The sequence below is a fragment of the Dyadobacter sp. CY312 genome, assembly GCF_021390535.1.
Taxonomy (GTDB): Bacteria; Bacteroidota; Bacteroidia; order Cytophagales; family Spirosomataceae; genus Dyadobacter.
In genome coordinates this window covers 115,343-173,013 of record NZ_JAJUXG010000015.1, presented here as the reverse complement: position 1 = coordinate 173,013, position 57,671 = coordinate 115,343, and the positions used below count along the sequence as shown (strand labels likewise).

Genomic DNA, 57,671 nt, shown 5'->3' with positions numbered 1-57,671 from the left:
GACGTGGTCACATCCTGTTTGCCAGGTAAGCACACCTGCCACCTGAGACTGAGTACCCTGTTGTGCAACAGTAAACCTTGCAAATGCAGGTTTGATCAGTGATGGAGATGGCGCAATTCCTTCATATATCCCACTTGTTGAGGTCAGTGTAAGCCTGTCGCCATTTTTGTCGGTGGCAGTAATTCTTTGATTGATGAGTGTTCCCGCTTCGACGCATATATCAGGAATAGGATCAATTTTAGGTCTGTCGTTTCTTGCATCTTCGACGATGATCTGCATGTCTCGGACAATCCTTCCTATGCGGAACCCATCGCGCCATTCTTCGACAATGAATGCGACGTTGTAATAACCTTTTGTCATGGGTGCATCCCAGATCAGGTCTCCTGTAATGGGATTGAGACTAAAAGTTGCCGGGCTTGCTCCTGCTTCGGTTCTGCCGGGGGCGCCGACCAGATTGGGATCTTCATATTCAAGATTGATACCTGCACCGTTTAATCCACTTCTCTGAGGTATAAACATCTTGTAAGAAAGACTGTCACCATCGGCATCGAAAGCACCCGGGTTGTGGATGTAGCGCTGTCCGACTGCTGCGAGGTCGATGGGTGCATTGAGCAATACCGGTGTTTGGTTTAAACCTAAATTGGAGTTGATATCCAGTGTGGTGCTTACGTAGAAATTAAGTCCGTTTGTTGGTTTTGGACCGATGTTTAAAACGTTATCATTTCTATTGTCTTCTTCAAAAGAAATTCGATACTGTCCAGTTCCCGGGAAGGTGTATTGAATTGTATAGACGTTTCGGGTACTACCATTTCCAATTTCAACCAGCTCAACACGGGGTGCTGAAAGGACTACCGGACGTCCTGTGGAGTTAACGTTACCAATGGTAAACTCTACAGTGTTCTGCTGTCCGGCAGCGCCAGAACCGGTGATTATATCAAAATAAGCTGTGAGCTTAATTTCGTAAGTAGGTGAGGCAAGAGACAAGCGGCGGGCTGTTATTTCACCGGCACGAATGTGTGTGGCGTTGGCCTGGAAGCCTAAGCATAGTAGTAACACACAAAATAGTACTTGCAGGTATTGTAAAAAAGAGCGCATATATATCAGTACTTAACTAATTTGGACAGGGCTTCGATAAGATGGCAAAGTTAGACGGAATATAGGTGAGAACATACGTGAGAACTGAAAAGGCTCTCGCAGTATATGACCCATTTCGTCTTAAATGGAACGAAAATATAGCCAAAAATGTGTGTTTCTCCCATTAATATGACTCACATTCGCTTATTATTAGTGTAACAAGCAGGTTTCTCACAAATGATAAAGAAATATGCCAGATAATATAGTAAATGTTTGGCATTGATAATGAATGCTTTATAACATACAAAAATAGGGTTTAATTATTCGCCTGAAATGAATAATTAAACCCCGTAAATTTTTCAGCTCCCTTCACCTATCTAAGCAATTGCACCCAACCTTTGAGAACAGTTGGTTTCGGGTTTTTGCTGGTCGATTCGAAGTAAACAGATACTTCATAGTAATACTGCCCGGCTGCGAGGTCTTTGCCATCTTTTGTTTTTCCGTCCCAGTTGATGTTGACATCTTTGGTATCGTATACCTGTGCACCCCATCTGTTAAATATCCTGCATTCGAGCGACTGCACAAAAGCCGGACAGTCGTATGGTTTGAAAGTGTCATTTTTGTTGTCACCGTTTGGCGTGAAGACATTGGGCAGCACATACATTGGGCAATTGTCTTTGCAGACAATGTTGCTTGGTGCGCTTTCAGCCCCAAACCCATTTACAGATGTGACATAATAACAGCCGGCAAAGGAGGTAAGTCCATTATGTTCAAATGTTGTTGCCAGCGGGATCGGAGGTGGTGTTACCGTACCAACAAGCGCAGGTGTATCACCTTCATATCTTGCATAATAAATTCTGTAAGCCGACAAATTCTGGTCGCAATCCTGGGGGAAAGTCCAGGAGAGGTTGTTTGTGAAGCTGGTCTGGTTACAGAATGTTTCGGGGTTGTCAATCAGCTCCGAACAATCCAGGGGATCAATTTCGAGCACCGGTGGACATGGTTTGGTGGTATCCGAAGCGGCAACGCAAATAATCTGTGAGAAGTTAAGCAGCGTATCCGGTTTGATCTGTCTGTTGTTGTAAGACCCGAAAGTTTCGACCTTATAGCAATAGGAAACATCTTTTGAAATGGTCACATTGACTGTTCCGTCACCGGGGAATTTATCATTACCGTCATCGATGTAAGTGAATGGCTGGTTTCCCTGTGTTTTTACATCATCAATTCTGTTGAATGTGCCTGGTTTGGCTTTGTCTTCCCGGTATACCCTGTGAATTGTTCCGTTGTTGTTCCAGGGTACAATGGCCGACCAGTTCAGGCGAATACTTGTAGGAATTGCTGCGCCCTGTTCAAGTCTTACACTGCTTGCTGGTTCGGTGATGTCCTGCACAACGAATGCTCCGCCTTGTGTAAGGGAATATTCGAGCTGATATCTGTAAGCGTTGTCTGTGGTGTTAAGGCCCTTGTCGACGAATTGTGTATCGGCGACATTGGAATCCAGGTTAGTGGTTACCTTAAATACTTCTGTAAACACCGTTCCGTTTTGTCCTACTGCTCTAAGGAGTCTGTATTGGGCAGGAAGCCCGGCTTTAGACATAGGTCTGGTCCATCTGACAGTGATTTCCCCTGTTGTCTGATTTGTCTGGTCTACGGTAACATGTGTGATTACGGGCATGATGGTTGGCAGATTGAGACAGAATTCATCGGAAGCAATACTTTCTCCACCACCTACCAGACTACCCGGTTCGTTGAGGTTTGCTCCCGGACGCGGGAATTTTACCACAATCCTGTAACTGTATGAAACCCCTGCTTTGAGTCCTTCCTGATTATCCAGATATGTTGTTTCATTTACGCCAACGCGGCCGATTTCTGTATACCCCGAACCTGCGGGAATACCAGAGATACAAACATCTTCGGGAATATCTTTACATCCTTCACTTCTGTAAATGGTGATTTTGGCACCAGGGACCTGACATTTGTATGCATCCCATGTGACCCTGTAAGCGACGCCAACGGGATCGGTCGCTGCGACGGCTCTAACATTGACAGGTTTTGGTCCGTAAACACGGATATTAAGGGTTGTCATGTCGACGAGTTTTCGAAACAAAGCCGGGCTGGGGGTATTGGGTCCGGGTCCGTCTTCTACTTTGAAGAGCACATCATAAGGTTCCAGCCTGACGTGGTCGCATCCTGTCTGCCAGGTAAGCACACCTGCCACCTGAGACTGAGTGCCCTGTTGTGCAACATTAAACCTTGCAAATGCCGGTTTGATCAGAGGTGGCAGAGGTGGTACGGATTCGTAAATCCCGCTTGTGGAAGTGAGTGTAAGCCTGTCGCCATTTTTATCGGTGGCGGTAATCCTTTGATTGATAAGTGTTCCTGCTTCGACGCATATATCAGGGATGGGATCAATTTTAGGCCTGTCGTTTCGAGCATCTTCGACGATGATCTGCATGTCGCGGACAATCCTTCCTATGCGGAACCCATCGCGCCATTCTTCGACAATGAATGCGACGTTGTAATAACCTTTTGTCATGGGTGCATCCCAGATCAGGTCTCCTGTAATGGGATTGAGACTAAAAGTTGCCGGGCTTGCTCCTGCTTCGGTTCTGCCGGGGGTGCCGACCAGATTAGGATCTTCATATTCAAGATTGATACCTGCACCGTTCAATCCGTCTTTCTGAGGAATAAACATTTTATACGCCAAACTATCACCGTCGGCATCAAAAGCACCGGGGTTGTGGATATAGCGCTGTCCGACTGCTGCGAGGTCGATGGGCGCATTGAGCAGTACCGGTGTTTGGTTTAAACCTAAATTGGAGTTGATGTCCAGTGTAGTACTTACGTAGAAATTAAGGTTATCAGTTGGCTTAGGTCCGATATTCAACACGTTGTTGTTTCTTTTATCCTCTTCGAAAGAAATCCTGAACTGTCCGGTACTTGGAAAGGTGTATTGAATGATATAGATGTTTCTGGTAGTGCCGTTTCCGATATTAACAATGGGTAAAATTCGGGGTGCTGAAAGGACTACCGGACGTCCTGTGGAGTTAACGTTACCAATGGTAAAGTCAACGAAGTCTTGTAAGTCAGAGGCGTCCGGGCCATTTACTATATCAAAATAAGCTGTTAACTTAATCTCATAGATAGGCGAAGCCATTGACAGACGGCGCGCCGTGATTTCACCGGCTCGAATGTGTGTGGCATTTGCCTGGAAACCAAATAAGGAAAGCAGCAAAAAAAGAAACAAAAATCTGAAACGAGGAGGAGAGATCGTCATATTATTTGGATTAACGAACATAGACTAAAACCTAAACGAAATCTTGCAAAAAACAGGTGTGTGTAAAGTAGGTGTTCTGTAACAATTTTCATATTATTTTACACAAGGTGACAAACTTAAGTAAATGCCTTGTGCTTCAAAATCAGGATTCTTAATAATGATTATAAATTATAATCAGTTTTACAAAAATGGCTTTGTTTTATTGTGTCGCATAGGTTTGTGCTATACCTTTGAATCGTTCTAAATATACCTCTTTTTTTTGCACTAAAACCATTCGTGTTTTCTATGTCGTGGTTTACACAAACGTTAACGAGTTCCATTGGTAAGAAACTTCTGATGGCTCTTACCGGACTTTTTCTAATAAGCTTTCTGGTTATTCATGCCGCTATTAATGCCATGATTTTTTACAATGACGGAGGTGAAACCTTCACGCATTGGGGGCATTTTATGGGTACAAACCCAATTATCCGTACGCTTGAAATCGGACTTGTTGCCGGATTCATCATTCACATTGTAGACGGTCTGATGCTTTGGAAATCCAATGCTGCTGCTCGTCCTGTGAAGTATGCAGTGAACAAAGCAGAGGCAAACAGTACCTGGTATTCCAGAAGTATGGGTTTATTGGGAACTTTGCTTTTGATCTTTTTGGTGATCCATACTGCGCATTTCTGGATTCCTAACCGTTCCAATCAGTTTGCTACCGGCGAGGAATTGAATTTGTACCAAATGATGCTGGATATTTTTCAAAACCCGATTGTGGTCTTGATTTATGTTCTGGGCTGTATTTCCTTATTCTGGCATTTATTGCACGGTTTCAAAAGTGCATTCCAATCGCTTGGACTAAATCACGTGAAATACAACGGTCTTATTTCATTTGTTGGAACGGCATTCTCTATCGTCATTCCGCTTCTTTTCGCTCTGATGCCGATCTCGATCTATTTGGGCTGGGTGTACTAAGCCGCTCTAAAAGCTGACAGCCAATCGCTGACAGCTCTGATTTTGAATATTGTTTTCTGATTAAATTAACATTACAAAATATATGGCAACTTCATCTAATCTGGATGCCAAAATACCACAGGGGCCGATTGAAACAAAATGGAGTAAATACAAGTCTTCAGTAGCTCTTGTTAACCCTGCCAATAAGCGTAACCTTGAAATCATTGTTGTAGGAACAGGTCTTGCGGGTGCTTCGGCTGCCGCTACACTTGCCGAAATGGGTTACAAGGTAAAAGCGTTTTGTTTTCAGGATTCTCCACGTCGCGCGCACTCGATTGCAGCGCAGGGTGGTATCAATGCTGCAAAAAATTACCAAAATGATGGTGACTCGGTTTACCGTCTTTTTTACGATACGATTAAAGGAGGAGATTATCGCGCAAGAGAAGGAAATGTACACCGTCTCGCAGAGGTTTCCGGAAATATTATAGATCAGTGCGTTGCAGCCGGTGTTCCTTTTGCACGTGAATATGGTGGTTTGCTTTCCAACCGTTCTTTCGGTGGAACGCAGGTTCAGCGTACTTTCTACGCAGCCGGACAAACTGGTCAGCAATTGTTACTTGGCGCTTATTCAGGTTTGCAGCGTCAGGTTGGTATGGGTACAGTTAAAATGTACAACCGCCACGAAATGCTGGATGTGGTAAATATCGATGGCAAATGCCGCGGTATTATCGCAAGAAACCTGATTACGGGTGAAGTTGAACGTCACGGAGGTCATGCTGTTTTGCTGTGTACAGGTGGATACGGAAACGTATTTTACCTCTCTACCAACGCAATGGGTAGCAATGTAACTGCTGCATGGAAAGCACACAAACGTGGTGCATACTTCGGTAACCCATGTTTCACGCAAATTCACCCAACCTGTATTCCTGTTTCAGGAGAGCATCAGTCAAAACTTACTTTGATGTCGGAATCCCTTCGTAATGACGGACGGATTTGGGTACCAAAGAAAAAGAATGATACTCGCCCGGGAAATGAAATTCCTGAGGACGAAAGAGATTACTACCTGGAACGCCGTTATCCTGCATTTGGTAACCTTGTTCCACGTGATATTGCTTCGCGTGCGGCGAAGGAAAGATGTGACGCCGGATATGGTGTAGGTACTTCCAAGCTTGCCGTTTTCCTTGACTTTGCTGCTGCGGTAGAGCGTTATGGAAAGGGAGAAGCGAATAAAAATAACATTGTTAATCCTTCAAAAGAAGATATTACAATCTGGGGAAAGGCGGTTGTAAAAGAAAAATACGGTAACCTTTTCGATATGTATAAGCAAATCACAGGAGAAGATCCCTACGAAGTGCCTATGCGTATTTATCCTGCTGTGCATTACACCATGGGCGGTCTTTGGGTTGACTATAACCTTATGACAACTGTTCCTGGCTTATATTGTTTGGGAGAAGCCAATTTCTCTGACCACGGCGCAAACCGTTTGGGTGCTTCTGCGCTTATGCAGGGACTTGCTGACGGATATTTTGTAATTCCCTATACCATTGGGTCCTACTTGTCCAAAGAAATTGGAACCGGTAAAATATCAACCGATCATCCGGAATTTATCAAGGTTGAAAAAGAGGTTAAAGACCGCATTGATACATTGATCAAAATTCAGGGAAAAACATCTCCTGAATTATTCCACCGTCGCCTGGGACAAATCATGTGGGATAAATGTGGAATGGCACGTAACGCACAGGGTTTGAAAGAAGCGATCGTTGAGATACGTGAACTTCGCAAGCAATTCTGGAGTGATGTGAAAGTGATGGGAAATACTACTGAATTTAATCCTGAACTTGACAAAGCCGGTCGCGTTGCTGACTTTATTGAACTGGGTGAATTGATGTGTATCGACGCACTTACCCGCGAAGAATCATGCGGAGGCCATTTCCGTGAAGAGCATCAGACAGAAGAAGGAGAAGCGCTTCGTGACGATGAGAACTTTATGTTTGTGTCGGCTTGGGAACACAAAGCTCAGGAAGAATGGGAGCTTCACAAAGAGGAGTTGATTTACGACAACATTAAGATTGCCCAAAGAAGTTATAAATAATAGCCGTCGGCATTCGGCCATCGGCGGGGCCGCCCCGGCTGATTTGCAGCCGGCCATTCGCTTAATTAATATTATTGGTTAATTGATAACCGTTAAATGTTGGAAAAATGAGTGCAGGTAACATGCATATTAAGCTTAAAGTCTGGAGACAAAGCAATAGCAATACACAGGGAGGTTTTGAAAATTACAGTCTGGATACCGTTTCTCCGGATATGTCATTTCTTGAAATGTTCGACGTTCTGAACGAACAACTTATAGAAACAGGAACGGAGCCGGTTGCATTTGACCACGATTGCCGTGAAGGGATTTGCGGAATGTGTTCAATGTACATCAATGGCCAGCCTCACGGTCCTTTGAGAGGTGTTACAACCTGTCAGCTGCACATGCGTTCGTTCAAAGATGGCGATACCATCGTAGTGGAACCATGGAGAGCAGAGGCTTTTCCGGTTATCAAGGATTTGGTTGTAGACCGTGATGCATTCGACAGAGTAATTGCTGCCGGTGGATTTGTGTCTGTGAATACAGGTAATGCACAGGATGCGAATAGTCTTCCAATACCAAAAGTAGCTGCGGACGATGCTTTTGCTGCTGCGGCATGTATCGGTTGCGGAGCTTGTGTTGCTGCATGTAAAAATGCATCTGCAATGCTTTTCGTTTCTGCCAAAATATCTCAGCTGGCGTTGCTTCCGCAAGGACAGGCTGAACGAAACATTCGTGCAGAGAAAATGGTTGCTCAGATGGATGCAGAAGGTTTCGGTGCTTGTACCAACACAGGTGCTTGTGCAGCTGAATGTCCAAAAGAGATCAGTCTGGAAAACATTGCCCGTATGAACCGGGAATATATCGGTGCAAAATTGTCTTCATCTGCTGTTTAACAGCAATATATTTAGCTGATAGCAACTAGCGTTTAGCTTTAAAATCAACAAGATACAAATAAAAATATAGCACTAAATGTGCATTTAGATTTGATTTATTGTGAAGAAGGTGCTGATGATCGGCACCTTTTTTTATGCTTTGGACTAACGTTTTTAAATTTATATCTCGCCAAAAGTGTATCGTTTTTACATAGTTTTGGCGAGATATAAATTTTTATAAGTAGCCAAAACTATGTAATTCAACCTCAACTTAGAGTGAATCCAGCAATCACCATTCAAACTTACAATTTGCTTCAAGACATGTGTTGTACAAGTTAGTAAGCACAAAAAAACGAGGCACCTAACAGGCAACCTCGTTCTTAAACTTAATATTTCAGACTATAAAGCCGGATATTATTTCTTAGCAGTAGTATCTGCTTTTGCTCCACCCGAAGCTGCATGTTCTTTGTTCAATCCGTCGATGATTTTCTTCGTTACATCCAAAGATGGGTTTGCGAAAAGAATTCCACCACCCAAAGAATAACCGAGAACATATTCGTAGCCATTTTCTTTGTTGTATTTCTCAATGTACGCGCGGATGTTTTTGTAAAGCTGTTCGTTTTTCTTAGCTTCTTCTTGTCCCAAAGATTGTGCAGCCTGATCACGGTAAGCAACCAGATCCTGTTGTTTTTTCATCAACTGAGCCTCTGTTGAACGAGCTTGTTCAGGAGTCATCGTTTGTGCTTTTTGTTGGAAAAAAGCAACTTCATTTTGCAATGATCTTCCTTTTGTATTCAACTCATTTTCAAGCTGGAAGTTCTTGTTTTCAAGTTCTTTCTTGGTTTCTTTAAAGAAATCGTAGTTAGTCAATAAAGAATCAACCTGAACGTAAACTGTACGACGTCCCGGAACTACCTGTCCATCTGCTGTAACCGCTCCCGCTTCTGGTTTATTCGAAAAATGTAAAAAGAATAACACCGCCACAGCAAGGGTAAGTACGATGTTCCAAATCAACGAAGTATTGTTATTCACGTCTTAAAAGTTTTATTGTTTTTTAGAAAGAGCCGCAAAGATAATGATTTGTGTTTCAAGCCATGCAATAACTCTGTTTTTTACGCATTCAAAATGTAAAATATACTCATACAGCGGTTTGCGTCAGGTTTTGGACTTGAATTGTACCATTACCCGGCCCAGTTTTCCCGGTCCAGACTGCGATATTGAATCGCTTCTGCGAGGTGTTCTACCTTTATATCATCGCTCCCGGCCAGATCAGCAATGGTACGTGACACTTTCAATATCCTGTCATATGCTCTTGCTGAGAGCCCGAGCCTGTCCATTGCTGTGCGTAGTAAAGCTTTTCCCGGATCTCCAATCACACATATCTCTTTCACCATTTCGGGAGGCATCATCGCATTCGAGTAGATTTCCTTTTTATCCTTAAACCGTTCCGTTTGTTTATCCCTCGCACGTATCACACGTTCGCGTATTTGCTGACTGCTTTCTGACTTTCGGGTAGATGCGATCTGATCAAAAGACACAGGAGTAACTTCCACATGAAGGTCAATCCGGTCGAGCAACGGACCGCTGATCTTATTCAGATACTTTTGAACAACGCCGGGTCCACAAACGCATTCTTTTTCGGGATGGTTGTAATAGCCGCACGGACAAGGGTTCATACTTGCTATGAGCATAAAGTTGGAAGGAAATTCTACCGCCATTTTGGCTCGGGAAATACTCACTCTGCGTTCTTCCAAAGGCTGCCGCATTACTTCCAGTACAGTTCTCTTAAATTCGGGGAGCTCATCCAGAAACAATACACCATTATGAGCCAGAGAAATTTCTCCTGGTTGAGGAAAACTTCCGCCGCCTACAAGTGCGGCATCGCTGATAGAATGATGAGGAGATCGGAAGGGTCTGCGCGAAACGAGTGTTGCCCGCTTCCCAAGCTTGCCGGCGACCGAATGTATCTTTGTAGTCTCCAGTGCCTCTGGCAGTGTCAATGGTGGTAATATACTAGGAATACGCTTTGCCAGCATGGTTTTTCCGGCTCCGGGAGGTCCAATCATAATGGCATTGTGTCCACCCGCAGCGGCAATTTCGAGCGCTCTTTTGATATTTTCCTGCCCTTGCACATGTTCAAAGTCTGCGTCGTATTCATTCTGGCTTGTGAAGAACAAATCACGCGTGTCAATGATAAGAGGTTCAATATCTTTAGTCCCTTCAAAAAAACCGATTGCATCTTCAAGGGTTTCAACTGGTATAATGTCAATATTGTTGACAATAGCAGCTTCGTGGGCATTTTCTGCGGGTAACACGAAACCTTTAAAACCTTGCTTTCTGGCCTCAATTGCTATTGGTAAAACGCCTTTAATGGGTCTCAGAATACCATCGAGAGATAGTTCTCCCATGATCACATAGTCTTCGAGATCCTTGTCTCCGGACAATTGTTCAGAAGATTTCATTGTGCACAAAGCAATGGGAAGATCGTAGGCCGAACCTTCTTTTCGGATATCCGCAGGTGCAAGGTTTACAACCACTTTTTGACGAGGCATCTTGTAGTTAAAAAATTTGAGTGAAGCTTCCACGCGCTGCTGGCTCTCTTTCACGGCGCTGTCGGCCAGACCAACCATGAAAAATCCCAGTCCCTGGCCAACAGTCACCTCAATGGTGATCATTGTTGCATCCACACCGTAAACGGCGCTCCCAAAAGTTTTAGCTAGCATGTGTATTTTTAGTTGATGATGATTGGCTCGTCTATCTTACTTATTATCTTCAAAAGTAACATGAATTGTGAGAAACTAATACTATCAATTAACTGAATATCATTCCACTACGGCGGAAACACATATATACGTAGGGATAATGCCTGTACTGCGAATCCGTACTTCGGCGTCTTCGGCCTGCGTGTTACCCGTAAGTACGAGTGCTGTGTCCAATCCGAATTTGTTGCCTCCCAGGATGTCGGTATGCAGGGTATCCCCAACCATTAAAATATCTCTTTTACTTACATTAGGATAATTTTTAATGTGTTGATAGGCAAAGATAAACATCTGCGGATCGGGCTTTCCAAATCGTATAAACTGACGGCCAATGGTATCCTCAATCATTTTAGCCAGAGCCCCCACAGCAATGGAAAGTCTGCTTTTGGATGCAGGATAGGTCTTGTCCGTGTTAGCAACTATAACCGGAATGTTCCGCTTGCGCAGGAGATTCAGCGTTTTGGTCAGATCGGTGTTCCAGTCAAAACCTTCATCGTCAAGAAACACGAGCGCATTTATATCACCAACTGCATTAAGATCCAATTCTCTGATCGAAAGTGTCTGAAGTTCGGAGGTGCCTATGTAGTGTGCCGAGTTATCGGTCCCCAAATAGGCCACAATTCCTTTTCTTACTTTCAGATCAAGATATTCGCGGGCTAGCATCCCGGAAGAAATAATACGGTCGGGAGTTACGTCATTAATTCCAAGCTTTACGTAAGACTCTGCCAGTTGTTCGGGACTGCGGGAAGCGTCGTTGGTAACGACATAAAAATCTTTACCCGTTTCACGGAGATAGGCAAATGTATTTTCAATTCCCGGAATGAGTCCGTTGTAGGTTTTAAGAACACCGAAAGCATCAAAGAAAATTACTTCATATTTTGATAAAACAGATTTAAAATTGTCAAGTATCATAAACAGGTGTCTTAAGGAGTGAAATGTGGATTGTATGCTACCCTATAATTTTAAATGACGCAGAATTTTTTCTTCATCAAATCCTTCAATGGCAGGGAAATAGAGTTCGTAGGCCTCTTTTTGTAATTTGGTGCAATAAGACCGGTGGAAAAAATACTTTCCGTATTTGATCACATAGTTGAGAATGAAGAAACGATATGCCTCTTTTATGAAGCGAATCTCCCTTTCCGTAAGCGGGTAGACCTGGTGATATTCTTCCAAAAAAATCATGAACCGATCCTCTGTTAACGGCCCCATAAGATAGCTGAAAACAGTCCGGTCGCCGACATTGGAAACCACACGGCTGAAAAAGTAAAAGTCCATGATCCGTGACGAAACCCTGAACCAGTCATAATCCCATCGCGAGAAAAATTTGAGGTCATCTGTAACCGAAAAATTCCCGATGTTCCAGTCTACAAAAACCGGCATGAGATCAAAACCGCTCACATTGAGACGCTGTATATTTTTCAGGAAAATATCACACTGTTTTTTAAGGATATGTATAAAGCCCCGATGCTCGTATTTGCCGGTATCGGTTTCCAGAATATCCAGCAGATGCTGTATGTCGGTACGCAGATTTTTTGAAGACTTTGGAATGGACTTTCCTGCTCTGAAACTTGCCAGATGGAACTTTGCTGCCTCGTTCCCCAGCTTCCTGATGTGATGTTCATCAAGACGTCTTGGCATGCGGTTCATCGCCCGGATCGGATTATAGAACACGACCCAGGTATCCACAAAATCTTCCTGATAACGATAGGTGTAAACCTGATTGTTTTTCATTAAAGATCTTGCCAGTACATTTTCGTATGGGTAAAGTAAATTATTGGCAAGTGTTTGGATGATCCTGTGATCTTCTTTAAAATGCTCGTACTTTCCAAAATAGGAGAGTTTGGCAATTACATTATCATCGTTGTCGAGCGTAACCCGAAAAACGTGGTTGGTGGAAACTTTGGCACTTATATCTTCAACGAACTTTACACCTATGGAGCTGTCAAATCCTTCCCAGGCTTTTCGAATAATGGCCGGATAATCTTTTAAACGCATTTTTGTAATGGTTGGGTTTCTGCCCTTGAATAGTCAATTTAAGGATTTGTGTCTTTTACAAAGTTAGCAACTAACTGGATGAGGATGATATCTGGCTTTAAAGTAATGGAATAAATAATATAATCGAATGAAATTTCAGGATTAAAAGCAGTGTAGTGTGCTGCAAGCATCATTAACCTGATTACAATTCCCAATCTTTTGGGTTAATTTTGCATAAAACTGACATCTGATATTTTGTTTTACTACTTTTCACGCTTTCTGATCCGCCTTGCGCTTCCAATTTATCTTCGCAAGCTTATAGTTAAAAACGTAGCGAGTGTTACCGGCAAAGGGCCTTTTCTTCTCGCATCCAACCACCCCGATTCATTTTTTGATGCATTGGTAATCGGTTCTGTTCTTACGAAACCAATTCACACACTCACGCGCGGGGATGTTTTCAAAAAGCCGGCAGTCGCATTCTGGCTGAGACAAATCAATCTGATACCAGTTTTTCGGGGATCCGAAGGCCGGCAGTATGTTAAAAATCATGATGTTACCGCACAGCAAGCTTATAACGCCTTAAAGCAGGGAGGTGCAGTGGTTGTTTTCTCAGAGGGAATATGTGTGAACGAATGGCGGTTGCGGCCTCTCGGTAAAGGAACTGCGCGCATGGCGCATCAGATCTGGTATGGCCCTGATGCACTGACTGATATGGAAGTGATCCCGACCGGCGTTAATTATGAGCATTTCCGTGGACCAGATAAGCGGGTTTCACTCGGCTTTGGAAATGCAATCAGACCAGGTGATATAAGAACAAATCCTGACGAATACGAAAAATGGCTTCGTGAATTTAATGAAATACTTGATGCCCGTATGAACCAGGAAATATTGACATTGCCGCCCGACTTATCAAAACAGAATCGGGAGGCGGAGATGGATCGTTTCTTTGGCGGGACTGTTGAAAAAAGAAGTAGAAACCCCATTTTAGCAATGTTGGGTATATTGGGACGTGGCCTGCACTGGCCGCTCTATTCATTTTTTGTAAAAAAATCTGCCAAACTTACTGCCCGCTCGGTTTTCTACGATTCGGTTCTTTTCGGACTGCTCCTATACTTGTACCCTGTTATTGTTGGGTTGCTTTCGATCCTTGTGGGTGTATTTGCAGGTTTTCAAATAGGTCTTGCAGTGTTTGTGCTTTTGCCGCTTTTAGCATGGGCTGGGAGCAAATTCTAACTTTAGATTAGTTAAAAACGCCCCTGTAAACATATTCAGACAGTTTACAGGGGCGTTCGCTATATAGTTTAGTCTTTCACTCGACTCAGACTAAGCAATTTCAGCATCCAGTCTGGTAGTGGCTTCTGATGTTTTCTTTTTTGTATATCTAAAAACCAGCCTATCTTCTTCAAAATAGGTAGCTTGTGTGTCTCCACAAGCTCTATAAGTGTTCCATCCGGATCTTCCACATAGGCAAACCTTCCTGCTGCTGATTCCATACCAAACGACTTCTCGCTGTCAACAGTAAAGGGATAACCCTTGGATTGTATCTTTGTTTTAAGGGTGTCCATGTCAAGTGTGTCGAAGCACAGGTGTATAAAGCCGCAGTCGCCCCAGTAACGATTTTCAAAAAGTTTCTTGGGAGTACGGTCAAGTGCCTGCAAAAGTTCGATCTGAATGTTTCCAAGTAATTTAGAAAATGCCCCTACAGGAGTAAAACGCTTTCTCAATAACACCCTACGGAATCGCTGACCTGCAATGGATGTTGGCAGATCTTCGAAAACACCGGTTTTGTCATAAACAATTTCCATCGGATCGAGCAGATTGCTATAAAACAACAGCGCTTTGTTGATGTCCGAAACACCTACTACTACACCCGAAACGCCACCAACGGCATGACCAGTTTTTTGGAACCAGGATGTGTCGCTCGTGATCTGATATATATTGCCGTATGGGTCATTTCCCCAGAAACCTTCGCCTTCTGGCAAAGCGGATAATGGTCCCACGGCTTCTTTCGATTTGCTTTTTACCCATTCATGGGCCTTTTTAACATCTGGAGCTTTAAAACGTAAGGCGTTGATTCCCAGATCTCCCAATTCCATCTTGAAACCCGCTGGCTGAGAAACACGGCTTGTGAATGACCAAATTTCCAAACCGCCACCACCAGCCATATTGATAGCCAGCGCAGCGTGTCGCTGGTGTACTTTTCCTCCCGTATACGGAGTCATGAGTGGCGCTTCGGCTTTGTCGTCAAATACCGGTACATCAAAACCTAAAACACGGCGATACCATTGCCAGGCTTCGGGAACATTTTGGACACCAACACCTACTTGTTGAATTCCGGATATAAGTGGAGTACTCATTGGTTGAGATAATTTTTAAGACAGATTGATCGGATCAGGGTTGTCGGATTCTATATAAGGCGCAATTTTACGAAATAAAAAGGTGAAACAAGAGGCTGTAAGCAAATAGGTGATGGTCTCAACTTCGTTTGGTTGGCACATATTAATAAATCCAGGATGGGGAGATTACTTGCCAGGATTCCTTTATCAAGGGTTAATTTGAAATGTAAGTCTTAATTATTTATAGCGACGTGCAGATGAGCATGCTACCGTAACATGTGTTGTACACAACTCATTGATGTGGAGATTGAGTAATTAATTTCGCAACCATCATGCCTTACTTGCCTAATAATTTCTATCTTTAACTGTAAAATCCGGAATAAAATTTTAAATTTTTTAGTACTACATCCATAAGGCAATCGACACCGTATATTTGATGCGTATTGTCTCAATTTATTAGTAATGAATCAGTCCGTAGTTATTGCACCAATTCAGGAGAGTTTATTAAGTTTCATCAGTTCAGCAAACTATTCAAAAGTCATTGTAATTGCCGATAACAATACCAAAAGGCATTGTTATCCACATATAAAGTCTGCGTTACCACCTCACAAGATGGTTGTTATACCAAGCGGAGAAACCAACAAGTTGTTGGCCACCTGTGAAACAATATGGGAAGCAATGACGAACGCAGAGCTTGACAGACACGCACTTGTGATTAATATCGGTGGTGGAGTGATCGGGGATATGGGAGGTTTTTGCGCGGCGGTTTACAAAAGAGGAATAGATTTTTTACAAATTCCGACCACACTTTTATCGCAGGTGGATGCAAGTGTAGGAGGAAAGCTTGGGATTGATTTCCATGGATTTAAGAATCACCTGGGTGTTTTTAATTTACCTAAGACGGTACTTATCGATCCGGTTTTTTTGAATACTCTTCCGGTAAGAGAAATAAGGTCTGGCTTTGCTGAAATTATCAAACATTGCCTTATTGCCGATGGAGCCAAGTGGAAACAGATTAGCGCGATTGATTTTGAAGATCAGAACTGGACGGACCTTATTGATCATTCAGTAAAGATTAAGCAGCATGTTGTTGATCAGGACCCGACTGAAAAGGGATTGAGGAAGATCTTGAATTTTGGACATACACTGGGACACGCTGTGGAAACTCACTTTCTGGGCAAAGCGGCAAACCAAAGACTTTTCCATGGCGAGGCAATAGCAGTGGGTATGATCATGGAAAGTTATTTGTCTTTCAAACGTGGCATGATAGATCAAGCTACGTTAAGTGCCATTGAGGAATTCATTTTTGCCACTTATGGCAGGGTAAAAATTGCAGCTGAGGACATTGAAGCAATAATTGCTTTGACCCGTCAGGACAAAAAGAACAGAGGCAGCGAAATACGTTTTTCACTTTTGACGAGTGCCGGAAGTTGCGCTTATGACATTGTGGTTTCGCTATCGGAAATGCGTAAAGCAATAGCTTATTATATGGGGTAGGTACGGCATAGCCTGGTATAAGCTATTGAATTGAAGGGTTTTGATTTGATTACATCATATATATTTTATAACCTGACAAATGAAATGCTTATGTTAAAGTCTATTAAACCGTATGTTGCTGCGATAATAGTGGTGTTGCTCGCAGGTTGCTCAAGTGGTCGTAAGGTGTTTGTGGAGCACGATTACAGTTACGAAACCAATTTTAAGGATTACTCCTCCTATACGTTCCTTGAATGTGAGCGTGATACCAACAATTTGTGCACAGAAATATATGAGGCGATTCGTCGACAGATGCAGGTGCGTGGCTACAAGTTAACTGCCGATAAACCGACACTCCTGGTTAACTACGGTATTTTTTATGACAATCTACGCTATCAAGGGTACATGCAGCCGGTGATTAAAAACTGGGTGGATACCGAAAATGATGGCTTCCGTTACGAACCAATTAAATACGCTCTGGAAAAAGGGACGCTGATCGTATCACTTATTGATGCTGAAAGTGATCAGGTAGTCTGGAGAGGATATGCATCAGGAATTTTTAAAGGAGCCGAAAGCACCAACAATCATTATCGAAGCGTTGTAAGGCGTATTTTTGATCAATATCCATTGTTTGCCAAAGGTTATGATCCAAGGAGATATAGTGAGCAGGTGGGAAGGTAAATTTCTGGTTCACAGTTTTTAGTAAACAGTTCACAATAAGGTTAGTGTAAACTGTTTACTAAAAACTTTCTTAACGTAGTTTCAAAGTCGCTAATGTCAGAATAGCTAGTATGATGCCGACAACCCAGAAACGGGTTACGATCTTGGCTTCATGTATTCCTTTCTTCTGATAGTGGTGGTGCAAAGGTGACATTAATAAAATTCGCCTGCCTTCTCCATACCGCTTTCGGGTATATTTAAAGTAGCTGACCTGCATGATGACTGACAGGTTCTCAGCCAGAAAAATACCGCATAAAAAGGGGATGAGCCATTCTTTTCTTATGGCCAGTGCAACAACCGCAATTACTCCTCCCAACATTAAACTGCCGGTATCGCCCATAAAAACCTGGGCCGGATAAGCATTATACCACAGGAATCCGACACAGGCTCCTATGAGTGCGGCACAAAATATCACCAGCTCTCCCGAATTCGGGATATACATGATGTTGAGATATTGTGAGAACTTGGTATTTCCGGAGAGGTATGCCAATACGCCAAGTGTTAATGCTATAATTCCTGAAACACCTGCCGCAAGGCCGTCAATTCCATCAGTTATATTTGCTCCGTTCGAAACAGCAGTGATGATTATAATTGCGATGATGGTATAGATTACCCAGGTATATTCTTCTGGCAACCAGCCGAACAGTAATGTCCTGTAATCGAATTCATTATTTTTGATAAAAGGGATCGTAGTGACCGTTGGGTGAACAATATCACGGTAACGCTGTACTTCACCAATCGTTGAACTTAATAAGGGTTGTTCGTATACCCTGATTTTTACGTTATCATTAAAAGATAATGTGAGTCCCACTATGAGTCCAAGTCCTACCTGGCCCGCAATTTTAAATTTGCCATGAAGACCATCTTTATTGTTTCTGAATTTTTTTAAATAATCATCCACAAAACCGATCAGGCCGGTCCATAGTGCCGTGATGATGAGCAAAACGATATATACGTTGGTAAGTTTTGCAAAAAGTAGGACAGGAATCAGCAGCGATGCTAAAATGATAAATCCCCCCATAGTAGGAGTTCCTGTTTTTTCCATTTGACCTTCCAGACCAAGATCACGTATGGATTCACCCATTTGCTTTTTTCTCAGGAATTCGATGATCCATTTACCAAATGTTGCCGCTATCACCAGGGAAAGAACAGTGGCACCCAGTGCCCGGAAAGATATATATTGAAATACACCAGCGCCGGGTATATTGAAATGTCGGTCAAGATAATCGAAGAAATAATATAGCATGTAACGGAAATTGGGATGACAATTGCAAAGTTGCGTCTTTTCGCAGACTACGCAAAAGGTCGGACCATTTTTAGGTTAAGTAATGATGGACTTTATCCCATCAGTTCACTGACAGGAAGGTCTAAACAGGTCAAAAGCTGGAAGTATCTAACTTTTTCGGAAATACAGAAAAGCTTCTCCTAAAACCTCTTTGTCGTCAAAGTGATGTTTGATACCTTTTACATCCTGGTAGTTCTCATGCCCTTTTCCGGCTATTAAAATGATGTCTTCCGGATTTGCCTCTTCGCAAGCTTTGAATATTGCAGCCTTGCGATCTTCAATAACAGTTGTTTTTTTGTAGTCCAGAGGAGGAACTCCTTTTTGCATTTGCTCCAAAATATCCATCGGTTCCTCAAAACGAGGGTTGTCGGATGTCAGGATTACTCGGTTGCTGTATTTACAGGCAATTTCTGCCATTTTTGGTCTTTTGGCAGCATCGCGGTTTCCACCGCATCCCACTACGGTAATTACCTTTTCATTTCCGGTCCTTAAATGGGTGATGGTTTGTAACACGTTATCCAAAGCGTCGGGCGTGTGCGCATAGTCTACAATTCCAACTATCTGATCAGCGGAATGGAATTGTTCAAACCTTCCCGGAGGGCTTTTTAATGCTGAAAGTTCAGTAAGTACAGCTTCGGGATCTTCGCCCAACAACACCGCAGCTCCATAAACGGAAAGAAGGTTATAAGCATTAAACCGGCCAATGACCCTGAACCACACCTCACGCATATTGATTTCCATGTGCATACCGGCAAGCGTGTCCGACACGATCTTTCCTTTAAAAGTAGCCAGGGTTTGCAGTGAGTAGGTTTCAATCCGTGCTTTTGTGTTCTGTACCATCACGGAGCCTCTCCGGTCATCAACATTTACGAGTGCAAAAGCTGTTTTGGGAAGATTGTCAAAGAAACCTTTTTTCGCCTTGATGTAATTATCGAACGTGAGGTGAAAATCGAGATGATCATGGGTAATGTTTGTAAAAATTCCTCCTGCAAAATGAAGTCCTGCAATACGGTGCTGGGCAACAGCATGAGAACTTACTTCCATAAACACATGGGTACAACCCTTTTCCAGCATCGTAGCCAACAACTGGTTGAGTGTAATAGAGTCAGGGGTAGTATGTGTCGAAGGAATAATTTCGTCTTCTACCTGATTTTGTACCGTTGAAAGTAATCCGCAACGATAGCCTAATCCACGGAAAAGCTGGAAGAGAAAAGTAGCAACAGACGTTTTTCCATTGGTTCCTGTAACGCCTACCAGCGTCATTTTCTGAGACGGGTTTTCATAAAAAGCCGCTGCAATGAGTCCCATCACTTCTGCCGAATCATCCGCCTTTATATAGGTTACAGCTTCATTTAGGTCCGACGGAAGTTCTTCACAAAGTATTGCCGCTGCGCCAGAGTTTACGGCTGTTTCTATGTATTGATGTCCGTCGGTCTGTGTACCACGCAGTGCTATAAACAAGCTTCCCGACGATACCCTGCGGGAATCGAGAATAAGATTATGAACAATAATGTTTTCCGGTCCTGTTATATCAAGGCCATCAATATTTTGAAGTAATGTATTTAAAGATTTTCCGTGACTGGTCTCCATAAATGGAATTTACTGTAAAGTTAAAAGGATTGTTTTGACGCCGGTTTTATTTACGCCCGGCGGAAGCGACTGTTCGATCACTTTTCCCGAACCCTTAAATGTAACGCTGTAACCTCTGTTTTCTAAGAGGTAAAGCGCATCACGCATAGGCAATCCCTGAAGGTCAGGAATGTCGCGTGAATTGACATGAAGTGTTTTCCACCTTGGTTTGCCTTTATCCACAATGGATCCCACAGCGTAATCTGCATCAGCTGGTACGGCAGGTAATTTTAGTTTCTCACTAATCACCCTCAGATCAGATGATTTGCCTGCCCATTTAAGATCACGCGATTTTTCGGGAATTGAGTCCCTTACAGGTTTCTGAATGGTAACGTCATAAGCATAAATACGGTCTGCCACTTCTTTAAATACCGGTGCGGCCACACTTCCTGCGTAACGCGTATAATCAGCTCCTTTGCTTTTAGGTGTATCCACAATTACGATACAGCTGTATTTAGGTTTATCGGCCGGGAAATATCCCGCAAACGAAGTGTAGTTTTTACCTTCTGTATAAATGCCGTTAATCAGTTTCCTTGCTGTGCCGGTTTTACCTGCAATCGTGTAAAGGTCCTGTTTTACACTTTTGGTAAGACTGTTGGCAACCACATTTTCCAGCATCTTTTTAACCTTTCTAATCGTTTCGGGAGAGGCAATTGGCTTTTCTTCGACGTAAGGTTCCATTTTGTCTTCAATCTTCTCCGCATTCCTCACTTCTCTCACGAGCATCGGACGGACCCAATAGCCGTCATTGGCCACCGCGTTATAAAAAGTAAGTGTTTGAAGCGGCGTCATCTGCATTTCATAACCATGCGCCATGAAATAAAGTGAATAGTTACTCCATAGTTTGGAACTGCGGTCACGAATCAAAGGAGGTTTCTCCCCTTTCATGTGAATTCCCGTAGGCGAGGTCAGGTGAAACTGCTTCAGGTAGTTGAGGTAAGCATCCGGTTTATTGGCAAAATAGCGCTGCATAAGCAACACAATCCCAATGTTTGATGATTTCTCCAAAACCTGAGAGGCGGTAATTGTTCCAAAACCACCCCGGTGTGCATCGCGGATGTTATGGTTTCTGAAACGCAATGTACCAGATCCTGTGTTGACAGTTACTTTGTCAGGATCCAGTTTGGTCTCTTCCAAAAGGGCCATCATCGTAGCCAGCTTGAAAGTAGATCCCGGGTCATTGCTTCCTGCAAGAGCGTAGTTAAATACCTCTTCATATTTTCCGTTGGGACGTTTGGTCAGGTTGGCCATCGCCCTTATTTCCCCGGTAGCGATTTCCATAATCACAACTGAACCAAAATCCGCATCCATTTCGGTCAGTTTCCGGCGTAGCGCAATTTCGGTCATGTCCTGATAATTCATATCCAACGTGGTATAAATGTCTCTTCCGGCTTCCGGTTGTACGTTCAGGGCATCTCCAACAGGAATTTTAATCCCGCCTTCCACCATTTCGATCCAGCCGATACCCGCTTTGCCTTCCAGTTTTTTATCAAAACTTGCTTCTATACCAATATAACCTCTTCCACTTTTGGGATCGGTACCGCCAATGGTGCGGTCGGCCATGGGGCTGAACGGCTTATAGCGTTTGTAAATCGTTTCAAATTTACCGCCACCGCCTTTTCTTGACTTATCAAAAAACGGCCATTTTTTTATTTTTTCACGGTCAAGATGGCTGATTTCCTTAGCTTTAAGTCGCAGGTATCTTTTGGTTTTACTCAGCCTGTAACGCATGATCTTACTCTTGTATTCCGAAGCGGAAAGTTCGCCAAAGCTTCTGGAAAGCAGGTGAGATAGTTGGTCGATGTTGTTGTAGAAATATGCTGAGTCGGCTACCTTGGTATCAAATCCTACAAAATAATAGGGAAGAGAAGTTGCCAGAAGGCTATTGTCTCTGGAATAGATGTTACCGCGCATTGCAGGAATGGTATCCAGTTTAAGATCATTTTTAACTGAATATTCTGCCCAGGTCTTGCCTTTGAAAGTATCGTAATATTGTACCCTGATAAGTTTGGCAAACACAAGTACTGCCAATCCCACAAGACACCAGCCAATAATCCTGGCCCGGTTTATGAGTGCTTTTTTATTATTCTGACCGCTTTCGACGTCGTTCTTCATGACTTGTTGCAATGGAAATACAGGAACTCCGAAAATATTATTACGTGATTGAAGAATTACTCGTCCTTCGGAATAATGATTTTTTTAGGCGGGGTAAGATTTTCTTCCAGCCCTGCTTCTCTCATTTTTTCAATCACAACCGACTGTCTTTTGCCCTTCATGTATTCGGCGTGAATGGAGGTATATTCAGCCCGAAGATCATCTACTTCCTTTTTCAGTTTAATGCTGTTACGTACATAACTCTCCGACTCGAATCCGATCCTTTCATACACCACCAGCAGCATTACTACCCAGGCAAAGTAGTAGAAATATTTAATCGGAACCCGTTCTTCAAGACCCGGAACTTTGTCGCCAAACACTTTATCCAGCGGCAGGAAGCGGTTCAGCCAGTTGAACAGACTGTATTCTCTTTTAGGTTTTTTGGGCTTTGGGGGAATTGGTTTTGGCCGCCTTTTATTTTCCGACATTTTTTAGCTGTTGATTATCAGCACCGGGCCGACAGTATGTGTATGATGATCTTATTTTACTTTTCCGCAATCCTTAACTTCGCACTCCTTGCTCTTGGATTCCGTGTTACTTCCTCTTTTGTAGCCTCCACAGGCTTTCGCGTTATGCTTTTCAAGGGCTTAATTTCGTTGCCATAAAAGTCTTTTTCCACTTCACCGTCGAACTTTCCTTTCTGAATAAAATTCTTGACAAGGCGGTCTTCAAGAGAATGATAAGACATCACAACCAGTCTCCCTTGCTCGGCCAGTACTTCTGGCACCTGCATCAGAAACTCTTCAAGAACTTTGAGCTCATCATTTACTTCAATTCGCAACGCCTGGAATACCTGAGCGAAATATTTATTTTCGCGGTGTTTGGGAGCATAACGAAGCAAAATGCCTTTCAGATCGTTAATGGTTTCAATAGGAGAATTATGCCTTGCTGAAAATATGGCTTCGGCGGCTGTACGCGCATTGTGGACTTCACCGTACATACCCAATATTTTTTGCAATTCTGAGGCAGACCGAACATTCAGCACTTCCCGCGCCGTTTTATCACTATGAGGGTTCATTCTCATATCCAGATCAGCATCAAATCTTGTAGAAAATCCACGGAGCGGCGTATTGATCTGATGGGAGGAAACACCCAAATCTGCCAGGATACCATCAATTTTGTCTACCTTATGTAGCCTGAGATACCGTTTTAAATGCCTGAAATTGGCGGCAATGAAGGTAAAGCGCTCGTCATCCTTAAATTCTTCTGCATTGGCTGCCGCATCAGGATCCTGATCAAAAACAAGTAACCTGCCGGTGGTAAGTTTGCTAAGAATAGCACGCGAATGCCCGCCGCCACCAAAAGTGACGTCAACATAAATTCCGTCGGGCCGGATATTTAATCCTTCCAGGCATTCCGACAGCATGACTGGTTCGTGATATGTACTTTGCAACTCCATTTATTAAAAGCAACGTGCGTAGGAACTATTTCTTGCCAAGAGGCAGTTACAAACTTAATAATTTTAAGGCGTAGGAATTGCCCTTCGCAGAGGATTTAATTTTTGTAGCCTACCTGTAATTTCATATCAATAAGTTGAACATGAGAGTAATAAATTTTGTAATTGCATTTTTTGCAATCGGGTCGATTTTTGGTTGTAGCTCATCTGCGGATAAAGAATTGAAATCCGGGACGTGGCGTGCTACCTTGAGCAGAGACAATCAGGAGCTTCCATTATTGCTGGAAATTTCTCAAAATCCTGATAAGAAGTCATATACCGTTTTTTCGGTTAATGGAGAGGAACGTTTGCAACTCGACAGCGCCTATTTTGAAAATGATTCTTTGCACATTCCAATGCAGCTTTTTGATTCTGAAATCGTGGCGGCTCTTAAAAATGATAAATTAAGTGGAAGTTACAATAGGCTGCAAGAAGGAAGTGTAATTGCTTCGTTGCCGTTCCAGGCAGTATTTGGTGAGAATTACAGATTTTTTAAAGAGGGCGTAGCAAAGGGTGACAAGAATGTGAATGGCAAGTGGTTAACTGTATTTTTAAACCCTGCAACTGGCGATTCGACTGTATCCGTAGGGAACTTTATCCAGAAGGGAAATCAGGTTCAGGGATCATTTTTAACACCAACGGGTGATTATCGTTTTTTGAACGGAAATATAAATGGAGACAGTTTGTTTTTATCCACTTTTGACGGTTCCAATGCAATGCTTTTCAAAGCAGTCATTCAGCCTGACGGAACATTAAAAGGGGAACAGTGGTCTGGCGTAAAAGGCTACAAGACCTGGACAGCAAAGTTAAATCCGGATGCCAAACTGCCGGATGCAACCAAGCTTACTTTCCTGAAACCGGGCTTCGACAAGGTAAATCTTTCTTTCCCGGATTCTGACGGTAAAACTGTGTCATTGAGCGATCCCCAATATAAAGACAAGGTTGTCATCATTCAGATATTAGGCTCCTGGTGCCCTAATTGCATGGATGAGACCAATTTCCTTGCACCATGGTATGACAAGAATAAGGATCGTGGTGTGGAAATTATCGGGCTTGCTTTTGAACGCTCAGACAAACCTGAGGTTTCTAATCCAAAGATTAAAAAGATGATCAACCGGTTTGGGATGAATTATCCTGTACTACTTGCAGGAACCAACAGTGACGAAGCAACTGCCAAAGCTTTGCCGATGCTGAACAAGGTAATGTCTTATCCTACCACCATTTTTATAGATAAAAAGGGGAAGGTTCGTGAGATACACACCGGTTTTTCCGGGCCTGGTACCGGTGAATATTACGATCAGTTTGTGGAAGAGTTTAACGGATTGGTCAGCAAAATGATCGCCGAGAAATAATTGAGAAAAGGATTGGCGCCATGCATGAAGCATGGCGCTATTTTTTTAGAAGTAAATTAGTATGCTTGCATAATATTCCTGTCTTTTCTTACATTTGTGTATAGGTCAAATAAACTGACACCGTACTAAACTGAAAAGATGCGCAAGGAAAAAACAATTGATTTCCAGATAAAATGGGCATGGCATTCGATATCCAGAATGTACAATGCCTATGCTGCGCGATTTGACACAACGATGGCCGTAGGCTATGTGTTGCTCAATATTGACATAGAAAACGGAACTCCTGCTACAAAGATAGCTCCGCTACTCGGGATGGAGCCGAGAAGCCTGGTTCGTATGCTAAAAAATCTTGAAGAGCGTGGTTTGATTACCCGTGAGGTGAGTGAAAACGATAAACGTTTTGTAAGGATTATGCTGACCGACTTGGGTAAGGAAAAACGGGAGTTAGCAAGAGAAGGCGTGATTTCTTTTAATACGATGGTCCGGGATAAAATTCCCCTGGATAAGCTGGTTACATTTTTTGATGTGATCAAGGATATCAACAAAATCGTGGAGGAAGAAAATCAAAAATTGAAAGCCGGAGATATTGAGGCAGAGCTATAATATCCGGTCTGTACGCTTTTTAGCGGACTGAACGGAATCCGATCCGGTAGCTGGGGGAGAGTAGAGGAGGAAAATTTAAATTAGTGAAAAGCTGGTAGCCAGAAGCTGACAGCTAATTAATTCCTAAAAACCAAAATCTTTAAATAATGAATCGTTCCATTCGTAAAGTTGCAGTTTTGGGTTCAGGCATTATGGGGTCGCGTATTGCGTGCCATTTTGCCAATATTGGCGTTGAAGTTTTACTTTTGGACATAGTTCCCAAAGAGCCAAATGATATTGAAAAAGCCAAAGGACTAACCACTGAACATCCGGCAGTCCGGAACAGAATCGTAAATGACTCTTTCCAACAGACTTTAAAAGCTACACCGGCGTCGTTATATAGCCCTGCATTTGCTTCGAGGATCAAACTCGGAAACTTTGATGATAATCTTCAGGACATTAAAAACTATGACTGGGTTATCGAAGTGGTTGTCGAAAGGCTTGATATTAAAAAGAGTCTCTATGAAAAAGTGGAGCAACACCGCAAACCTGGTACGTTGATCACATCCAATACATCCGGAATTCCCATTCATTTAATGGCAGAAGGACGTAGTGACGATTTTAAGAAGAATTTCTGCGGTACCCACTTCTTCAATCCGCCAAGATACCTGCGTTTGCTGGAAATTATTCCGACACCAGATACCGATCAGTCGGTGGTGGATTTTCTGATGCATTATGGAGATCTCTTTTTGGGAAAAACAACGGTTTTGTGTAAAGACACACCGGGTTTTATTGCCAACCGCCTGGGAATCTATGCATTGATACAAACCATTCGCACGGCTGAGGAAATGGGGCTGAGTGTGGATGAAATAGATAAACTTACTGGCCCGGTGGTTGGTCGTCCAAAATCAGGTACGTTCCGTTTGTCCGATGTGGTAGGGCTGGATACCACCGTACATGTTGCCAATAATTTGTATGCATCAGGAGAAGGTAGCGATGAGTCGAGAGATGCATTTATTCTTCCTGATGTGATGCAAAAGCTTTATGATAACAAATGGCTGGGTGATAAAACTGGACAAGGTTTTTATAAAAAAATCAAGGATGATAAAGGAAAATCGGTCATTCTCGCGCTGGATTTCTCCACATTGGAATACAAGCCGTCGGAAAAAGTAAAGTTCGCCACACTTGAAGCCACCAAAGCCATTGGTGAGGTACCTAAGCGTTTCAGTGTATTACTTGCAGGAAAAGACAAAGCAGGGGAGTTTTACAGAAAAACGTTTGCTGATATTTTCAGATATGCCACTTTCCGCATTCCGGGAATTTCCGATGAAATTTTCCATATTGACCAGGCTATTTCCGCAGGTTTTGGATGGCAGCTTGGTCTGTTCGAAACGTGGGATGCCATTGGTGTGAAAGCCATGCTCGAAATTATGGAGCAGCTGAACATGAAACCGGCTGACTGGGTATATGAGATGACCGCCGCCGGTAATGAATCGTTTTACAAGGTGGAAAATGGGAAACGCCTTTATTACGACGTTGCTTCTAAAACCTACAAAAAGATACCGGGACAGGATAGCTTCATTTTACTGAGCAATTTGTCAAATAATATTGTCTGGAAAAATGCAGGTGCCAATCTGTACGATATCGGCGATGGAATACTGAATCTGGAATTCAAGTCAAAAATGAATACCATGGGTTCGGAGGTAATTGAAGGAATTCAGAAAGGGATAAGTCTGGCTGAAAAGGATTTCAGAGGTTTGGTAATTGGTAATGAATCAAGTGAGGCATTTTCGGCGGGGGCTAACCTTGCAATGCTTTTCATGTTTGCCATTGAGCAGGAGTTCGATGAGATTAATATGGTGATTGCGCAGTTCCAGCAAACCATGATGCGAGCGCGATATTCGTCCATCCCGGTTGTAACTGCACCGCATTCGCTGGCATTGGGTGGAGGCTGTGAGCTGAACCTGCACGCAGATAAAGTAGTGGCTCATGCAGAAACCTATATGGGATTGGTGGAGTTTGGAGTGGGAATCATTCCGGCCGGTGGTGGTACAAAAGAAATGGCGCTGCGCTGTTCTGATATGTATCAGGCAGGAGATACCGAACTGAATATCCTGCAAACCGCATTTATGAATATTGCACAGGCGAAGGTGTCCACCTCAGCACATGAAGCAAAGGCGATGAATTACTTGCAGGATAAGGATCAGATCGTACTGAACCGCTCACGGCTCATCGCTGAGGCAAAACAAGCGGCAGTAGAGTTGGCTGACAATGGTTATACCCAACCTAAACAACGAAACGATATCAAAGTACAGGGAAAAGCGGGAATGGCACTTTTCATGGCAGGTGTTTCGCAAATGCGCCTGGCCAATTATATCAGCGACCACGATGCGAAGATTGCCAATAAACTGGCTTATGTGATCAATGGCGGTGATTTGAGTTACGCTCAGAATGTTACTGAACAATACCTGCTTGATCTGGAAAGAGAAGCATTTCTTTCGCTTTGTGGTGAGAAAAAAACCCTGGAAAGAATGCAAGGGCTTCTTAATGGTGGCAAGCCGCCGAGGAATTAGTATTCAGTTAACAGTATCAAGCTATAAGTATACAGCCCGCCGGAGTAATCTTGCGGGCTATTTTTAGATATGCCCCTTCTTCGATTTAAAGAATGAGCAGCTTCAGAATCCGGTATGAATTATTGAAGCTCCTTAGCAGTGAAAGAGATTGATTTCGAAAGGTACTGACCTCTTTTGCTATTGGAATTGGTTAACCCCTAAAATCTCAATGGCCTACCGTAAACGTGCTAAAATTGGTTTTTCAAGCATTTCGGGTTAATTTTTGGTCAAAACATCAATGAGTAGTTGATATGGTTGTTAGTTGTTTTATGTTTATGATTGCCAATTTTCAATGCACTCACCTATTCTCTTTATTCTTACCGACCAAATCTTATAGTTTACATATGCCTGAATGACTACAATTAAAACCAGGCCAACAAGCATCCATTTTTTTCCAGTATCGAGCTCAATTGAAGAAACAAAGAAGACTAAGAGACAAATCAGTGAGACCGTCCGTGTCAGTAAGGAAACTATAGCGTACCCTTTAAGCTTTTTGTGATAATTGACCATTGACTGTAAAATATTTCCTCCGGATACAATGTTTTTTGCGGCCAGGTAGCCAGTCAAGCTATGGATAATGACCATTAGAAAAGATCCGACAAGTAACAAATTGGCATATAATGGTTTTTTGTCCCCATCAAACATCGTATAATAAACAGCCAGAAATAAGACGTACGACACTATTTCTATCGCAAGCCGCAGTCTGATAGCATTTAACTGGCTATTGCCTTTTGTTTTTTTTAACATTGAAAGCTCCTTCACGATGGAATTTTCTGGCTGAAGGTTTTTCCAATCGTTTTTAAGTTCATCTATATTCATTTTGCTGGATTTATGATTTTTCTTAACCTGGATCTAATTCTTCCCATCTTAACCGCAATGTGATTCTCGCTCAGTCCCGTAATTTCTGCCATCTCGTGGTAGTCGAAGTCTTCGAAATACAATGCTAGTAAAGCCCTGTCTGCTTCATTTAGCTTTTTTAGTATCACAAACAGCTGCTCTTCTCTTTCCCGATTTTCACAATCAGTGTTGCTGTCTTCTTTATCCGGTAACCGCTCGGTAAATGATAAAATTATACGCTTCTTCCGATAGCAGGCCATTGCGGTGTTAAGGGCGATTCTATATATCCAAGTACTTTGCTTGGAGTTTCCCTCGAATTTTGGGAAAGACTGCCACAACTGTAAAACGATCTCTTGAAAAAGATCCTCTCGGTCCTCAAGGCTGTCACGGTAAAGTCGTGACACCTTGTGAATGATGGCATTATGCATGGCGATCATCTCCAAAAACTGTTTTTCCATGCTATTTGTTTTTGACAAAATGAATTGATTGTCCCTTTAGGCTGGCTTGGAGACCTTTAATAGTGTCATCTGAATCTTTTTCAAATTCAATCTGCACTGGTACTTTTTTACCAAAAAACACAGAGCTATCCGAGGGATACAATTCAAAGAATGGGTTTTGTCCCATTTTCGCATAGAGCTGCTCTCCTTTTAAAAAAATCGCTAGTTGGTGGCCATTATCTGCAGTGTATGTTCCTTGGAATTTGCCAAGCTGCGATGCCTCCATTACTATATGGGTACGTACAACGGGCATATCAAACCTGTCTCCGAAAACGATACTTTCAACATTAGACTGCATTTCCCCGACAGGCAAAGTGGAAACATTACTTAGGATAACCACAGAAATCTTTGTATTGGGATAGTATCCCGAAATAGCAGAACATCCGAAAGTACCACCACCGGTAAAATTAAAATCCCTTTCCCGGTTTGAAGATCTCCTAAGAAACCAGCCATATCCATAAGATTCGCTGCGTCCATTAACCGGTTGTGCATTTTGAATTGCGAACAGCTGGTCTGTGACGATTTGGTTGAAATGGCCACCATTCAAGGCATTGTTCCACTTTGATAGATCGCTCGCAGTTGAATACAGGTTGCCCGACCCCTTCATTAAAGCATAGTCCCGATGTGGTGCCGCGATCAGTCGATCTGCTAATTGATGATAGGGGGAAACCATTCCATTAACAATGTCTGTTGCGTTGCCTACTCCTGTGTGATCCATACGCAACGGATCTGTAATTTTCTCCCTGAGAATAGCATCATAATTTTTATGATAAACTATTTCCAGAATACTTGCCAGAATAAAGTATCCGGGACTGGAATATTGCGTCTTTGTCCCTGGAACTGACAATAGTTTTAGTTTAAATATCTCGTCTGTTGCCTGCCGATCCGAGAGTGGAAGAAACGAAATCTTATCCCAGTAATCTGCTATCCCTTCGTTGTGTGGAAGGCCGGAAGTGTGAGTAAGCAATTGCCTGATCGTTATGTTGCCCCAATCTGATTGGCCAAGTTCGGGGTAATATTTCCTAAGTTGATCGCCAAGCGCCAACTTGTTCTCATCGGCAGCCAACACAACCAACATTGCAGTAAACTGTTTGGTGATTGATGCAATTCGAAAAACAGGATCGGAGGAAAACTGTACGTCGAGCTCCAATGACGCTTTTCCTACGGATCGGCGGTAGATTATGCTATCATTTCTGGTAATCATGACTGTACCGTTAAAACCAATTGCTTGTTGCTGCACGCTCAAATAGCGGTCAAGCAGTTCAGTCTGTTCTTTTTGATTCTGGGCTACAGATCTTGCCGTAAAGCCTGATACACAAATAGAAACGAGTATAAAAATTCGTAGTCTGTTCATCTTTTTTCCTTGTGATTCGCACCATTAGTAGTGTTTTATTGAAAAAGATGACAAGTGATAAAGAAATATTTAATTACTGAATACAAATATTAGGGGGTTGGGCAAGTGTTTACCATAATCTGAACGGGCCAATTTGATAGCGATCTAATCCATATCAATTCTTCGGGTACGTTTACCTGTTGGTTTTGGACTGTTGTCGGAACACATGTCGGAGGTATGGTCACATTCTCTTTTCACCACTGCAATACGCGCCATTCCGCAACTATCGGCGAATACGATCACAGCCTGGCTTTCAAGCTGATAAGCCTCGAAGGATTTTTTGGATCACTGAATGTTTGCGTCCAAAGATTATTGTACATCATCAGGACAATATCGGTCGTATCCAAAAGGGTTTCCCCTGTTGTCCGTATTCTCTAGACTCGGACAACCACTACAACTCAGGGGTTAGCTGTATAGACTTCATACCACCATTCCCTTCCTGTCAAACAGATTATTAGACAAATAGCCAATGTAATAAGTCTCAGTTTCTTTAAAAGTGAGGCCTTCTATTATCAGGGCAATTTCTTCTTTTGAAACTCTCCGGTGAATGGGATTCATGGTTCCGCCATATTCTCCGGCTTTTACGAGCGGATTCCATTGATATTGTGGATCAACAAAGCTTCCTCTGGCAGCCATAATAGGAGGTGGTGACGATGATCCCCGGAAATCGGGATTGGCGGGATGATCAAGTCCCAGGCTGTGGCCGAATTCATGCGCTGCGGTGGTAGATGTACCCAGATTGTCGGAGGTGAGCCAATGGCCCGAATTATCTCCCAACCCAAATCCCATAAAAGAACGTGTTATGTGGTTTTCTGCTTCAATTCTTATAAAATTATTGTAAAAACTTTCATTGGATGTTGCCATGTTCAGGGCATCCGACGGAGCAATTACTTCATAACTTATGTCAAACAGAACCTGCATATTGACGCCGTTCACCAGGGCTGTGGCACCCGGTTCGTTGTACAAGCGGTTTATCTCTTCAATGATCAGTTCACCGATCCTTTGATTTGCTTCCGATCCGTAGAGAAACAAGCAAGATGTAATGCGGATCTGACTTGTGGGCAAATGAAGCCTGGCAATGGCGGCCATATCATATATTTTTTAGATGAAGTGAATTTCAAAGAGTTATATGACAGATTACATCTGTTTTTGCAAACTATTTGACTAAACCAATGGTTATGTTCTTTTGTATTTGATCTGAGGAAGGTTATATTTAAGCGAATGAGCTAAATATTTCTTAAAATTAATACAATTTTGTAGCTTACTAGTCTGAACATGGAAACGATCTATTGTTTAGCTTATAAGCAGAAAAACAGGGCAATCAGTACGTTCAAAATATTCAAGGCGAAATTAAAAGTACATTGAATCAACAATGATATCAAAAAAAGCAAAATACGCACTTAAGGCGCTTAAAGTTTTGGCAGAGCAATTTGGGAAAGGCCCCGTGTTGATTTCCTATATTGCTGAAAAGGAAAAAATTCCAAAGAAATTTCTTGAGGCAATACTCCTTGATCTGCGAAATAATGGTGTGCTTCAGAGCCAGAAAGGTAAGGGTGGAGGATACATGCTCAGGGTACCACCAGCGGAAGTAAGTTTCTCCAAAGTGCTTAGAATCATCGACGGACCAATTGCTCCCGCGCTCTGCGTTTCTATGTTTTTTTACGGAAAATGTGATGACTGTAAAGATGAAGAGACTTGCAGCCTGAGAACGGTTTTGGAAAGATGGCGGGATGCGAACCTTGCCGTTCTGGACAAAACAACCTTAACAGATTTACTCAAAGCAGAAACCGCGGCGCAATTAGACGTTCTTTCTTAATTTAAAGACGATCATTGCGAACGTATAGCCTTGTGTCGTCAAATATTCCGTGGTAGGTATAGTTCTGGTTGATATAATTTGCGAGTTCAGGAAAGCTTTCAAAACCCTGCGTTTTTTTATCCTGGACCCATAAACTATTTTTTCCTACTGCATCCAGAAATACAGCCGGTGTCGTTCTCTGAATATCAGAAAGATACCGGCTTTTATATTTCTCCTGCATTTCGTGTTTGAAAATAGATCGCTCTGAGTGATTCTCTGCGGTACCTTCTGCAAGTTGGGCTTCGACATAGTAGCTGCACTGCCAACCCCAAACTACCATAAAGTCTTTATCCTTCGTATACTTTTTGAGCTCAATTACCACTGGGCTTTGTGCCAGAGTAGTGGCACCAACAGATGCAAAACTGTTGAGTGAATGATGTTTTTTGTACGAAATTATGTCGCAGACAAAAAACCAAAGCAAAAGAAGGACAGGAATTGCAATGCTTTTGCCCGAGAGTGTATTTATTCCAAAACCTGCAAGCAATGTCCATGGAACAATGCAGAAATTGAGATAATGAGTAAAATCATTTCCTGATTTTGTTACTGCGTAGATGCTGGAAAGCATAATTAAACAAACGGCAACAGGGATGATGAAGTTTGTTTTTTTAGAAAAAGCAGATTTGATTTTTGGAAAATACCAAATACCAGCCAAAACTCCTAAAAGCAGAACATAGGTAAAAGCCTGAAAGTCGGCCGAGAGTTTGAAAATTTTAAAGAATTGCACCGGAATAGACGGAGCGCTATTTCCTCCTGCATAAATCACATTGCCTAACAGGTAAAAATCAATCAGATCGTCAAATACACCGTAGGAAACGGTCCAGGCAAGCACAAGTAGCGGAAAAGAGAGACCTCCGGCGAACAACATCAGTACGGGTTTCAGGTTTTTGGTGCTCTTGTAAACATTAAAGCAAATCCATAGTGCGCATACGACCATGGCAAGAGCCTGAGGGACTGCCTGTAACTTAGCGAACGGAACCATGCCGGCCAGCAGTCCTAAAAAATAATTATTTCCTAGTAAATTTCTTTCAGACGAGATAAGTTTTGAGAGAATCCATAAACAGCAGGTCAGCAGCAATACAGGCAGCTGTTCGCTGGAATTATGGACAAAATCAACTTCCTGGGTAAAGGATAACAGAAACAGTGGTGCTAACAGCGTGATGCGTGCCGTTTTCTCTCCAAAAAAATTGCGAAGTGTAAGAAAAAGAAACAGAAGTGCTGCTGCTGTACAAATAAGTCCCATAATCCTTCCGGATGTATAGTCAATTTGGAAGCCAAGTAATTTAGGTATTACGAGCAGGTAATTATCCAGGGGACCAATGGTGGTTCCATCTGCGGATTGCCAGTAGATAGGATCCTGATGGAGCGTTAAGGCATGGCTCAGCATCTGACTTTCGTCGATGTTAAGTTCACGATTGAAAACAATGACAGGCATTCTCATGATAAGCAGCAACAACATACTTGCTCCAACAAAAGCCGAAACGGGCATTTTCTTGTAAAATGCAGCAAGTAGAACTATCCCCGACAGCAAATAACCGCAAAGCCAGTAAACCGTAGGCGTATTGTCAAATTGAATCATTTTGTCAGTTAAAAGTATCTACCTTCTCAACAAAATCGCGGTAATGTACGGCTGGAATAAAATGTTGCTGTGACCGGTATTGAAGAACCATAAATACCAGAAACAGGGAAATAAGAAAGGATTGCAGCATCAGGATCATGAGCGTACTGCCAAGAGTAGAAGCCCAGCCAGGTGTAGCGTTTCCTATTAATTTAAGAAATACAATAAATACCATAAAAGCGATCGCTACTGCCGACATGCATATCGAAAATATCAGAATGCGCACCGCGGTAGTATCCACCATTACTGAGATAGCACTTAACCCGTGCAACACCAGGGATACAAAGTTCATTTTGCTTTCCCCTGCCAGGCGTTTGGCTCGGTCGGTAAGTACAGAGTCGTAAGGAATTCTTGATTTAATGATTCCACCGGGATAGTTGTTCCAGATTTCGGAAACACGTACCAGGTTCTGGAGTCGTTCCTGTGGAACCAGACTAAAATTACCAAATGTAATAACCTTACCGGTGAGAAGCTTGAAAACCAGTTTGTAGATCACATAAAAGAAACGAAACATGAAGTTCTCCGTACGTTTGTTTCTCTCAGCGAAGATAATTTTTCCCGGTTTTTCTAATGATTTGGCAGCAAGTTTATTGATATCGGCAGGGTTGTCTTCTCCATCGGCATCCATGACAATCACTTTGTCAGCTGACATATTCTCGGCAACATATGACAAGCCAATGGCTATGGCCTTTTGATGCCCGAGATTACGATACAGGCGTAATACTTTAATTGCTTTACCTCCAAAAGGAGAAAATGCCTCAGTTCGATCTTTGAACGAACAGTCATCGATAATGAGGAGTGTCGTATTTTGTAAGATTCGGGTGTCCAAATCTGCATTAATCTTTGATATGAGCAGATTGAGCGCTTCCCAGTCGTTGAATTGGGGAATGATTATTACAAAATTTTCAGACATATTGGGATAGAGGAAAGGATACAGGGATTATCTGTATCCTTTCAATTGTTTAGACCGTTTTGATTCCTAATCTCGAAGAGATACCATCGTGGATTTGGGTCAATGTCTCGACCAGGCCATACTCCCAGTTCCAACCCGGGTAGTGTGACTTAAATTTGGAAAGATCGCTCACATACCAGATGTGGTCGCCTATACGGTTAGTGTCGGAATAAGAATAGGAAAGTTTATTTCCTGTAATTGTTTCACAAAGGGCTATTGCTTCAAGCATCGAGCAGTTTGCAAATCGGCCACCTCCTGCATTATAAACTTCTCCCGGACGCGGATTCTGGTAAAAATGCCAAAACATATTTACCAGGTCATGGCTGTGAATATTGTCACGTACCTGTTTTCCTTTATATCCAAAAATGGTGTAGTGATTTCCGGTTATCGCGCATTTCATCAAATAAGCAAGGAAACCATGTAGCTGAGCTCCTGAGTGATTTGGGCCAGTAAGGCAGCCACCACGGAAAACGGCTGTTTTCATACCGAAGTATTTGCCATATTCCTGAACCATGATATCCGCAGCTACTTTTGAAGCTCCGAATATAGAATGTTTGGTATGGTCTATACTGTGATTCTCGTCTATTCCATTTTCAAAATATGGATGGTTCTCGTCTATTTCCCAACGATTTTCCAATTCGACCAATGGAAGGTAATTTGGATTATCTCCGTATACTTTGTTGGTTGAGGTAAAAATGAAAACAGCTTCCGGAGCGTGCAAACGCGTCATTTCAAGCATATTCAAAGTACCCACAGCGTTCACTCCGAAATCGGTGAATGGTTCGCGGGCGGCCCAGTCGTGGCTTGGCTGAGCAGCAGCGTGTATAATTAACTTAATATCGGTTGCATATTCTTTGAAAATAGGCTCTAATTGGCTTACCTCACGGATATCAGCTGAATAATGTTTGTAATTGCTGTGTGCATCCTGAATTCTGCTGCGGTTCCATTCGGTATTTCCATCTGTACCGAAAAAGTATTGACGAAGGTTATTATCCACTCCAATGATGAGATCAAACTTATCAGCAAGGAAAGCGACTGATTCACTTCCTATCAAACCGGCGGAACCGGTTACCAGTGCTATATTCATGTTGTTTACTAAAGCGGTTTGAAATTTGGTATTGAAAAAGTACTAAAACTTAATGATGTGTATAATAAGATGTAAAGTAAAATAAAAACAAACAATTATCCCAACCGCTAACGAACGAGCGGGGGACAAACGCATATGAGGATAACAAAAAAGGATATCCCCGAGTGAGGATATCCCAAAGTATATTGCGTTCTGAGTGCTTTCTACTGCTTTACAACCGCACTGGTCGATCCGCTGTAAAGTTTCTCACGAATTGCATTAACACGCGTTTCAAGTTCTGGTTTTGCAGCATATTGCTGCTTCATTTGTGCTGGCAACGAATCACGGCTCACACCATATACATAAGTGTTCGTTTCATTCACATCCTTTTGTCCAATATGATTGTACTTCTGATAATCACATGATGACAAAAGTGCTACGCAGGCAACAAATGCTATTACTTTACTAATTTTCATCTCTTTACTGGTTCATAGTAATACGCGCAAAAATAGGTGCCTTTTTACGAATCACCAAATTGAACACGCCTAATTATTAAATTTTTAATCGTTCCAACTCTTCTCTTACGAAGTCTGTAAGCTCGGCGATGTGTTTTTGCGAAAAGTCAAATGGTATATTGGCAGCTTCGTAAATCTCAGTGATAGGAGCAGTATATCCCAGCTTCAAGGCATCCATATAACCTTTTAATCCCTGCGCCGGATTTTCACGGTAATTTTTCCAGACACCAATTGCACCTAACTGAGCGATACCGTATTCAATGTAGTAAAATGGAACTTCGTAAATGTGAAGCTGACGTTGCCACAGATATTCCCGGAATTTTTCCAGCCCGGTCCAATCCATCACATCGTCGGTAAACTCGCTGTAAATTTTTACCCATGCATCTGCACGTTCCGAAGCACTGTGTTGAGGATTTTCGTACATCCAGTGCTGGAATTTGTCAACTGTCGCTACCCATGGCAATGTCTCAATGATCGATTCAAGGTGCTGTATTTTCGCTCTTTTCAAATCGGCTTCATCTTCGAAAAATTCATCCCAGAAATCCATCGTGATCAGCTCCATAGACATGGACGCAAGTTCGGCTACTTCCGAGGGTGTATGTTTAAATGAATTCAAAGCAAGGTCTCTCGTTACCAGCGAATGAACCGCATGTCCTCCCTCATGTAGCAGCGTGATCATGTCTCTCAAATTGGAAGTTGCGTTCATAAAGATGAATGGAACACCTATTTCGTCAAGCGGATAATTGTATCCACCGGGAGCTTTTCCCTTCCTCGACTCCAGATCCAGGTGTTTCATTACCTTCATCGTGCGAAGGCAATCTCCCAGGAAAGGATCGAGACGGCTGAAACATTTAATTGTTTTATCAAGAAGCTCCTCTCCGCTTTGAAATGGTTTCAAAGGAGGCAGTCCTTGTGGGTCTACTTTTGTATCCCAGGGACGAAGCTCAGAAACTTGCAACGCAGCTTTACGGTTTGCGGCCATCTCACCCAACAACGGTACCACTGCCTTTTTTACTGAATCATGAAAGTCGAAGCAATCCTGAGGTGTATAATCGAAGCGCCCCATGGCTGCGAACATGTAGTCTCGGTAATTCTCAAAACCCGCGTTTTGCCCAACTTTGTGACGTAGACTAACAAGTGTGTTGAGTAAATCGTCAAGCTGAGCATGATCTTCGTATCGACGACCATTTATAGTTCGCCAGGCTTCCTCACGAATGGTTCTGTCGGTAGATTGAAGACGATCAGCAGCCTTCTGCAACGTCATTTCCTCTCCATCCAGCGTAACCGTCATGGCACCGGCAATGGCACCATACTTACGTTCTTCTGTTTGCATTTCGGTAATAACCGGAATGTTCTCCTCCCGGAAAAGCTCAATTGCTTTTTTCATTCCCCGTAGCGAAATGTCGTATCCTTTGTCAGTTAACTGAGGCAGAAATGGATTGTCGACAATCTTTTTGTCCAGTACGTTTCCATATTCGGCCAGTTTTGGCTGAATTTCTGTGATGAAAAATTGAAGTGCGTTAATCAGTCCCGTATTGGCTGTATCGCAGGTTTGACGAATGTAGCGCCATGCGAAGTTTTCGGAAAGGTACGATTCCAGCTCACTGCGGTTTAGAAGCCATTGGCGGAGATCATCTACGGAGTTTATCTCCCGACTTTTAAGATTTTCATATAAAGGAAGTAGATCTTCCCAGCTTTTCAGATCAAATTCTTCACCAATAAATACCCTTGGTGAGCGGGTTGGTATGTTTATCGTGTTATCGGATGCCATTTTCAATTGAATTTTTGTAGTTCAAAGGTAAGTTGCAATTCCGAATGTCACAAAAGAGATTGTTGCGTTACAATACGCGTCCATAGCGTAATTTTTCACTTATTTTCCTGCGTAACATCTGTCAGATTATCGGTTACAATATTTTCCGTTTCGTGAACATTGGCAAAAGCATAGTTCATTTTGTCTCTGTCGAATTCCTTTTCATTGTTGGCCAGCCAAATCGTCGCTACACCATTTCCAATGATGTTGGTAATTGCTCTCGCCTCCGACATGAATCTGTCCACACCAAGTAAGAGCGCCAGACCTTCCAAAGGAATAACTTTAATGGCCGTCAGTGTTGATGCCAATACCACAAAACCGCTGCCTGTAACGCCCGCAGCACCTTTTGAGGTGATCATCAGAATACCGATAACGGACAGTATCTGCCCTATTGACAGATGTACGTTAAATACCTGCGCAAGAAAAATGGTGGCCATGGAAAGATATATGGTGGTTCCATCCAGATTAAAGGAATATCCTGCCGGAACAACCAGTCCGACAACCGGTTTGGAGCAGCCCATCCGTTCCAGTTTTTCCATAATCGATGGCAGGGCAGCTTCCGATGAAGATGTGCCCAATACGATCAATAACTCTTCCCGGATATATTTAAGGAATGACCATATTTTAATCTTATACATTTTTAAAATCAGGCCGAGTACACCGAAAATGAAGATCGCCATTGTAGCGTAAACAGTTACCATCAGTTTTCCAAGCGGAAGCAAGGTGGCAATACCATATTTTCCAATGGTGAAAGCCATACCACCGAATGCGCCGATCGGTGCAAAAATCATGACCCAGTGCAGTGCTTTAAAAACATATTTTGAAGCAAAGCTGAGCCAGTGAATGATTTTATCCTTACCTGAATATTTACTTAAAACCGTTCCCAGAATCAGTGAACCTAAGAGTACCTGTAGTGTCACATTATCCAGGAAAAATTGCCACCAGCTAAATTCCTGAACCTTATTGGCATACACAGAAATATCTCCTTTTTGTAAGTTTCCTGTTACGACACCATCTCCGGGCCGGATAATATTAGCAACCGCAACACCCACTATTAAGGCTAGTGTGGTCACTATCTCAAAATATATAAGCGCTTTGGCACCAACCTTGCCAACCTTTTTCAGGTCACCCATCCCGATGATCCCAAGTGTGATAGTCAGGAAAATGATCGGGTTAATAAAAACTTTGACAACCTGAATGAATCCCTTTCCCAGAAAGTCCATTTGGATGCCTTTTTCCGGATAATAATGGCCTAGTAAAGCACCGCAGGTTATAGCTGTAAGCACCCAGAAGGTGAGGTTGGTAAATAACTTTTTCAAATGATTAGTAGTGTTTAGGAGTATATCAATAGCCAATAATTGGTATCGGGGTGAATACGTGCAGTTTTAATGCAATTTTTGAATATACAATAATTAAAGACTACTGAGTACATCACCGAAAATAAAAGTATTTCTTCAATATTGTTTATACTTGGTCTAAATAATCTATATTTGCCGGTGCTGTTGAAATGGCTAAATCAAATTCAGAATATTAAATTATCTCATGGCATTCTTTTGATCGGTTATCATGGAGGATTCTTCACATTCATATAGCAAATTGCGCATTTTAAGTCAGTCCGAAAACGGATACATTGGCCAGTGCAATTGCTGTGATCATTACAATTTCGCCTTTGGGAATTTCTTATTCATTTTCACAGCAGGTGGGCTGAATGGCTTTCATTCCGCACTTCATGATCATCAGCATGTACACGCACTGGATACGCCAATGTCCAATGGCAAGAGCATCCTTTTTCCGTCTCCTATTCCCAATTTCATGTTGTCTTTCAGCGAGGCAGAAATGGAGGAAGTGAAAGGACTATTTCAGGAAACCTTGCTTGTAATGGAGGTGGATAAAATTTTCTTGCAAAACAGATAAGGGCTTTACATACATTGACTTATGCTAACAAAGAATTCGTTTAAAATAGTACTTACGTTCTTTGCCATTTTTCTGGCTGCTTCAACAAAAGCATCCAAACCATTACGTATCGTGTCTGCGAACGGAACATTAAGTGAAATCATTTCAGGATTGGGTTTGGAAAAACAGCTGGTGGGTGTTGATATCACAAGCACTTATCCGGCATCGCTCGACAAAGTGCCAAAAATCGGTCACAATCGTAGTATTGCTGCCGAAGGAATTATCGCATTGAACCCGGACGTGATCGTATATACAGATCAGAGCATGTTGTCGCCCAGTTTGATCAAACAATTGAACAGCAGTGGAAAAAAGGTTGTAGAGTTCAAGCACGAATATTCGAAAGAAGGGGCTATCAAATTGATAAGAGAAGTAGGTGCTTACTTCAATGCCAAACCACAGGCAGAAAAAATGGTAAAATCGCTGGAAGCCGATCTTGCCAAAATAACGAAACCTGCTTCCCCTAAAAAACTTCTCTTCATCTACGCAAGAGGTACTGGTACATTGATGGTTTCTGGCACCGGTACTTCCCTTGACCGATTGTTTTCTCTGACGGGCAATAAGAATGCAGTTCAAGGTTTTACTGAGTTCAAGCCACTAACTGCTGAATCTCTTCTGGCCGCGAATCCGGATGTCCTGGTTTTATTTTCCAGTGGATTGGATAGCGTAGAAGGTGCAGACGGACTTTTGAAAGTACCAGGAATAGCCAATACCAATGCGGGAAGAAACAGGAAAATTGTGGCGATGGACGGTCAATTCTTAACGGGATTCGGACCAAGACTGGGAAAAGCAGCGATAGAATTAGCTCAAAAAATCAAATAATATGCAGGTTCAGACAAAGCCCGAACTTACATCTGTTATTTCAAACGTTCCTGCGAAACGAAAAATATCGACTTTGGGGGTGGCTACCGTACTGGGCATTCTGCTACTTATATGTGCGGTGATATCCGCATCAGTTGGTGCATTGACCATTACTCCTGCCGAATTGTTACAAATCATACTTTTTAAGCTTGGACTAGCCGATGTAGCGACATTCGAAGAACAAAAATCACTGGTTTTCTGGATCATAAGATTACCCAGGGTTTGTCTGGCTATTCTTGTTGGCGCTGGCCTGGGTATTGCCGGTGCATCTTTGCAAGGCCTTTTCCGAAATCCAATAGCCGATTCAGGATTAATAGGTGTTACATCCGGTGCTTCGCTATTTGCTGTAATAGTGATTATGCTCAACGCAAAATATTTTGGAATTATCAGTGAAATCGGAGGAGCTTACACGCTGTCAATTGCTTCGTTTGTTGGTGCCGCACTCACTACATTGCTGGTGTATCAGTTATCCAAACTCACCGGCGAAGGAGGGATGACAACCATACTTCTTTGTGGTATTGCTATCAATGCTTTTGTTGGCGCCATGACGGGCCTAATGACTTATCTTGCTAGCGACGACCAGCTTCGTACCATTACATTCTGGAACCTCGGAAGTCTTGGCGGAGCCAATTGGACATCTGTAATTGCCGTGGCGCCATTCGTATTTTGCTCTGTTCTTTTCATGCCCTATTTGTCCAAAGCCTTAAATCTTCTTGTATTGGGAGAAAGCCAGGCTGCTGCACTGGGTGTGAATATGACTGCTTTGAAACGTCAGGTGATCATACTTGCGACGATGGGAGTAGGAGCTTCCGTGGCTGTTGCCGGGACCATTGGTTTTGTTGGATTGGTTGTTCCGCATATCATCAGAAGCGCTTTTGGTCCTGATCATAAAACCCTTTTGGTGGGCTCTGCGTTGGGAGGAGCCATTGTGCTCACCTTGGCCGACACAATATCACGTACCGTTGTGGCACCGTCCGAGTTGCCTATTGGCATACTTACTGCGTTACTGGGAACGCCGTTCTTTTTGTACATTCTCTGGGACCAAAAAAGACGAAAAATATGATTGAGGTAACCAATGTCGATTTTGGTGTTAAAAACAGAAAACTGCTTCACAATGTAAGTTTCAGTGTAAAACCTGGTGAATTCTGGGCTATTGTGGGAGCTAACGGAGCGGGGAAGTCTACGCTGATGAAGTTGCTTTCACGGGAACATACGCCTACATCTGGAAGCATCACGTTTCATGGCAAGGACCTCAGAAAATATAAATTAAAAGAACTTGCCTGCAGACGTGCCGTTTTGGCGCAGCAAAATTCGATATCACTGGCTTTCTCAGTTCAGGAAATTGTGCTCATGGGACGTTATCCTTTTTACGATTCCCAGCCCACCGACCGTGATATTGCTATTGTAGATCATTGTTTGCAAAAAGTTGGGATTGCTCATTTTAAAGGCAGATTATTTCCTACACTTTCGGGAGGGGAGCAGCAACGGGTTCAGCTGGCGAGGACATTGGCTCAGATCTGGGAAATAGATCAGGGACTCATATTGCTTGATGAACCTACGACGGGAATGGATCTATTGCATCAGTACGAAACCTTTCGTTTGGCAAGGGAAATGACGGCAAAAGGATATGGTGTAATTGCGGTTGTTCACGATCTGAACCTGGCTCTGCAATATGCGGACCAGGTATTGATCATGAAAGACGGAAGCGCATTTGCGTCCGGAGCACCCGAGCAGGTTTTAACAGAAGAAAACATTAAAGACAGTTTCGGGCTGACTGTACGGATCATTCAGCCCGATCATACCCACTTCCCGATCATTGTTCCGGATATGTTACCGGACGCTTTAACGGGAGGTAATCACCATCGCATACAAAGTCAAAACTAATAACAGGAAAATAAGAATTCACTATGAAAACAATCCTCACAACAGGACGTGCAGAACTTAAAGATAGTTGGGCAGCATTTAAGCAGGAAAATCCCAAAACCCGCATCAGGGATGCAGCCAAAGAATTGAATACGACCGAAGCAGAACTTGTAGCAACGGGTATTGGAGAGAATGTTATTTTACTGGAAGGGGATTTTAGAGAATTGCTAAAAGAAGCCGGCTCGCTAGGGCACGTAATGGCTCTTACCCGCAACGATCACGTAGTACACGAACGCAAGGGAGTTTATGAAAATATATCTTTCAATAACCATGTTGGACTTGTTTTAGGTGCTGATATTGATCTTCGTCTGTTCCTCGGAGACTGGAAATTTGGCTTTGCAGTTCATGAAAGTGACCGTCATAGTTTACAGTTTTTTAACAGCAATGGTGATGCGGCTCATAAGATTTACCTGACAGAAAAAAGCGAGAAAGCGGGTTATGATGCTTTGGTAGAAAAATACAAAGCCGCTGATCAGGATGCTCAGTTATTAATATTGCCAAGAGCTGAAAAGAAGACAGAAGAAGAAACAATGCCGGAAATTGATGTGGAGGCTTTTCAGGCCGAATGGCTGGCTCTGAAAGATACACACGACTTCTTCACTTTGCTAAGAAAGTACAAACTGTCGCGCAAGCAGGCTTTGCGTAATGCTCCGGAAGGATATGCTTACCAAATCACACCGGAAAGTATGAAAACGGTTTTTGACAACGCTTCTGAAATTCAGGTGCCAATTATGGTGTTTGTTTCAAACCCAAACTGTATTCAGATTCACACAGGTCCTATCAATAAAATATTTGTGATGGGGCCGTGGTTGAACATCATGGATCCTGAGTTCAATCTGCATTTGCGTCAGGATGCGATCGATGAAGCGTGGGTGGTTAAAAAGCCAAGTGAGGCAGGTATCGTTACAGGCATCGAGCTGATCGATAAAGAAGGAACAATGTTCAATCAGTTTTTTGGAAAACGTAAACCAGGTATTCCCGAGTTACCAGAATGGACGAAACTGGTTGAAGATTCGGCAACCAGATTATAGAATTTTGCGGAAGTGTGTGGAGACACAAACAGCGGCTAAAAAATAATTTCGCCATAGTAATTAGAAATGGCCGGTCCGAATTGGATCGGTCTTTTTTTGTGACCCCCAAAGCCTGTTTTCATCTAAGCAATAGTCGAAATTCTGTGTTGTGAATCAAGCTCGTATCACTTTGAAAATTGGAAGTCATGAACGTGCGGTATTGCCTCATTTTGCTGGTTCAGTCACTCAGGAACATGGGTTTCCGTTATGTACTTTTCAGGATTTGTTTTGAAATTCAACGGCGAACCGGATTGCTGAAAATCCGTTTCCCAAAACACAACAGTAAGGTAAATGTTATCGCTCTTACTGACTGGCGCAACCAGTCCGCACAATTTTTCACTCCGCATTATGAGTCATTAAGGAAACTCAAATGCGAACAGGATTTTGAGTCACTACAAAAACGCGTGAAGGCAATTCACAGAGATGAATTCCAATATTTCAGTTGTCAACAGTTTCATGTTTCTGACTGGCATACCAATCCGGTAACCGGTTTTACATACGATCAGAATCAACACTGGAGTGAAATTCCCGACTTTTCTCGGCAGGCTGGTGATATCAAATATGTCTGGGAGAAATCACGGTTTACTTTTTTGTATGATCTCATTCGGTACGACTTCCATTTTGGCGAAGACCAGTCGCAAATGGTTTTTGATAAAATTGAAAGCTGGATAGATTCCAATCCGGCTAACTGCGGGCCCAACTGGAAATGTGGTCAGGAGATTAGTCTTCGTGTTTTCAACTGGACTTTCGCCTTGCATTATTACAAACAATCAGACCATTTGACAGAATTCTTGTTTGCTAAAATAGCGAACAGTATTTACCAGCAAATGAACCACGTTGACCGGAATATTCAATTTTCCAGGGTCGCTGTCAGGAACAATCATGCACTCACCGAAACACTTGCATTGTATTTGACCGGGCTATTGTATCCGTTTTTCCCTGAAAGTAAAGCCTGGAAAGAAAATGGTAAAAGATGGTTTGAAGAAGAGGTGGAATATCAGATTGACGAAAATGGGGCGTTTCTTCAATCCTCAATGAATTACCATCGTGTAGTAATTCAATTATTTACTTGGGCTATCAAATTAGCAGAACTGAATGAGGAACGATGGAATGATCTGGTTTATAATCGGGCGCGTAAATCTTTAAAGTTCCTTCGAAATTTTCAGAATGATAAAACCGGTTGGCTACCCAATTACGGAAACAACGATGGCGCTTTGTTTTTTCCTTTAAGCGAATGTCATTTCAGAGATTATCGGCCTCAATTGGCAGCATTGGCAAATGTGCTGAATGTTGATTTGGGTTATGAACCAGAAAACTGGGAAGAAGAAAATTTTTGGCTGGGAGTGTTGGGTGGAGGGCGTGGGGCAGAGGGACATAGAATCGCTCCAAATCATATGCCCCTTTCGCAAAGCGGATATTATGCGTTGCGGGAGAGCGAGTCTTTTACATTCATTCGGTGTGGTAATTACAAACACAGACCGTTTCAGGCTGATAATCTGCATATTGATATCTGGGTAAATGGTGAAAATATTCTGCGGGATGCGGGCTCATTTTCTTACCATATAGATGATAAAACCAGCCGATATTTTATGGGAACTACCTCTCACAATACCGTAATGCTAGGTGATTCTGATCAAATGAAAAAAGGACCGGGTTTCGTTTGGTTTAACTGGATCAAAAAGAGCGAGGGTGCGTGGAACGTATATGAAGAAAAAAGCGAGGTGGTTTTTGACGGTTATTTCGAAGGATTTAAACATTTGGGGTCTGGTATCATTCACCGCCGTCGGGTTACAAAAAAGTTGGGAGTTTTACGCTGGGTGGTGGAAGACTGGATTGAAAACCTGCCTCCGGGAATGGATATGAATCAGTTATGGCATCCTTCGGAAATATTTTTTGATCATTTTTCAATGAAGGCTTTTGATGAAAATGAGCGTGAAATTGTTCCAGTGATTTCATCGGGCTGGTACGCGGAGTTCTACGGAAAAAAATCGGAATGTCAGCAAATTACGTTTAGTTCAAAGCTCCCTTACATTCGTACAGTTATTGAGTTTTTATAGAATCGTAACCTGAGCAACTTATCTAAACAATTACAGTCTCAAAGGATAGAAATTGTAATTCTATTCCTGATGCACATTCTGCTGGTTCACCAATTTTTTCTGAAAGACAACGATGGCGGAGGTTCCCGATGGAATGAAATGAGCCGGATTTGGGTGGAGGCGGGCCATCAGGTTACCGTTTTGGCCGGAATTATCCATTATATGGAGCATAATTCTGCACAAATTTCTTCGAAATCGTTCACCTCAAAAATGAATTTCGATGGAGTAGAGGTAATTTCCTGCCCGGCCACAGCTGTAAGTACAAAGGGTTATTTCAAAAAACTATCAATTTTAATTTCCTTCACATTCAGCGCTCTTTGGGCTGGTATTTTTCATGCAAGATCAAAATATGATCTGGTGATTGTCAGTTCGCCGCCTTTGTTTGTTGGCATAACCGGCATTGTACTTTCCTGGCTTAAGCGCATTCCTTTTGTATTCGAAGTAAGAGATATCTGGCCAGAATCTGCGATACAAACGCACGTTTTGAAGAACAAACTTCTAATTAAAGCCGCCTACTGGCTCGAAGGATTTATATATGAAAAAGCACAACTGATAAACGTGTTAACTCCGGCTTTTCGGGAAATCCTGATGAAGAGGAAAAAGGTGCCTGCCGAAAAACTAATTTACATTCCCAATGCAGCAGATTTCAGGATTGCAAGTGAAGTGTCCATTCATTTTGACAGGGATAATTTCAGGAAGGAACATCAACTAGATCATAAATTTGTAATCGTTTATGTGGGTGCACACGGAATTGCCAATCACCTGATTCAGATATTGGAAACTGCTGAACTGGTTCAGGATACGAATGCATACTTTTTGCTGATAGGCGATGGGGATCACAAGAAATGGCTGGTCGATGAAGCGCAAAGAAGAAATTTAAAGAACGTCCGTTTTTTGGATAAAATGGCAAAGCATACTGTGTTTGAATTTATCCTTGCTTCGGATATGGGTACATCAGTGCTTCAAAAAATCGAAATTTTTAAAACCATATATTCGAATAAAACCTTTGATTATTTCTCCTGTAAAAAGCCGGTTTTAATGGTGATTGATGGCATTTCCAGAAAGCTGGTGGAAGAGGCAGACGCTGGAATATTTGTGGAGCCCGAAAATCCGTTGGACTTTGCTGAAAAGATTCGCTACTGTATCAATAATCAACATTTACTTCACCAACAAGGTGAAAATGGGTATCGTTATGCCGAAGAATATTTCAACCGGGATGTGCTGGCAAAACAGTATTTGGACTATCTTGAAGAACTTTAAATTAGAAAAAGACTTCAATGGTAAACTTCAGAAATATTCACCCCAGAAAAAGAATTGCACTGGTAGCGCATGATAATCGTAAAGCCGAGCTGATGGACTGGGCTTATGCAAACAGGGAAATGCTTGCCAAAAATGAGTTGTATGGCACCGGAACGACGGGGAAGTTACTAGAAGAAACGCTCAATCAACCTGTTATCCGTTTGCTTAGCGGTCCGCTTGGAGGTGACCAGCAAGTGGGATCAATGATTGCCGAAGAACGCATTGATCTGCTCATCTTTTTTTGGGATCCAATGTCAGCTCAGCCGCATGATCCGGATGTGAAAGCGTTGCTCCGGCTTTGTGTGGTATGGAATATCCCGGTAGCTTCCAACCGCGCCACGGCTGATTTTATGTTCACCTCGCCGCTGATGGACGAAGAATATATTGCTACACAAATCGATTACAGCACCTATTTGAACCGAAAAGTGTGAACCGAAAGGACTGTCTGCGGGTTTCATTTATAAAGAAATTACCAATGAAAAACGTAGCAGATTTATTTCCTTTGTCGATTACCGAAACCGCTTATTCTTACGCAGATTACATGTTGTTGATGGAAAAGGTTGTTGCTGAAAACAGGACAACCGGTCCGAAACAGTCGGAAGAATATGCCCATTATACTAAATTGAACCTGGCAAGAATGCAGCGGCTGAATAAAACGGTGGTCGTTGATGAAACGTTGAAAAACCTGGTTAGCCAGATCAGCATTCCTCAAACCTGGTATATCCTTACCGAGGCGTGGTGTGGCGATGCCGCCCAAAATATACCGGTGCTTGCTGCTGCGGCACTATCTAACCCTTCCATCACTGTAAAGCTGCTTTTACGGGACGAAAATCCTGCCTTGATGGATGCATATCTTAGCAATGGCGGACGGTCTATTCCAAAGTTAATTGCTGTGGATGGTGATTTTAATGAACTTTTCACCTGGGGACCACGTCCGGCGGGAGCCAATGAACTCATGCTTCAATTTAAGGCAGAGCCAACGAAAACGGTGAAGGAGTTCGTGGAGGACATCCAGCGGTGGTACATTGCTGACAAAACGAAATCCGTTCAAAAAGAATTGACGGAGATTCTGGAAGGAGTGTTCGTAGAAAAGTGAGTTTTTAGCCGGATTACTCTATCTTTGTAATAGGCTGATATCGTCATTTTATATTCTCTTCGAGAGATAGAATCTCAGCCCATTCAACGGTTTTGAACTGATTATTGAGATTATACCAACATTGTCGACCTACTTTAAAAATATATCAGACGGAATTGGCACCACGTTAAAAGGTATGCGGCTCACCTGGCGACACTTGTGGCAGGCTCGTCGGCGGCGTACCAATACCGATATCCGTTCTGGGAACTTCTTTGATTTACAGGACGGGCTGGTTACCATACAATACCCACAGGAAACCATTCCTATTCCCGACAACGGGCGTTACAGGCTGCACAATGAAATGGACGATTGTATAGTCTGTGACAAGTGTGTGAAGGTTTGTCCGGTTGACTGTATTGAGATTGAGCCGATTCGTGCCATTGAGGAAGTTGGACGTGCTTCTGACGGTTCGCCCATACGACTTTACGCTGCGAAATTCGATATTGACATGGCAAAGTGCTGCTATTGCGGCCTTTGTACCACCGTGTGCCCTACAGAATGCCTCACAATGACGAAGACATTCGATTACAGTGAGCTGGATGTGAGGGACATGGTGTACAATTATTCGAACCTGACGGAAGAACAAGCAGACGAGAAACGCATGCTGCTTGAACAATTCCAGAAAGAAAAAGAAGCGCTGAAAGCTGCGCAAAAAACGGTTACAGCTTCTGAGGTTACTCCGGATGCACCCAAGCCGAAACCTGCATTTAAGCCTACTATTAAACCTAAAATTCAGGAAAAAGAAGTTCAGGAAATCGAGGCGAAAGAGGAAACACCTGTTGCTCCGACACGTCCGACTTTCCAACCAAGAAAACCTTTTATACCAGTTGCAGCTAAATCGGAAGAAACGGATTCCCAGCCCGAAGTAACAAAAGAGCCAGTTGCAAAGCTTCCATTCAAGCCTTCGATGAAGCCAAAAACGGAAGCCGCTGAACCGAAGACAGACTTGCCCATTGAAGCAAACTCTGAACCAGTTGCAGCAAAACCAGCATTTCGTCCATCGATGAAGCCGAAAGTTGCTGATTCAGTTGAACCGATTTCTGAAATACCAGCAGATGAGACTCCTGCGCCTGTTGTAGGAAAACCTGCATTTCGTCCATCGATGAAGCCGAAAGTTGCTGATGCATCTGAACCGACTTCGGGAATACCAGCCGATGAAACTCCTGCACCAGTTGCAGCAAAACCAGCATTTCGTCCTACGATGAAACCAAAGGTTGCTGATTCATCTGAACCGATATCGGAAACACCAGCCGATGAACCTCCTGCACCTGTTGCCGCCAAGCCAGCGTTTCGTCCTACGATGAAGCCGAAGGTTGCTGATCCAGTTGAACCGATTTCGGAAACACCAGCAGATGAGATTCCTGCTCCAGTTGCGGCTAAACCAGCATTTCGCCCAACGATGAAGCCGAAGGTTGCTGATCCTGCTACACCGATTTCGGAAACACCAGCAGCTGACACTCCTGCTCCTGTCGCCGCAAAACCCGCATTTCGCCCAACGATGAAACCAAAGGTTGCTGATGTGCCTGAACCGACTTCGGAAGCACCAGTAGAATCAAGTCCTGAACCTGTCGCCGCCAAGCCAGCGTTTCGTCCGACGATGAAACCGAAAACTGATGTTAAAGCAGAGAGTAAGACGGTGGTTTCGGAAGAAAAGACCGGTGAGATCAGTGAAGAAAAACCGGAGGAGATTGTGAAGCCCAAACCTGCGTTTCGCCCGACGATGAAACCAAAACCTAAGGACGAGTAAATCAGATTGATATTCAAATGGAAGCAGCAGCGTTTTATAGCTTTTCTATACTGGCCATTGCATCGGCACTTTTTATATTGTTTTCACGAAACCTGATCTACGGTGCGTTTGCCTTGTTTCTGGCATTCCTGGGTGTCGCGGCGTTGTATGTACTGGCCGGTGCCGATTTTTTGGCTGTTACTCAAATCATGGTTTATGTAGGAGGTATACTTGTTCTCCTTATTTTCGGGATCATGCTTACACAAAAAGCAAATAATAACACCGTTTCAGATACCCCCAACAAGGTCGAAGTTCTTCCTTCCAGGGAAATTGCAGGTTTTCTTGCCGGTTCAGGGTTATTCGTGTTCTTAGGTTATATCATTCTTGATGCCCGTTTTGCCATGCAAGGCGAGGTGATCAGCAGCAATTCTACAATCCGAACTATCGGTGTTGAGCTGATGACAAGCCATCTATTACCTTTTGAAATTGCTGCAATACTTTTGCTCGTTGCTTTGGTAGGAGCCGCTTATCTTGCATTAAACCGAAATCCTGCCCAATGAATACCATTCCGTTAGAACATTATCTATTTGTTGCGGCAGCGCTATTTTGCATCGGTTTGGCAATTACCATCACCAAAAGGCATTTCATTGGTATGTTGCTTGGGATAGAACTCATGCTCAATGCCGTCAACATAAACCTGATCGCTTTTAGTCGTTACGATCCTGAAAAACTGAGCGGACAACTTTTTGCCCTTTTTGTAATTGTAGTTGCAGCAGCAGAGGTAACCGTGGCTCTGGCTATTATTTTACGGGTTTTTGGGCATTACAACACCGTGGATCCTGACAAGGTAAGCGACCTTAAAAAATAGGTTTGCTGCCAGAAAAAAGAAGAAAAGGGATACATTTGCCAACCGGTTTATCGTCTTTTAACAACATCTTAAGTCCAAATGAATTGGATATTTCTTGTTCTCGCTTTTCTGATTGGAATTTCAAATGCCGTTCAATCCGGGGTAAACGCGCAATTACGGGAATCAATCAACAATCCAATTCTGGCGGGAATCTTTTCCTTTTCTATCGGCCTGGTTATTCTTCTCATCGTTTTTGCCTGTTTTAATGAGAATCCGGTTCCTAAAATAAACGACTTTCAACAGATCCCACTGACCCGCTTTTTGGGAGGCGCACTTGGCGCATTCTATGTAATCACTGTTATTTTTATTGTCCGCAAAATAGGCTCTTCCAATATGATGTGCCTGATTATTGCCGGACAAATGGCAACGGTAATGACCATCGATCACTTCGGTTTACAAGGTTTTGCAGTGCATCAAATTACACTTCCAAGACTTACAGGAGCGGTTTTGGTTGTCGCTGGGGTTGTTTTAATTCTGAAAAATTGAATTAAAATGTCAGACCAAAGCCAACCTTGAATGATCCCAACCTATTTGCTCCTGGTTGACCTCTCAACAAATTCCAGCTCTGTGTTCCGGAAATGTCTACATAAGCATTGCGGAATAGCGTTTTCTGATATCCGTACGTAAAACCTGCACCCAAATGTCGTTTGTCCCGATTGTATATGTCGGAATGGTGATAATAAACGTAGTCTACATTGGGACCTGCATAAAAACCCGACAAATTATTTCCGCCGCGTCCTTTACGGATATTTCGTTTCTGCAAAAAGTAATATCTGGCTTGTACGGACGACCGAAATTGATAACTGTTAGTATTGTATATCTCAGAGTCCGAAATTGATGTGAAAGCCATGCGGAGATAATCACCTGATACTTGTGTGTTGATTGAAACGGGAGAATTACCAAGTTTTCTCTCGTATGCGAGTCCAAGTGAGACACTTGTGATGTGGCTTATTCTTACAGTTGGCCAGAGCACTTTCCATTGGCTGGAAACCACCTCGTCGCAACGAAATACATCACAGGCTGGAATGTGTCCTGCTCTTTTCCAGTCGCCAAAAGCAAATCCTAATGTCGTTCTTGTAGAAATTTCAAAATTGTTTATTTTTCGGTAAACGTTAGAATAGTTGTACGGATTATCGAAGTAGTATACACCCGCTGCAAAGTCAAGTATTCCATTGTTAAAAAATCTTCTTTGCAAACCAAATTCGACACCTGCTCTCATGTGGTTGGCAGAATAATCTCTCCAATTGTTTTCTGCTATAATTGCCAGATAATTCCCGCTAAAATTGTTGGCACTTCTACCCTCAGCGATCCTCCGGTTCATATCGAAATACCAGCGTCCCTGGAAACTTGCTGCCAGATTTCCTCGCCATCCTGAGCTGGATAACCAGCCACCAGTGCTTTTGATATTTGCCCCAAGCGAAATAGAAGGTGATAATTTAAACTCATATCCGGCGGTGAGCCACCCGGTTTGAATACCAGATCCGCCAAATTCAAAGCGACCGAGCGGATAGAATTCCAATCCAACTTTAAACATATGCCGTGTCGGCACTTTGGTCATAAACACATTCTCATATCTGTCTATGAAACGTTGCTTTATGAGCGTGTCCTGTTCAGATGTGTATACGATTTTGGTTGTATCCTGGGCATGAAGTTTCCCTGCAAAGACAAAAAGAAGTAGTAAGAGAAGTTTTTTCATGGCTGATAGATGGTTGTTTTTCAGTGAGATCAACGTTTTATTCCTCCCTGATGCATGTGCGAAAACATGCTATCCATTTTGTCGTTAATCCTTTTTATTTCCAGTATTATCTGTCGGTCTGTTTTCAGGTAATGAACGTCTTCCTTTTCATTTGAAAGAAGGCCATCCAATCTCAGCAGACTGTCGGAAGGGTAGTGGTATTTGGCTATTGTTCCATTTTTTGAAGTTTTAGCAAGCATATCCTGATACATCCATTCCTGTCTTAAATCCTCGAATGTGTTGTTCGCCGTTTGCATTTTTCCCATCCTGCAATTTTTAGATAGCAAGAACAAATGCTGGTTGATCTTGATCCATCTGTGATAATAGTGTTGTTCATTTTCCATGGGAGGCGTGGTGGTTTGGTTGTTGCGATAAAACATATAACACAAAGCGGTAATGATCAGAAATAGGAATACGAATGGCTTGATTCCTTTTAGCATTAAAATACTCGATAGAAATTCATAGTTTAGAATGCTAATCCAACCGAAAGATTCCCCCTAAAACCAAATGAATTTTGGTCATTATAGAACTCTCTTTTATAGTTGTAAGAAGTATTTAAATCAATGTATCCGTTTTTGAAAACCCTTTGCTGGAAGCCTATCATGGGACCGATGTGGAGGGTGTTTTGTTTTACAATTGCTTTTCCCCTCATGTATGAAAGGTCTCCATGATCTCCAATGTAAAAATTATTTTCAAAATTGATCCCCGTGTAGAATGAGGACAATCCATTACTCGTCCGACCGCGCGTTTGCTGTCTTTTTTGTAAAAAGTAATATCTGGGTTGAATTGAGAATGAGGAAAAAAACTCTTTGGAAAATGTGAGTTTGTAGCTATAAGGATAATATTCTGGTGTAAAGTCAGCCAGATTTTTTCTGCTTATATAGTTAAATCCTTTGTTTACACCTAAATCCAGCTGAAAATTGAGCGAAAATGGAGTCTCCTTTACTTTACGTTCGTATGCAACACCTGCACGAATTCTGTTTAAATAATATCCAAAGGTTAGTTCCGGTAGTTTAATTTTCCATTGCTCTTGAATATTTTCGTCGCAAAACAGTATGTCACAAATAGGAGCAGACTTAGCTTTTTTCCAATCGCCAAAAGCAAATCCAAAGCTGGCCTGAGTTGAGATGGAATTTCCACCCTGTATTTCATGCTCCAAGGCAATTGCAAAATCCATAAATCCAGAGTTTAAAAAGCGCCTTTGAAGCCCTAATTTCAATCCGACGATTTCCCGATAATCGTAGGTTCCTGGTAAATTGTAAAATAGTGCGGCGTAATTACCACTAAAATTGTTTGCACTCTTGCCTTTTCTTATTCTCCTTTTCATATCAACAAACCAGCGCAATTGTGCATCTAAAACAGTGCTTGACCAAGCATATCGGAGTGGTGCAGAGGTTCCGTAATTAGGAATATGGCCCGAAAGTGCAATTGAAAATGCTGGTAGAAATTTAAACTCATACCCTAAGTGCAGGGATAAATTGGTAAATGGCATTTCATTATATAGCGGAAAAGGGGTAGCCTGATAATACTGCGAAATCCCCACCTTAAACATATGCCGTGTCGGCACTTTTGTCATAAATACATTTTCGTATCTATCGATAAAGCGCTGTTTTACAAGCGTATCCTGGATTTCAGAATAGCTTATCTGCGTGCTATCCTGAGCCAATACGACGTTGGTAAAAAGCAAAATGAATATAAGAGTCCCGGCTATTCTCATAGCTAATGTATTGTTGATGAGTAGTTATTACCTAATAGTCAGATCGCCGAATTCTGCATTGATCTGTATATGAGCCAGTCTGTTTTTTGAGAAAAAGGCATCCTTAAAGTCTGTCGTGTTTCGTTTCCATTTAAATCCATTGGGGAGTTTTACCGTGGAGTAGGCACTATTGATAGTGTAATCGAACTGCTGCCAGTTTTTTGTAAGGAAAGAAACCACCGATTTTTTGGATTGAATAGCAAGGCTGGAAAGTGCAGGAGATGAGTGTATCTCAATGTTTCCATATACCGCATCCACACTGAAAGCACCGCCTATGGTCTCTAAACGCACGTTGGTATGATCAGTGGAAAGCGAGAATGTGCCGGAAATGTCCGTTCCGTTCAATTCACCAAACGTAGTTCCAACAACTCCTTTGCCTCTGATGTTGGAAAGAGATGTGCTACAAAAATCTGCCTTCATTTTGATGTTGTTTGTAAGTCCTTTCATCAGAATGGTCCCGAAAGTGTTTTTAAGATCAATGGCGCAGGACGCGGGAAGATGAATGGTATATTTGGCTTTGAGGTTGGAGAGCGGTTTACTTTCACCTTCTTTCAGTTGAATATAATTGCGTAAGAAATAATCCCTTCCGCTGCGGTCGGCCAGGAATTGGGATTTGCCCAGGTCTGCTGTTGCGGTAGCTTTATCAGGATGGCGGGACGACAATTCCAAAACCACCGAAATGTCTTGCCGATCCCATGCAATGAGTTCGATATCCGCTTTTTCAGCATTGATGTGAAGCGTGCGGATGGCAGGTGTTTTGATTGTTTTTTCAACCGTTTTGGTAGCCACTTGCAACACCCCCTGCGCATGCACGGATTGCTCATTGAACAGAACGCTCAGTATAAGTATTGCTGTGACAAACAGCAGATTTCGTAAAAGTTTATTCTCAAATTTTTTCATGGTTTTTGTGCTAAATCATTTTTGCCATTTTATTCAAAATTCCTGCTTTTTCCTGCTCCACCATGCTCAGCTGCCTCACGAGTTCAGGTTCCGAATTGTAATTTCCCATTGCTGCCTGAAGTTGTTCCGAGGCAAGTTGTAATGTTTCGTATTCTTCTTTTAATTGCTTAAAATCAACGGTATTACAAACCAACGTTTCCGATTCGCACCAGGCTTTTAGTTTCTGATACTGGTTATCGGTTTCTTGTATTTCGGCGGTTTGCAGGCGTTCGTCAACCACTTCCTCAGAGTAGGTGATTATCTTTCCTTTGTCCTTATTCACAAACCAAAAACCGATCGGACCAACTAACAGCAGCACGGCAGCAGCATACCACCAGGTAACTAATGTTTTCCTTTTTTGCTGAGAATTTAGTTCAAGCACTTCCCATATTCTGTCGTCAGGCTCATATTCAGGAAGGCTTGCAAGTGCCTGTTGTAATGGTAATTCATTCAGTTTTCGATCTATATCATTCCAAACCATCTCCTTTGGCTCGTAGGAGGGAAGGTTTTGTAAGGCGTCTTTTAATATTTCTCTGTTATGCTCCATGTTTTTCATCATTTGGAAGTGAGCATGATCCGTAATTTTCTTTTGGCATGAAACAGCTGAGACTTTGAAGTTCCTTCGGAAATACCAAGCATTGCTGCGATTTCACGATGTGTATAACCTTCTACTTCAGCCAATACGAAAATGGTACGAAAGCCATCGGGTAAAGCCAGAATTGCGGTTTCCAGATGTGCAATGTTGATGTTGTCATCAGCCCAATTGATACTTTCCACGGGGCTATCATCCAAATTTTGCCAGACAACTATTTTCTTCTTTTTAGTAGCTTTCCGTATTACGATTTGCCTGATCCAGGCGCCAAGTGTTGCTTCCCCTCTGAACTGGCTCAAATGTTTAAACACTTCAAGAAACGCATCCTGAATGACATCGTTTGCATCATCAAAATCACCGGTAATGCGATAGGCGAGCGTGTACATGGCTTTCTTGTACCGGTCGTAAAGGAGCCGTTGCGCAAGTCGGTCATGTAAAAGGCAACCCGAAATAAGTTCCGCCTCCGATGTCATGGATAGGTATTTAGTGTTTCCGGATTAAAGAGGCTTTTAGGTAGCAGAATGGTTGTATGGGTGCGAAAAAATGTTTGCACAAACTACTATAATCTTGCTAAATGTGTCAATTATATGCCGGG

At 42.6% G+C, this 57,671-nt stretch carries 51 protein-coding genes (1 of these 51 cut by a window edge); 23 read left to right on the top strand and 28 right to left on the bottom strand.

Annotation, left to right across the window (positions count from 1 at the left end; genetic code table 11):
- Positions 1-1,095 carry the 5' end (the start) of a gliding motility-associated C-terminal domain-containing protein gene (locus LZG71_RS21830; protein ID WP_233823974.1) on the bottom strand. 1,803 nt of this gene lie to the left of the window's left edge, so the window shows 1,095 of its 2,898 coding nt (coding positions 1-1,095); its start codon is at positions 1,093-1,095; the stop codon falls past the left edge of the window.
- Positions 1,096-1,447: 352 nt separating this feature from the next.
- Positions 1,448-4,351 (bottom strand): gliding motility-associated C-terminal domain-containing protein, encoded by a 2,904-nt coding sequence (locus tag LZG71_RS21825; RefSeq protein ID WP_233823973.1) that lies wholly within the window; start codon positions 4,349-4,351, stop codon positions 1,448-1,450.
- A 285-nt stretch (positions 4,352-4,636) separates the two neighbouring features.
- On the opposite strand from LZG71_RS21825, the gene LZG71_RS21820 reads away from it, so the two are divergent.
- The 3 genes from LZG71_RS21820 to LZG71_RS21810 all read left to right on the top strand — a co-directional run bounded on the left by LZG71_RS21820 (position 4,637) and on the right by LZG71_RS21810 (position 8,254).
- Positions 4,637-5,308, top strand: coding sequence for a succinate dehydrogenase cytochrome b subunit (locus LZG71_RS21820; RefSeq protein WP_233823972.1), 672 nt, complete (start codon positions 4,637-4,639; stop codon positions 5,306-5,308).
- A gap of 82 nt (positions 5,309-5,390) precedes the next feature.
- Positions 5,391-7,379, top strand: coding sequence for a fumarate reductase/succinate dehydrogenase flavoprotein subunit (locus tag LZG71_RS21815; RefSeq protein WP_233823971.1), 1,989 nt, complete (start codon positions 5,391-5,393; stop codon positions 7,377-7,379).
- Between the two features lie 122 nt (positions 7,380-7,501).
- Positions 7,502-8,254: a succinate dehydrogenase/fumarate reductase iron-sulfur subunit gene (locus LZG71_RS21810; protein WP_233824137.1), complete on the top strand. Its 753-nt coding sequence runs from the start codon at positions 7,502-7,504 to the stop codon at positions 8,252-8,254.
- Positions 8,255-8,647: 393 nt separating this feature from the next.
- Here LZG71_RS21810 and LZG71_RS21805 read toward each other — a convergent pair whose 3' ends face one another.
- The 4 genes from LZG71_RS21805 to LZG71_RS21790 all read right to left on the bottom strand — a co-directional run bounded on the left by LZG71_RS21805 (position 8,648) and on the right by LZG71_RS21790 (position 12,987).
- Positions 8,648-9,265 (bottom strand): OmpH family outer membrane protein, encoded by a 618-nt coding sequence (locus LZG71_RS21805; RefSeq protein WP_233823970.1) that lies wholly within the window; start codon positions 9,263-9,265, stop codon positions 8,648-8,650.
- A gap of 149 nt (positions 9,266-9,414) precedes the next feature.
- A complete protein-coding gene (locus tag LZG71_RS21800) occupies positions 9,415-10,956 on the bottom strand; it encodes a YifB family Mg chelatase-like AAA ATPase (protein WP_233823969.1) in 1,542 nt (513 codons plus the stop codon).
- A 99-nt stretch (positions 10,957-11,055) separates the two neighbouring features.
- Entirely contained in the window at positions 11,056-11,904 is an 849-nt protein-coding gene (locus LZG71_RS21795) for a TIGR01459 family HAD-type hydrolase (RefSeq protein WP_233823968.1), read from the bottom strand.
- 42 nt (positions 11,905-11,946) lie between these two features.
- Positions 11,947-12,987 (bottom strand): hypothetical protein, encoded by a 1,041-nt coding sequence (locus LZG71_RS21790; protein WP_233823967.1) that lies wholly within the window; start codon positions 12,985-12,987, stop codon positions 11,947-11,949.
- A 234-nt stretch (positions 12,988-13,221) separates the two neighbouring features.
- Here LZG71_RS21790 and LZG71_RS21785 point away from each other — a divergent pair, with 234 nt between their 5' ends.
- Positions 13,222-14,199, top strand: a complete 978-nt coding sequence (locus LZG71_RS21785) for a 1-acyl-sn-glycerol-3-phosphate acyltransferase (protein ID WP_233823966.1) — start codon at positions 13,222-13,224, stop codon at positions 14,197-14,199.
- A 68-nt stretch (positions 14,200-14,267) separates the two neighbouring features.
- On the opposite strand, the gene LZG71_RS21780 is transcribed toward LZG71_RS21785, so the two are convergent.
- On the bottom strand, positions 14,268-15,323 hold the full coding sequence (locus tag LZG71_RS21780; protein WP_233823965.1) for a VOC family protein: 1,056 nt from the start codon (positions 15,321-15,323) through the stop codon (positions 14,268-14,270).
- A 441-nt stretch (positions 15,324-15,764) separates the two neighbouring features.
- Here LZG71_RS21780 and aroB point away from each other — a divergent pair, with 441 nt between their 5' ends.
- Positions 15,765-16,799, top strand: coding sequence for a 3-dehydroquinate synthase (aroB, locus tag LZG71_RS21775; protein ID WP_233823964.1), 1,035 nt, complete (start codon positions 15,765-15,767; stop codon positions 16,797-16,799).
- A gap of 84 nt (positions 16,800-16,883) precedes the next feature.
- Positions 16,884-17,459: a DUF4136 domain-containing protein gene (locus tag LZG71_RS21770; RefSeq protein WP_233823963.1), complete on the top strand. Its 576-nt coding sequence runs from the start codon at positions 16,884-16,886 to the stop codon at positions 17,457-17,459.
- A gap of 70 nt (positions 17,460-17,529) precedes the next feature.
- Here the strand turns inward: LZG71_RS21770 and mraY are convergent, their stop codons facing one another.
- The 5 genes from mraY to rsmH all read right to left on the bottom strand — a co-directional run bounded on the left by mraY (position 17,530) and on the right by rsmH (position 23,965).
- Positions 17,530-18,744: a phospho-N-acetylmuramoyl-pentapeptide-transferase gene (mraY, locus tag LZG71_RS21765; protein ID WP_233823962.1), complete on the bottom strand. Its 1,215-nt coding sequence runs from the start codon at positions 18,742-18,744 to the stop codon at positions 17,530-17,532.
- Positions 18,745-18,891: 147 nt separating this feature from the next.
- Positions 18,892-20,373, bottom strand: a complete 1,482-nt coding sequence (locus LZG71_RS21760; RefSeq protein WP_233823961.1) for a UDP-N-acetylmuramoyl-L-alanyl-D-glutamate--2,6-diaminopimelate ligase — start codon at positions 20,371-20,373, stop codon at positions 18,892-18,894.
- A 9-nt stretch (positions 20,374-20,382) separates the two neighbouring features.
- The gene (locus tag LZG71_RS21755) at positions 20,383-22,527 is read right to left on the bottom strand and encodes a penicillin-binding protein (RefSeq protein ID WP_233823960.1); all 2,145 of its coding nucleotides are present in this window, start codon (positions 22,525-22,527) and stop codon (positions 20,383-20,385) included.
- Between the two features lie 56 nt (positions 22,528-22,583).
- A complete protein-coding gene (locus tag LZG71_RS21750; protein ID WP_233823959.1) occupies positions 22,584-22,994 on the bottom strand; it encodes an FtsL-like putative cell division protein in 411 nt (136 codons plus the stop codon).
- 56 nt (positions 22,995-23,050) lie between these two features.
- Positions 23,051-23,965 (bottom strand): 16S rRNA (cytosine(1402)-N(4))-methyltransferase RsmH, encoded by a 915-nt coding sequence (rsmH, locus tag LZG71_RS21745; RefSeq protein WP_233823958.1) that lies wholly within the window; start codon positions 23,963-23,965, stop codon positions 23,051-23,053.
- A gap of 140 nt (positions 23,966-24,105) precedes the next feature.
- On the opposite strand from rsmH, the gene LZG71_RS21740 reads away from it, so the two are divergent.
- The 3 genes from LZG71_RS21740 to LZG71_RS21730 all read left to right on the top strand — a co-directional run bounded on the left by LZG71_RS21740 (position 24,106) and on the right by LZG71_RS21730 (position 28,508).
- Entirely contained in the window at positions 24,106-25,353 is a 1,248-nt protein-coding gene (locus LZG71_RS21740; protein ID WP_233823957.1) for a peroxiredoxin, read from the top strand.
- A gap of 138 nt (positions 25,354-25,491) precedes the next feature.
- Positions 25,492-25,956, top strand: a complete 465-nt coding sequence (locus LZG71_RS21735; RefSeq protein ID WP_233823956.1) for a MarR family winged helix-turn-helix transcriptional regulator — start codon at positions 25,492-25,494, stop codon at positions 25,954-25,956.
- A gap of 146 nt (positions 25,957-26,102) precedes the next feature.
- Positions 26,103-28,508 carry a 3-hydroxyacyl-CoA dehydrogenase/enoyl-CoA hydratase family protein gene (locus tag LZG71_RS21730; protein ID WP_233823955.1) on the top strand — a complete coding sequence of 802 codons (2,406 nt, stop codon included), beginning with the start codon at positions 26,103-26,105 and terminating at the stop codon, positions 28,506-28,508.
- 312 nt (positions 28,509-28,820) lie between these two features.
- Here the strand turns inward: LZG71_RS21730 and LZG71_RS21725 are convergent, their stop codons facing one another.
- The 4 genes from LZG71_RS21725 to LZG71_RS21710 all read right to left on the bottom strand — a co-directional run bounded on the left by LZG71_RS21725 (position 28,821) and on the right by LZG71_RS21710 (position 32,363).
- The gene (locus LZG71_RS21725) at positions 28,821-29,366 is read right to left on the bottom strand and encodes a hypothetical protein (RefSeq protein WP_233823954.1); all 546 of its coding nucleotides are present in this window, start codon (positions 29,364-29,366) and stop codon (positions 28,821-28,823) included.
- Positions 29,363-29,842, bottom strand: coding sequence for an RNA polymerase sigma factor (locus LZG71_RS21720; protein WP_233823953.1), 480 nt, complete (start codon positions 29,840-29,842; stop codon positions 29,363-29,365). The genes LZG71_RS21725 and LZG71_RS21720 overlap by 4 nt, the downstream gene beginning before the upstream one ends.
- Before the next feature lies 1 nt (position 29,843).
- Positions 29,844-31,235: a serine hydrolase gene (locus LZG71_RS21715; protein WP_233823952.1), complete on the bottom strand. Its 1,392-nt coding sequence runs from the start codon at positions 31,233-31,235 to the stop codon at positions 29,844-29,846.
- A 459-nt stretch (positions 31,236-31,694) separates the two neighbouring features.
- The gene (locus tag LZG71_RS21710; protein ID WP_233823951.1) at positions 31,695-32,363 is read right to left on the bottom strand and encodes a hypothetical protein; all 669 of its coding nucleotides are present in this window, start codon (positions 32,361-32,363) and stop codon (positions 31,695-31,697) included.
- 283 nt (positions 32,364-32,646) lie between these two features.
- Here LZG71_RS21710 and LZG71_RS21705 point away from each other — a divergent pair, with 283 nt between their 5' ends.
- Positions 32,647-33,090, top strand: a complete 444-nt coding sequence (locus LZG71_RS21705) for an Rrf2 family transcriptional regulator (protein WP_233823950.1) — start codon at positions 32,647-32,649, stop codon at positions 33,088-33,090.
- Between the two features lies 1 nt (position 33,091).
- On the opposite strand, the gene LZG71_RS21700 is transcribed toward LZG71_RS21705, so the two are convergent.
- From LZG71_RS21700 to LZG71_RS21675, 6 genes are all read right to left on the bottom strand, one after another.
- Positions 33,092-34,705 carry a glycosyltransferase family 39 protein gene (locus LZG71_RS21700; protein ID WP_233823949.1) on the bottom strand — a complete coding sequence of 538 codons (1,614 nt, stop codon included), beginning with the start codon at positions 34,703-34,705 and terminating at the stop codon, positions 33,092-33,094.
- Between the two features lie 4 nt (positions 34,706-34,709).
- Positions 34,710-35,657: a glycosyltransferase gene (locus LZG71_RS21695; RefSeq protein WP_233823948.1), complete on the bottom strand. Its 948-nt coding sequence runs from the start codon at positions 35,655-35,657 to the stop codon at positions 34,710-34,712.
- A gap of 49 nt (positions 35,658-35,706) precedes the next feature.
- The gene (locus LZG71_RS21690) at positions 35,707-36,783 is read right to left on the bottom strand and encodes an NAD-dependent epimerase/dehydratase family protein (RefSeq protein ID WP_233823947.1); all 1,077 of its coding nucleotides are present in this window, start codon (positions 36,781-36,783) and stop codon (positions 35,707-35,709) included.
- A 203-nt stretch (positions 36,784-36,986) separates the two neighbouring features.
- Positions 36,987-37,238: a hypothetical protein gene (locus tag LZG71_RS21685; protein WP_233823946.1), complete on the bottom strand. Its 252-nt coding sequence runs from the start codon at positions 37,236-37,238 to the stop codon at positions 36,987-36,989.
- A gap of 76 nt (positions 37,239-37,314) precedes the next feature.
- On the bottom strand, positions 37,315-39,048 hold the full coding sequence (locus LZG71_RS21680; RefSeq protein ID WP_233823945.1) for a M3 family oligoendopeptidase: 1,734 nt from the start codon (positions 39,046-39,048) through the stop codon (positions 37,315-37,317).
- Positions 39,049-39,143: 95 nt separating this feature from the next.
- The gene (locus tag LZG71_RS21675) at positions 39,144-40,406 is read right to left on the bottom strand and encodes a cation:dicarboxylate symporter family transporter (protein WP_233823944.1); all 1,263 of its coding nucleotides are present in this window, start codon (positions 40,404-40,406) and stop codon (positions 39,144-39,146) included.
- Positions 40,407-40,653: 247 nt separating this feature from the next.
- Here LZG71_RS21675 and LZG71_RS21670 point away from each other — a divergent pair, with 247 nt between their 5' ends.
- The 13 genes from LZG71_RS21670 to LZG71_RS21610 all read left to right on the top strand — a co-directional run bounded on the left by LZG71_RS21670 (position 40,654) and on the right by LZG71_RS21610 (position 52,540).
- Positions 40,654-41,001: a DUF6686 family protein gene (locus tag LZG71_RS21670; protein WP_233823943.1), complete on the top strand. Its 348-nt coding sequence runs from the start codon at positions 40,654-40,656 to the stop codon at positions 40,999-41,001.
- 21 nt (positions 41,002-41,022) lie between these two features.
- Entirely contained in the window at positions 41,023-41,859 is an 837-nt protein-coding gene (locus tag LZG71_RS21665) for a hemin ABC transporter substrate-binding protein (RefSeq protein WP_233823942.1), read from the top strand.
- Between the two features lies 1 nt (position 41,860).
- Positions 41,861-42,961, top strand: coding sequence for an iron ABC transporter permease (locus LZG71_RS21660; RefSeq protein ID WP_233823941.1), 1,101 nt, complete (start codon positions 41,861-41,863; stop codon positions 42,959-42,961).
- Positions 42,958-43,782: a heme ABC transporter ATP-binding protein gene (locus tag LZG71_RS21655; RefSeq protein ID WP_233823940.1), complete on the top strand. Its 825-nt coding sequence runs from the start codon at positions 42,958-42,960 to the stop codon at positions 43,780-43,782. Before LZG71_RS21660 ends, LZG71_RS21655 begins: the two co-directional genes overlap by 4 nt.
- 23 nt (positions 43,783-43,805) lie before the next feature.
- Positions 43,806-44,852 (top strand): hemin-degrading factor, encoded by a 1,047-nt coding sequence (locus LZG71_RS21650; protein ID WP_233823939.1) that lies wholly within the window; start codon positions 43,806-43,808, stop codon positions 44,850-44,852.
- Positions 44,853-45,037: 185 nt separating this feature from the next.
- Positions 45,038-46,948: an alginate lyase family protein gene (locus tag LZG71_RS21645; RefSeq protein ID WP_233823938.1), complete on the top strand. Its 1,911-nt coding sequence runs from the start codon at positions 45,038-45,040 to the stop codon at positions 46,946-46,948.
- Positions 46,949-47,017: 69 nt separating this feature from the next.
- Positions 47,018-48,247 (top strand): glycosyltransferase family 4 protein, encoded by a 1,230-nt coding sequence (locus tag LZG71_RS21640; RefSeq protein WP_233823937.1) that lies wholly within the window; start codon positions 47,018-47,020, stop codon positions 48,245-48,247.
- A 17-nt stretch (positions 48,248-48,264) separates the two neighbouring features.
- Positions 48,265-48,717, top strand: coding sequence for a methylglyoxal synthase (locus LZG71_RS21635; protein WP_233823936.1), 453 nt, complete (start codon positions 48,265-48,267; stop codon positions 48,715-48,717).
- A gap of 44 nt (positions 48,718-48,761) precedes the next feature.
- Positions 48,762-49,382 (top strand): thioredoxin family protein, encoded by a 621-nt coding sequence (locus tag LZG71_RS21630; protein WP_233823935.1) that lies wholly within the window; start codon positions 48,762-48,764, stop codon positions 49,380-49,382.
- Between the two features lie 121 nt (positions 49,383-49,503).
- A complete protein-coding gene (locus LZG71_RS21625; RefSeq protein ID WP_233823934.1) occupies positions 49,504-51,168 on the top strand; it encodes a 4Fe-4S dicluster domain-containing protein in 1,665 nt (554 codons plus the stop codon).
- 17 nt (positions 51,169-51,185) lie between these two features.
- Positions 51,186-51,707 (top strand): NADH-quinone oxidoreductase subunit J, encoded by a 522-nt coding sequence (locus LZG71_RS21620; protein ID WP_233823933.1) that lies wholly within the window; start codon positions 51,186-51,188, stop codon positions 51,705-51,707.
- Entirely contained in the window at positions 51,704-52,015 is a 312-nt protein-coding gene (gene nuoK / locus LZG71_RS21615) for an NADH-quinone oxidoreductase subunit NuoK (RefSeq protein WP_255713145.1), read from the top strand. The genes LZG71_RS21620 and nuoK overlap by 4 nt, the downstream gene beginning before the upstream one ends.
- A gap of 78 nt (positions 52,016-52,093) precedes the next feature.
- Positions 52,094-52,540, top strand: a complete 447-nt coding sequence (locus LZG71_RS21610) for a DMT family transporter (RefSeq protein WP_233823932.1) — start codon at positions 52,094-52,096, stop codon at positions 52,538-52,540.
- A gap of 1 nt (position 52,541) precedes the next feature.
- Here the strand turns inward: LZG71_RS21610 and LZG71_RS21605 are convergent, their stop codons facing one another.
- Genes LZG71_RS21605 through LZG71_RS21580 form a run of 6 tightly spaced genes read right to left on the bottom strand, consistent with a single transcriptional unit; the run spans position 52,542 to position 57,549 of the window.
- The gene (locus tag LZG71_RS21605) at positions 52,542-53,750 is read right to left on the bottom strand and encodes a hypothetical protein (protein ID WP_233823931.1); all 1,209 of its coding nucleotides are present in this window, start codon (positions 53,748-53,750) and stop codon (positions 52,542-52,544) included.
- A 29-nt stretch (positions 53,751-53,779) separates the two neighbouring features.
- A complete protein-coding gene (locus tag LZG71_RS21600; RefSeq protein WP_233823930.1) occupies positions 53,780-54,229 on the bottom strand; it encodes a hypothetical protein in 450 nt (149 codons plus the stop codon).
- Positions 54,230-54,255: 26 nt separating this feature from the next.
- Positions 54,256-55,506 (bottom strand): hypothetical protein, encoded by a 1,251-nt coding sequence (locus tag LZG71_RS21595; protein WP_233823929.1) that lies wholly within the window; start codon positions 55,504-55,506, stop codon positions 54,256-54,258.
- Positions 55,507-55,533: 27 nt separating this feature from the next.
- Positions 55,534-56,445, bottom strand: coding sequence for a DUF4097 family beta strand repeat-containing protein (locus LZG71_RS21590; RefSeq protein ID WP_233823928.1), 912 nt, complete (start codon positions 56,443-56,445; stop codon positions 55,534-55,536).
- Between the two features lie 10 nt (positions 56,446-56,455).
- Positions 56,456-57,031, bottom strand: coding sequence for a hypothetical protein (locus LZG71_RS21585; protein WP_233823927.1), 576 nt, complete (start codon positions 57,029-57,031; stop codon positions 56,456-56,458).
- 8 nt (positions 57,032-57,039) lie between these two features.
- Positions 57,040-57,549, bottom strand: a complete 510-nt coding sequence (locus tag LZG71_RS21580; protein ID WP_233823926.1) for an RNA polymerase sigma factor — start codon at positions 57,547-57,549, stop codon at positions 57,040-57,042.
- Positions 57,550-57,671 lie beyond the last annotated feature (122 nt).

Coding starts and splice junctions, on each gene's coding strand:
- LZG71_RS21825 (WP_233823973.1), bottom strand. CDS start 4,351: ATGACGATCTCTCCTCCTCGTTTCAGATTTTTGTTTCTTTTTTTGCTG.
- LZG71_RS21820 (WP_233823972.1), top strand. CDS start 4,637: ATGTCGTGGTTTACACAAACGTTAACGAGTTCCATTGGTAAGAAACTT.
- LZG71_RS21815 (WP_233823971.1), top strand. CDS start 5,391: ATGGCAACTTCATCTAATCTGGATGCCAAAATACCACAGGGGCCGATT.
- LZG71_RS21810 (WP_233824137.1), top strand. CDS start 7,502: ATGCATATTAAGCTTAAAGTCTGGAGACAAAGCAATAGCAATACACAG.
- LZG71_RS21800 (WP_233823969.1), bottom strand. CDS start 10,956: ATGCTAGCTAAAACTTTTGGGAGCGCCGTTTACGGTGTGGATGCAACA.
- LZG71_RS21795 (WP_233823968.1), bottom strand. CDS start 11,904: ATGATACTTGACAATTTTAAATCTGTTTTATCAAAATATGAAGTAATT.
- LZG71_RS21790 (WP_233823967.1), bottom strand. CDS start 12,987: ATGCGTTTAAAAGATTATCCGGCCATTATTCGAAAAGCCTGGGAAGGA.
- LZG71_RS21780 (WP_233823965.1), bottom strand. CDS start 15,323: ATGAGTACTCCACTTATATCCGGAATTCAACAAGTAGGTGTTGGTGTC.
- aroB (WP_233823964.1), top strand. CDS start 15,765: ATGAATCAGTCCGTAGTTATTGCACCAATTCAGGAGAGTTTATTAAGT.
- LZG71_RS21770 (WP_233823963.1), top strand. CDS start 16,884: ATGCTTATGTTAAAGTCTATTAAACCGTATGTTGCTGCGATAATAGTG.
- mraY (WP_233823962.1), bottom strand. CDS start 18,744: ATGCTATATTATTTCTTCGATTATCTTGACCGACATTTCAATATACCC.
- LZG71_RS21760 (WP_233823961.1), bottom strand. CDS start 20,373: ATGGAGACCAGTCACGGAAAATCTTTAAATACATTACTTCAAAATATT.
- LZG71_RS21755 (WP_233823960.1), bottom strand. CDS start 22,527: ATGAAGAACGACGTCGAAAGCGGTCAGAATAATAAAAAAGCACTCATA.
- LZG71_RS21750 (WP_233823959.1), bottom strand. CDS start 22,994: ATGTCGGAAAATAAAAGGCGGCCAAAACCAATTCCCCCAAAGCCCAAA.
- rsmH (WP_233823958.1), bottom strand. CDS start 23,965: ATGGAGTTGCAAAGTACATATCACGAACCAGTCATGCTGTCGGAATGC.
- LZG71_RS21740 (WP_233823957.1), top strand. CDS start 24,106: ATGAGAGTAATAAATTTTGTAATTGCATTTTTTGCAATCGGGTCGATT.
- LZG71_RS21735 (WP_233823956.1), top strand. CDS start 25,492: ATGCGCAAGGAAAAAACAATTGATTTCCAGATAAAATGGGCATGGCAT.
- LZG71_RS21730 (WP_233823955.1), top strand. CDS start 26,103: ATGAATCGTTCCATTCGTAAAGTTGCAGTTTTGGGTTCAGGCATTATG.
- LZG71_RS21725 (WP_233823954.1), bottom strand. CDS start 29,366: ATGAATATAGATGAACTTAAAAACGATTGGAAAAACCTTCAGCCAGAA.
- LZG71_RS21720 (WP_233823953.1), bottom strand. CDS start 29,842: ATGGAAAAACAGTTTTTGGAGATGATCGCCATGCATAATGCCATCATT.
- LZG71_RS21715 (WP_233823952.1), bottom strand. CDS start 31,235: ATGAACAGACTACGAATTTTTATACTCGTTTCTATTTGTGTATCAGGC.
- LZG71_RS21710 (WP_233823951.1), bottom strand. CDS start 32,363: ATGGCCGCCATTGCCAGGCTTCATTTGCCCACAAGTCAGATCCGCATT.
- LZG71_RS21705 (WP_233823950.1), top strand. CDS start 32,647: ATGATATCAAAAAAAGCAAAATACGCACTTAAGGCGCTTAAAGTTTTG.
- LZG71_RS21700 (WP_233823949.1), bottom strand. CDS start 34,705: ATGATTCAATTTGACAATACGCCTACGGTTTACTGGCTTTGCGGTTAT.
- LZG71_RS21695 (WP_233823948.1), bottom strand. CDS start 35,657: ATGTCTGAAAATTTTGTAATAATCATTCCCCAATTCAACGACTGGGAA.
- LZG71_RS21690 (WP_233823947.1), bottom strand. CDS start 36,783: ATGAATATAGCACTGGTAACCGGTTCCGCCGGTTTGATAGGAAGTGAA.
- LZG71_RS21685 (WP_233823946.1), bottom strand. CDS start 37,238: ATGAAAATTAGTAAAGTAATAGCATTTGTTGCCTGCGTAGCACTTTTG.
- LZG71_RS21680 (WP_233823945.1), bottom strand. CDS start 39,048: ATGGCATCCGATAACACGATAAACATACCAACCCGCTCACCAAGGGTA.
- LZG71_RS21670 (WP_233823943.1), top strand. CDS start 40,654: ATGGAGGATTCTTCACATTCATATAGCAAATTGCGCATTTTAAGTCAG.
- LZG71_RS21665 (WP_233823942.1), top strand. CDS start 41,023: ATGCTAACAAAGAATTCGTTTAAAATAGTACTTACGTTCTTTGCCATT.
- LZG71_RS21660 (WP_233823941.1), top strand. CDS start 41,861: ATGCAGGTTCAGACAAAGCCCGAACTTACATCTGTTATTTCAAACGTT.
- LZG71_RS21655 (WP_233823940.1), top strand. CDS start 42,958: ATGATTGAGGTAACCAATGTCGATTTTGGTGTTAAAAACAGAAAACTG.
- LZG71_RS21650 (WP_233823939.1), top strand. CDS start 43,806: ATGAAAACAATCCTCACAACAGGACGTGCAGAACTTAAAGATAGTTGG.
- LZG71_RS21645 (WP_233823938.1), top strand. CDS start 45,038: ATGAACGTGCGGTATTGCCTCATTTTGCTGGTTCAGTCACTCAGGAAC.
- LZG71_RS21640 (WP_233823937.1), top strand. CDS start 47,018: ATGCACATTCTGCTGGTTCACCAATTTTTTCTGAAAGACAACGATGGC.
- LZG71_RS21635 (WP_233823936.1), top strand. CDS start 48,265: ATGGTAAACTTCAGAAATATTCACCCCAGAAAAAGAATTGCACTGGTA.
- LZG71_RS21630 (WP_233823935.1), top strand. CDS start 48,762: ATGAAAAACGTAGCAGATTTATTTCCTTTGTCGATTACCGAAACCGCT.
- LZG71_RS21620 (WP_233823933.1), top strand. CDS start 51,186: ATGGAAGCAGCAGCGTTTTATAGCTTTTCTATACTGGCCATTGCATCG.
- nuoK (WP_255713145.1), top strand. CDS start 51,704: ATGAATACCATTCCGTTAGAACATTATCTATTTGTTGCGGCAGCGCTA.
- LZG71_RS21610 (WP_233823932.1), top strand. CDS start 52,094: ATGAATTGGATATTTCTTGTTCTCGCTTTTCTGATTGGAATTTCAAAT.
- LZG71_RS21605 (WP_233823931.1), bottom strand. CDS start 53,750: ATGAAAAAACTTCTCTTACTACTTCTTTTTGTCTTTGCAGGGAAACTT.
- LZG71_RS21600 (WP_233823930.1), bottom strand. CDS start 54,229: ATGCTAAAAGGAATCAAGCCATTCGTATTCCTATTTCTGATCATTACC.
- LZG71_RS21595 (WP_233823929.1), bottom strand. CDS start 55,506: ATGAGAATAGCCGGGACTCTTATATTCATTTTGCTTTTTACCAACGTC.
- LZG71_RS21590 (WP_233823928.1), bottom strand. CDS start 56,445: ATGAAAAAATTTGAGAATAAACTTTTACGAAATCTGCTGTTTGTCACA.
- LZG71_RS21585 (WP_233823927.1), bottom strand. CDS start 57,031: ATGGAGCATAACAGAGAAATATTAAAAGACGCCTTACAAAACCTTCCC.
- LZG71_RS21580 (WP_233823926.1), bottom strand. CDS start 57,549: ATGACATCGGAGGCGGAACTTATTTCGGGTTGCCTTTTACATGACCGA.